The following is a 57,671-nucleotide window of genomic DNA, read 5'->3' as shown; positions in this document are numbered from 1 at the left end:
GGTGCGGATGCTTGCGCGCGTAGTTCTTCACCGACAGCGGCGCGCGGCGATCGGAGTTGCCCTCGCGCAGCACCGGATTGACCGCGCTGCCCTTGACCTTGTCGTAGCGCGCCTTGATGTCCTTTTCGGCATCGTCCTTGGGCGTGTCCGGATACGCCGGCAGCGCATAGCCCTGGCCCTGCAGTTCGGCGATGGCGGCCTTGAGCTGCGGCACCGAGGCGCTGATGTTGGGCAGCTTGATGATGTTGGCTTCCGGCGTGGTGGCCAGCGCGCCCAACTCACCGAGGTCGTCGGCGATCTTCTGCGCCTCGGTCAGGTGTTCGGGAAACAGCGACAGGATGCGGCCAGCCAGCGAGATATCGCGGGTTTCGACCACGATGCCGGCGGTATCGGTGTAGGCATCGATGATCGGCAGCAGCGACTGCGTGGCCAGATACGGTGCTTCGTCGGTGAGCGTGTAGATGATCTTCGGTGTCTTCGACATAAGGTGCGAGGGCTCGTGTGGTCGGAAGGAGCGCCATGTTCACGGCACCGGCATTGGCGTGCGCGACGCAGGTCGCTGATGGCACGCCGATCGGCCTGCGCGTGGAACGCGGCAATGGATCAGCATGGCATTGTCGCGTCTGAGCCGCGCCCGGGTAAAGCGACCACAGGCGGATGCTCCGTCCCGCCACCCGGCCGATGCAATGGATGCAGCTGTAACGAACAGGCGATCCATGCAAAAGGGCGCGACCTTGCGATCGCGCCCTGCTGCTTCATGTAGCGAGTCAAGCATGCTGCGCGACATCTCCCGCCTCATCAAACAGCCGCAAGAATTGCCCTGTGGGCCGTCGGCTGCCAGCGATGTGCCAGATGCCTGCCTGTCGGCGCGCTTACTTCACCGTAATGGTCTGCGGCGTACCGGCCGGCTTGCCATCCACCATCGCCTGCACGGTATAGGTGCCGGCCGGCCAGCCATCGGGCTTGCTGAAGCTCAGGTTGGTGGTCTCGGCTCCGCTGGTATTGAGCGTGGCGGTTTGCTCACCGGCAACCTGGCCATCCTGGTAGGTCATCTTGGCCGACACCGGCACGTTGCTGGCGCTGCCGTCGGTCTTGATCGACACGATGATGGTGCTCTTGGCCCCGATGCTGGCCGACGGTGTCACGCTCTTGTCGGCAGCGGCCTCGGTACCGACCACCACGCTGGACACCGCGACTGCCGATCCAGCCGTGGCGGCGCTGTCGGTGCTGGCGGCGCCGGTCGTGGTGCTCTGGCCAGCCTGGTCACTTGCCGGCGGTGTTGCGGCCGGGCCCGGCATCGCTTCGGTGGCGGCGCCGGAAGTCGGATCCTTGGACACGCTGTCGTCGTCGGCCTTCTTGCTGCAACCCGACAAGGCAAGCACGCCGACCAGCGCGATGGCGATGGTGCTGGAAACGGATTTGGTACGCATGGATCAATCTCCGGAAGATCAAGCTAAAAGTGGGTTTCGAAAAGTGGATTCGAGAAGTGGGTGTGCGGTGCGCCTAGGCCTTCGGCGGCAACTGCAGGACCTGGCCAGGAAAGATCTTGTCCGGATCCTTGAGCGTTTCGCGGTTGGCCTCGAAAATACGCGGCCACAGGTTGCCGTCGCCGTAATGGCGCTTGGCAATGCTGGACAGACTGTCGCCCGCCTGTACGGTGACCGATTCGCCAACCAGCTGCGCGGTGCTCTGCACGCTGGTGCGAACGTTGGAAAAATCCGCCGCAGGCGCAACCTCCGCGGTGCTGTCGACCGAGGAGGTCACGTTGGAGAAATCTGCTTTCTTGTCGACATTCATTGCCGCAATCCCTTTGCATCACGATGCCTGAAGGGTGCGCGGTGCGCTGTTAAGCGTGGATCGCGCCACCGTGAAGCTGGCGCGATCCTGCAATGGCGGCGATTACTGGCGCAGGTCGCGGAAGATCGACAGCGGTGTCGGCACGCTGGGTGAGCTGCGCAAGGGGTTGATGTCCAGCCCGCCACGACGGGTGTAACGCGCTTCGACTACCAGCCACTCGGGCGCGCAGCGCAGCAGCACGTCATGGAAGATCCGCTCCACGCATTGCTCATGAAACTCGGCGTGGTCGCGGAAACTCACCAGATAGCGCAGCAGGCCTTCGCGGTCGATCGGCGCGCCGCGGTAGCGCAGCGTGACGCTGGCCCAATCCGGTTGACCGGTGACCGGGCAATTGGATTTGAGCAGGGCCGAGGTCAGCACTTCTTCGGCGACCGGTTGCGCGTGCGCCGACAGATACGCGGCATTGGGCGGGCCATAGTCGTCGATGCTGACGTCCAGCGCGTCGATCGATTCGCCCTCGCCGACCGCATCGATCGGCGGCAGGCCGAATTCCACCGCCACGTCGGCACCGGCGCGCGTGGACAGGTCGGTGGCGATGCGCGTGCGCACCGCTTCGGCACTATTGAAGCGGGTGGCGTTGAGCGAATTGAGATACAGCTTGAGCGACTTGGATTCGATCAATGACGGCGAGTCGCAGGGCACGTGCAAGGTGGCAGTGGCCACGCACGGCTTGCCCTGCGCATCGAGCCAGCTCAGTTCATAGGCATGCCAGCGGTCACGCCCGATGAAGGGCAAAGCCCCGCGCAGGCCGATCGCCTCGCGCCCGGCCGCGCGCGGAATCGGAAACAGCAGCGACGGATCGTAGCCGCTGGGGTAGGCAACCTCACGGCCGAGGGTGGAATCTTCTGGGGTATTCATCGTGCCATTTTAGGCCGGGCGGGCTGGCCGTGAGGTATATGGCAGACGCGGGAGCGCGCTGGCGACAGCAGCAGGCCGCTCCGAGCAGCCCGCCGACCAATGGATCGCCACCGGTCAACGGGAACCGTGCAACTGCACACGATTCCCGATTCCCGCTCCCGATTCAGCCCGCCTGCCCCTGATGCAGGTAATCCAGCGACACCTGCAACAGCGCCCGCAAGCCCACATCCAGCGACGATTCGTCGAGCAGGAACTGCGGCGAATGGTTGCTGGGCGCGGTCGCCGGGTCGATGCCCTTGGCGGTGGAGCCGACGAAGAAGAACATCGACGGCACCTGCTGGGCGTAGAACGAGAAATCTTCCGCGCCCATCTGCAACGGCGGTTCGTAGACATTGTCGGCGCCGACCACGGCCTGCAGGCTGGGCAGCATCTTCGCAGTCAGCGCCGGGTCGTTGACGGTGGCCGGATTGCCGGGCTGGTCCGGTACCTGCGCCTGGACGGTGGCGCCGTGGGCGGCGGCGGTGTGCTCGGCCACCGTCTTGAGATCGGCGAAGATCTGCTGGCGCATACCTTCGTCGAAGGTGCGGATGGTGCCGACCATGTCCACGTCGTCGGGGATGATGTTGTAGCGGATGCCGCCCTTGATCGCGCCAAAGCTCAGCACCGCCGGCTGCTTGGACAGGTTGGCGCGGCGGCTGACCACGGTCTGCGCAGCGCCGATCATGTCGGCACTGGCCACGATCGGGTCGATGCCGTTCCACGGCGCCGAGCCATGCGTCTGGCGGCCGATCATCTTGATCGCGAAGCGGTCCGAGGCCGCCATCAGCGGGCCACTGCGCACGGCGATCTTGCCGGCCTGCACGCTGGAGAACACATGCAGGCCGAACACCGCCTGTGGCTTGAAGTCGGCAAACAGGCCTTCCTTGAGCATCAGCGACGCGCCACCCTCCTCGTTGCCCGGCGCGCCTTCCTCGGAGGGCTGGAAGATCAGCATCACGTCGCCCGGCAGCTGCTCGCGCATGCCGACCAGCGCCTCGGCCACCCCGAGCAGGATCGCGGTGTGGGCGTCGTGGCCGCAGGCGTGCATCACCCCGACCTGCTCGCCGCGGTACTCGGCGGTGGCCTTGGAGGCGAACGGCAGGCCGGTCTGCTCCTTGACCGGCAAGGCATCCATGTCGGCACGCAAGGCGATCTTCGGACCCGGCTTGCCGCCCTTGATGATGGCCACCACGCCGTGATGGGCGATGCCGGTGCGCGGCTTGAGGCCGAGCTTGCGCAGCTGCGCGGCCACGGTGGCGGCGGTGCGCTCCTCGCGGTTGGACAGTTCCGGGTGCTGATGGAAGTCGCGGCGCCACTGCACCAGCTTGGTCTGCAACGGTGCGGCGGCGGCCTGCACCTCGGGCCGGGGCGCAGCCTGGGCGGCGGCCAGGGTGGGCAGGGCCAGCAGCAAGGCGCTGGTCAGCAGGCGGGAGTGGCGCATCGGCAATCCTCTGAAGATGGTTGCTTAATGTAGTGCAGGCGCGTGCCCGGCGGGCGGCAGTGGGGCTCGATTCAGTCCTGCGGTCAACCGCATCGGCCCTGGCGCGTTGCCGCTGCACTGCATCCGTGAACGCTGCGGTCGTTTCGCCCGGCGAGCCGTTACTTCAGTAACGCTCAATTGCCTGACCGCAACGATATGCTGCGCACAGCCGCCCCACGGTCGCACCAGCGCCCGGCCCGCCATCAGGAGTTGTCGCATGTCGCGTTTTTGGAAGATCACACTGCTGGTCGTAGCGGTGCTCGTCGTGGTGTTCGTCGCCATGCGGATGTTCGGCGGGGGCAACCACGGCAAGCGGGCGGACGCGCCGGACGGCAATGGCACCGAGAACAGCGGCCCGGTGCCGGTCACGGTCGTGGCCGCCACCACCCAGGATGTGCCGGTCTACGCCAGCGCGCTGGGCACGGTGACCGCGCTCAATACGGTCACGGTCAGCCCGCAGGTCGGCGGCCAGCTGATGAGCCTCAACTTCAAGGAAGGCCAGGAAGTGAAGAAGGGCGAGCTGCTGGCGCAGATCGACCCGCGCACCCTGCAGGCCAGCTACGACCAGGCACTGGCGGCCAAGCGCCAGAACCAGGCGCTGCTGGCGACCTCGCGGGTGAACTACCAGCGCTCCAACGACCCGGCCTACAAGCAGTACGTCTCGCGCACAGACCTGGATACCCAGCGTAACCAGGTGGCGCAGTACGAGGCGGCGGTGGCGGCCAACGATGCGCAGATGCGCTCGGCGCAGGTGCAATTGCAGTTCACCCGCGTGACCGCGCCGATCGACGGGATTGCCGGCATCCGCGGCGTGGACGTGGGCAATATCGTCAGCGCCAGCTCCACCATCGTCACCCTGACCCAGATCCGCCCGATCTACGTGTCCTTCAACCTGCCCGAGCGCGAGTTGCAGGCGGTGCGCAGCGGCCAGGCGGCTGCCCCGCTGGACGTGGCGGCGCTGGATCGCGGCGATGCGCACGTGATCAGCGGCGACGGCAAGCTGGAGGTGATCGACAACCGCATCGCCGCCGACAGCGGCACCTTCGGTGCGCGTGCGATCTTCGCCAACACCGACAACGCGTTGTGGCCGGGCCAGTTCGTCAACGTGCGCCTGCAGCTGCGCACCATCTCCGGCGGCACCGTGGTGCCGACCCAGGCCGTGCAGCGCGGCCCGGACGGCGATTACGTCTACGTGGTCGGCAGCGACAACACCGCGCAGATGCGCACCGTGGTGCAGGGCGTGGAAGTGGACGACAGCCATGTGCAGGTCACCAAGGGGCTCAAGCCGGGCGAGCGGGTAGTCACCGAAGGCCAGTTCCGGCTCAAGCCGGGCAGCAAGGTCAGCGCGCTCAAGCCGGGCGAAACCCCGCCGGAGCCGACCGAGGCCGAACTCAAGGCCGCGCAGGACAAGAGCCGTGGCGGCGCCGGTGGCCGACGCGGCGGCGGCGGTCCGCGCTAACTCGCGCGCACCGGCGACGGGACTTCCGTCACCGGTGCGCATCGGCGCCATACGCGCCGGCATCGATTGACGTCTTCAGCAAGGACACCCCCCGTGGGCTTTTCGACCATCTTCATCCGCCGTCCCATCGCCACCTCGTTGTTGATGGCGGGCATCCTGCTGCTGGGCATCCTGGGCTACCGGCAATTGCCGGTCTCGGCGCTGCCGGAAATCGATGCACCCAGCCTGGTGGTCACCACCCAGTATCCCGGCGCCAACGCGACCACCATGGCCTCGCTGGTGACCACGCCGCTGGAGCGCCAGTTCGGGCAGATCTCCGGGCTGCAGATGATGACCTCCGATTCGTCGGCAGGCCTGTCCACGATCATCCTGCAGTTTTCGATGGACCGCGACATCGACATCGCCGCGCAGGATGTGCAGGCGGCGATCCGTCAGGCCACCCTGCCCTCGTCATTGCCGTATCAACCGGTCTACAACCGGGTCAATCCGGCCGACGCGGCGATCCTGACCCTCAAGCTCACCTCCGACTCGCTGCCGCTGCGCGAGGTCAACCGCTATGCCGATGCGATCCTGGCCCAGCGCCTGTCGCAGGTGCCGGGCGTGGGGCTGGTGTCGATCGCCGGCAACGTGCGCCCGGCGGTGCGCATCCAGGTCAATCCGGCGCAGCTGTCGAACATGGGCCTGACCATGGAGTCGCTGCGCAGCGCGCTGACCCAGACCAATGTCAGCGCGCCGAAGGGGTCGCTCAACGGCAAGACCCAGTCCTACAGCATCGGCACCAACGACCAGCTCACCGACGCGGCGCAATACCGCGAAACCATCATCAGCTACAGCAACGGCCGCCCGGTGCGGCTGGCCGATGTGGCCAACGTGGTCGACGGGGTGGAGAACGACCAGCTCGCCGCCTGGGCCGACGGCAAGCCGGCGGTGCTGCTGGAAATCCGCCGCCAGCCCGGCGCCAACATCGTGCAGACGGTGGAGCAGATCCGCGGCATCCTGCCGCAGCTGCAGTCGGTGCTGCCGGCCGACGTCCACCTGGAGGTGTTCTCCGACCGCACCGAAACCATCCGCGCCTCGGTGCACGAGGTGAAGTTCACCCTGGTGCTGACCATCGCGCTGGTGGTGGGGGTGATCTTCGTGTTCCTGCGCCGGCTGTGGGCCACCATCATCCCCTCGGTGGCAGTGCCGCTGTCGCTGGCCGGCACCTTCGGGGTGATGGCGTTTGCCGGCATGTCGCTGGACAACCTGTCGCTGATGGCGCTGGTGGTGGCGACCGGTTTCGTGGTCGACGATGCGATCGTGATGATCGAGAACATCGTGCGCTACATCGAACAGGGCAAGAGCGGGCGGGAAGCGGCCGAAGAAGGCGCCAGGCAGATCGGCTTCACCGTGCTGTCGCTGACCGTGTCGCTGGTGGCGGTGTTCCTGCCGCTGCTGCTGATGCCGGGCGTGACCGGGCGCCTGTTCCATGAGTTTGCGTGGGTGCTGTCGATTGCGGTGGTGATCTCGATGCTGGTGTCGCTGACGCTGACGCCGATGATGTGCGCCTACCTGCTCAAGCCCGACGCCCTGCCCGAAGGCGAGGACGCGCACGAACGCGCCGCCGCCGCCGGCAAGACCAACCTGTGGACGCGCACCGTGGGCGCCTACGAACGCAGCCTGGACTGGGTGCTGGCGCACCAGCCGCTGACCCTGGCGGTGGCGATCGGCGCAGTGGCGCTGACCGTGGTGCTGTACGTGGCGATCCCCAAGGGTTTGCTGCCCGAGCAGGACACCGGCCTGATCACCGGGGTGGTGCAGGCCGACCAGAACGTGGCGTTCCCGCAGATGGAGCAGCGCACCCAGGCGGTGGCCGCGGCGCTGCAGAAGGACCCGGCGGTGACCGGCGTGGCCGCCTTCATCGGCGCCGGCACCATGAACCCCACCATCAACCAGGGCCAGCTGGCAATCGTGCTGAAGACGCGCGGCGACCGCGAGGGCCTGGACGAGGTGCTGCCGCGCCTGCAGAAGGCGGTGGCCGGCATTCCGGGCGTGGCGCTGTTCCTCAAGCCGGTGCAGGACGTCACCCTGGACACCCGCGTGGCCGCCACCGAATACCAGTATTCGATATCGGACGTGGACAGCAGCGAGCTGGCCATCTGGGCCGGGCGCATGACCGAGGCGATGCGCAAGCTGCCCGAGCTGGCCGACGTGGACAACAACCTGGCCAACCAGGGCCGTGCGCTGGAACTGAGCATCGACCGCGACAAGGCCAGCATGCTCGGCGTGCCGATGCAGACCATCGACGACACGCTGTACGACGCCTTCGGCCAACGCCAGATCTCCACCATCTTCACCGAGCTCAATCAGTACCGGGTGGTGCTGGAGGTGGCGCCGGAGTTCCGCAGCAGCACCGCATTGATGAACCAGCTGGCGGTGGCCAGCAACGGCAGCGGCGCGCTGACCGGCACCAATGCGACCAGCTTCGGCCAGCTGACCTCGTCCAATTCGTCCACCGCCACCGGCGTGGGCGCGCAGAACACCGGCATCGTGGTCGGTGCCGGCAGCATCATTCCGCTGGCCGCACTGGCCGAGGCCAAGGTCACCAACACGCCGCTGGTGGTCAGCCACCAGCAGCAGCTGCCGGCGGTCACCATCTCGTTCAATCTGGCACCGGGGCATTCGTTGTCGCAGGCAGTGGCGGCGATCGAGCAGGCGCGCCAGGACCTGAAGATCCCGACCCAGGTGCACGCGCAGTTCGTCGGCAAGGCGGCCGAATTCACCGGCAGCCAGACCGATATCGTCTGGCTGCTGCTGGCCTCGATCGTGGTGATCTACATCGTGCTGGGCGTGCTGTACGAGAGCTACATCCATCCGCTGACGATCATCTCCACGCTGCCGCCGGCCGGCGTCGGCGCGCTGCTGGCACTGATGCTGTGCGGGTTGAGCCTGTCGGTGGACGGCATCGTCGGCATCGTGCTGCTGATCGGCATCGTCAAGAAGAACGCGATCATGATGATCGACTTCGCCATCGACGCCCGCCGCGAAGGCGCCAACGCGCACGAGGCGATCCGCCGCGCCTGCCTGCTGCGCTTCCGCCCGATCATGATGACCACCGCCGCGGCGATGCTGGGCGCGCTGCCGCTGGCCCTGGGCACCGGCATCGGCTCGGAACTGCGCCGTCCGCTCGGCATCGCCATCGTCGGTGGCCTGCTGCTGTCGCAGCTGGTGACGCTGTACACCACGCCGGTGATCTACCTGTACATGGAACGTGCCGGCGAGCGGCTGCGCGACTGGCGCGCGCGCCGTGCTGCACGTCATGGCGATGCAGCTGCGGCTCCAAGCCCGGAGCGCCCGGCATGAGGACCGGTAGCGGTATCGCTGACCGATCCGCTGGCCCGCGGCATCGCCCGCTCGCACGCACGCGTGACAGTCGCTTTGGTTTCGGCTTTGGTTCTGGCCTTTCCCGAATCCCTAATCCCGATTCCCAAATCCCGGCACCACGGCCATGAACATCTCCGCGCCCTTCATCAAGCGCCCGATCGGCACCGCGCTGCTGGCGATCGGTTTGTTCGTGATCGGATTGATGTGCTACCTGCGGCTGGGCGTGGCGGCGTTGCCGAACATCCAGATTCCGGTGATCTTCGTGCACGCCACGCAGTCCGGCGCCGATGCCAGCACCATGGCCTCCACCGTCACCGCGCCACTGGAACGCCATCTGGGCCAGTTGCCCGGCATCGACCGCATGCGCTCCTCCAGTTCGGAGAGCAGCAGCCTGGTGGTGCTGGTGTTCCAGAGCAATCGCAACATCGATTCGGCCGCGCAGGACGTGCAGACCGCGATCAACTCCTCGCAGTCGGACCTGCCGTCCGGGCTCGGCACGCCGATCTATTCGAAAGCCAATCCGAACGACGACCCGGTCATCGCCATCGCGCTGACCTCGGACACGCAATCGGCCGATGAGCTCTACAACGTTGCCGACTCGCTGCTGGCGCAACGGCTGCGCCAGATCACCGGCATCAGTTCGGTCGACATCGCAGGCGCCTCCACGCCGGCGGTCCGCGTGGACGTGGACCTGCGTGCGCTCAACGCGCTGGGCCTGACCCCGGACGACCTGCGCAACGCGGTGCGCGCGGCCAACGTCACCTCGCCGACCGGGTTTCTGTCCGACGGCAACACCACCATGGCGATCGTGGCCAACGATTCGGTGTCCAAGGCCGCCGACTTCGCGCAGCTGGCAATCTCCACCCAGTCCAACGGGCGCATCGTGCGGCTGGGCGATGTGGCCACCGTCTACGACGGCCAGCAGGACGCCTACCAGGCGGCCTGGTTCGACGGCAAGCCGGCGGTGGTGATGTATGCCTTCACCCGCGCCGGCGCCAACATCGTCGAAACCGTGGACCAGGTAAAGGCGCAGATTCCGGAGCTGCGCGCCTACCTGCAGCCCGGCACCACGCTGACGCCCTACTTCGACCGCACCCCGACCATCCGCGCCTCGCTGCACGAGGTGCAGGCCACGCTGATGATCAGCCTGGTGATGGTGATCCTGACCATGGCACTGTTCCTGCGCCGCCTGGCGCCGACGCTGATCGCGGCGGTCACCGTGCCGCTGTCGCTGGCCGGCTCGGCGCTGGTGATGTACGTGCTGGGCTTCACCTTGAACAACCTCAGCCTGCTGGCGCTGGTGATCGCCATTGGCTTTGTGGTCGACGATGCGATCGTGGTGATCGAAAACATCATGCGGCATCTGGACGAAGGCATGCCGCGCCTGGATGCCGCATTGGCCGGTGCGCGCGAGATCGGCTTCACCATCGTGTCGATCACTGCCTCGCTGGTGGCGGTGTTCATTCCGATGCTGTTTGCCAGCGGCATGATCGGCGCGTTCTTCCGCGAGTTCACCGTGACCCTGGTGGCGGCGATCGTGGTGTCGATGCTGGTGTCGCTGACCTTGACGCCGGCGCTGTGCAGCCGCTTTCTGTCCGCGCACACCGAACCGGAAAAACCTAGCCGTTTCGGCGCCTGGCTTGACCGCATGCACGAGCGCATGCTCGCGGTGTACACGGTGGCGCTGGATTTCTCGCTGCGGCACGCCTTGCTGCTGTCGCTGACGCCGCTGCTGCTGATCGCCGCCACCGTCTTCCTCGGCGGTGCGGTCAAGAAGGGCTCGTTCCCGGCGCAGGACACCGGCCTGATCTGGGGCCGCGCCAATTCCAGCGCGACGGTGTCGTTTGCCGACATGGTCAGCCGCCAGCGCCGCATCACCGACATGTTGATGGCCGACCCGGCGGTGAAGACCGTCGGTGCACGGCTGGGTTCCGGTCGCCAGGGTTCCAGTGCGTCGTTCAACATCGAATTGAAGAAGCGCGACGAAGGCCGCCGCGAGACCACCGCGCAAGTGGTCGCGCGCCTGAGCGCCAAGGCCGACCGTTACCCGGATCTGGATCTGCGTCTGCGCGCGATCCAGGACCTGCCCAGCGACGGCGGTGGCGGCACCAGCCAGGGCGCGCAGTACCGTGTCTCGCTGCAAGGCAACGACCTGGCCCAGCTGCAGGAATGGTTGCCCAAACTGCAGGCCGCGTTGAAGAAGAATCCGCGCCTGCGCGATGTCGGCACCGACGTGGATACCTCGGGCCTGCGCCAGAACATCGTGATCGACCGCGCCAAGGCCGCGCGCCTGGGCATTTCGGTCGGTGCCATCGATGGCGCGCTGTATGGCGCGTTCGGCCAGCGCTCCATTTCCACCATCTATTCGGATCTCAACCAGTACAGCGTGGTGGTCAACGCACTGCCCTCGCAGACGGCAACGCCCAAGGCGCTGGATCAGGTGTTCGTGCCCAACCGCGCCGGCCTGATGGTGCCGATCACCTCCGTCGCCACCCAGGTGCCCGGGCTGGCGCCGCCGCAGATCGTCCACGAAAACCAGTACACCACGATGGATCTGAGCTACAACCTCGCACCGGGCGTGAGCACCGGCGAGGCGGACCTGATCATCAAGTCCACCGTGGAGGGCTTGCGCATGCCCGACGGCATCCGCCTCAGCGGCGACGACAGCTTCAACGTGCAGCTCAGCCCCAACTCGATGGGCGTGTTGCTGCTGGCCGCGGTGCTCACCGTCTACATCGTGCTGGGCATGCTGTACGAGAGCCTGATCCACCCGGTGACCATCCTGTCCACGCTGCCGGCCGCCGGCGTCGGCGCGCTGCTGGCGTTGTTCCTCACCAACACGGAGTTGTCGGTGATCTCGATGATCGCGTTGGTGCTGCTGATCGGCATCGTCAAGAAGAACGCGATCATGATGATCGACTTCGCGCTGGTGGCGCAGCGCGTGCACGGCATGGATGCGCGCGCGGCTGCGCGCGAAGCCTCGATCGTGCGCTTCCGCCCGATCATGATGACCACGATGGTGGCGATCCTGGCCGCAGTCCCGCTGGCGGTAGGCCTGGGCGAAGGCTCGGAACTGCGCCGCCCGCTGGGCATCGCGATGATCGGCGGGCTGATCTTCTCGCAGGGCCTGACCCTGCTCAGCACCCCGGCGCTGTACGTGATCTTCTCCTGCCTGAGCGAACGCTGGAAGGCGCGTCGCGCACGCGCGCGTGCACGTCGGGCCGAGCGCGCGGCACCACGGCGCCCGGCAACCTCGGCGCACTGAGCCTGCTCAAAAGACCGCACCCCGCCAGACGCGTGCGGTCTTTGTTTGGGTAACAGATCGGGCTGTTTTTTTACTAAGCTCACCGCCATATGGATGGCGCAGGCTTTCTGGTTCCCATCGGTACACGACCACGTTGGCAGGTGCGATGCCCTCGCCGCTTGCGGGACCGTGTGGCGGCATGGATGCCGCCACCGCGCCTACATGGACGTACTTGCGGCGTGTCCCGCAAGTGCTGAGGACACCTCGCCCTCGACGTGCTCGGCGTTGACTGAACTCAAACGATGCTAAGAGCCGAATTTTTGGATGTCTTGGTGTGATTGGGCAGTACTGATGGATCAGTCCTAGAGTGGCTGATCTGTGGATTGGCTGCGGGGCCCTTGCCCGCCCACCATCGCAGGACACGCCGCAAGTACATCCCTGTAGGCTCTTACGCGGCATCCATGCCGCGTAAGGTCCCGCGACGGTGGGCGGGCAAGGACCCATTGAGATGGTCGGTGCGCATGGTGCAAGCAATGCATGACGCGCATTGTTCGGTAACGGCGCGCCCACTCAGCCTCCCAAGACGGGCAGAGCAGACGCGAGGTTTCAACACGTCAACGGCAACCGTCTCAGCGTTCCCAGAGCAGGCGTGGCGATGGCTTTTTTTGACCCGACAACCGACCGACGTCCTGGTGCGGTGCCCTCGCCGCTTGCGGGACCGTGTGGCGGCATGAATGCCGCCACCGCGCCTACATAGACGTACTTGCGGCGTGTTCCGCAAGTGGTGAGGGCATCGCGCCCTCGACTCACCAAGCTTTTGGCCTGAGCCCACCTGACCGCGTCCAGACGCCGCTGCTGAGCGGAATCTCATCTGCTTTCCTGGCCTGACGTCGGGAGTGCGCCATCCGAGTCCGCAGCGGCGCACATCCTTGCAATGTGCACCGCGCGATCACGCCACGCCACGCCACGCGCGACAGGGCCGGCAGATCGCAGGCCTGCACACGCACGCGCCGCAGCGGGACCGCTACACCAGCAACGCCTGCAGCGACGCCCGTTCCAGCTGTGCGTACAACGCGCACTCATCGTTTACCTGCGCGCCCAGCGCCTGTTCGAAGCTGCGCTTGCTCGAATGGGCGGCGTAGGCGCGTTGCTCGGCGCCACCGAGATTGGACTGGAAGATGCCGGCCGCACTCACCGGCAGGAAGTCTTCATAGATGATCGGATCGGCACTGAGCAGACCGAGCGCAATCGCGGTTTCTGCCGGCAGTGCCGCCACTTGCGCAGGGTCGGCACGTCCGGCCTCGGTCAGCGCGTAGCGGAAGTAGCCCAGGCCTTCCTGACGCAGCACGGCTTCGTCGTCGGGAAACGCCACGAACGCGGTCTGCAGGCGCGTGGCGTAATCGGCGCCGGTGCTGCCCGCGCCATCGCTGTCGCGGGCCTGCGCCAAGAGCGCGTCGTACAGCGCGCGGCCCTTGGGGGTCAGTGCGAGTCCGCGCTGTTCGATCTCGCCGAAGCGTGCGGTATGCGTGCCGTGCTCGGCCTGCCCACTGTCGCCGACAAAGCGCACCGGCTCCTCCAGGGCCTTGAAGCTGGTCTGGCGCAGCAGGATCGGCACACGCCGACGCGGCGGCCCCTCGATCACCGCCTTGGCATCGATACCGGCGCGCTGCATCTGCGCCTGCGCCGCATCGATATCCAGCGTGCGCGGCGTCAGGTGATTGATATGCGGGCCGTGGAAACTCACCACGTCGGCGATCAGCTTGTGCGCCTGGCTCAACGCGCGGTAGGTCGGCAGCGAGACCGTGGCATCGCCATGCCAGCGGAAGGTTTCCAGCGCTTCGGCCACGAACTGCTGCGCCTGCGCCGCTTCCAGTCCACCATGACGCTCATGCTGTTCGATCAGCTCCAGCGCTGCGGCAGTGAAGATCTGCCGCTGCTCCAGGATTTGCGCCGCCTGCGCACGCAGTGCGGCGTCTTCGATCAATTCCAGCCGCAGCAAGGAGGTGAACACGCGGAATGGATTGGCCGACAGCGCCGCCTCGTCGATCGGGCGGAACGCGGTGGAATGCACCGGCACGCCCGCTACCGACAAATCGTAATACCCCACCGGATGCATGCCCATCACCGCAAACAGCCGCCGCAGCGTGGCCAGTTCCTGCGCCGTGCCGACCCGGATGGCGCCATGCCGTTCCAGATCCAGGCGTGCACGCTCGTCATTGCGCTGCAGGCGCGCGGCCAGGGCCGGATCGGCGCTCAGGGTGTCGGCGTTGACCTGCGCCACCAGCGCCATCAGGTCGCCGTACAACGGCACCTCGGCGCGATACATGTCCGACATCGCCTGCGCGAACAGGCTGCGGATGTGATCGGGGGAGACAAACACGGTATCGCGCATGGGCTGGTCTTGGCAGTGCCGGCCAACGCCGGCGTTGCCGCATTCTCGCCGACCGCGCCCCACGGCGACCAGCTGCACGGCAGCATCGCGTCCGCGCGTTGCCGCGCAGACAGCCGCGGCCGTAGCACGCCCGCCTCCGGCGAAGCGCCTTGCGCCGCGTTACAACCCCGCCTGCGCTGCGGCGTCGGCCGCCTCGCTGGCCTCGCGCGCAGCCTCCAGCCGTTGCGCATGATCGCCGAGCTGGCGACGCAGCAGTGCGTCCAGGGTGATCGGCCGTTCCCAGCGGTCGTAGCTGGCGACGATGGCATGCCGCAGCGCGCGCAGATGCGCGTTATCCGGTGCCACCGACAGCCGCGTGATCACACCCTCCCAGCCGTCATGATGGTCGCGCGTGTAGGCGCGCACGCTTTCGCGGCACGACAGCTGCACCGTGTGCGCCCACGCGCAGGCGAAGTAGATGTCGCCGGCATGCCAGCCATGCACCTGCAACAGCGCCTGCACATAGCCGCGCGGGGTCTCGGTATAGCGGGCAACCTCATCGATGAAACTGTCGGGATAGCGCTGCGCATAGCTGCCCATATCGGCAAGATGCTGGTCCACCCACGCATCGCCGGTGCCGGGCATCACCGCCGGCGCAGCCTCTTGCGCCGGGATGCCGGCAGCCGGCGCCGGTACGCCCTGTGCCATTGCCAGCGCCGGAGCCAGAAGGGCAGCCAGCAGTGGCAGCGATCGCAACCGAGGTGAGCGGAAGGCAGGCATGCCCCGATGATGCCGCATGCACGCGCCGGTGTCAGGCCACACGCGTGTCAGCGCAGATCGTAAAAGCCGATGGAATGCACTTCGCGGCAGCCGCTCAGGTCGCAGGAGCCCACGTAACCGGGACCGATGTAACGCTGACGCGCATCGCGGTTGTGCGGGCTGCTGTACGGGTCCGGCCCGTACAGGCCGTTGCCGTAGTAGATCTGCCCATACGGACGGTTGCGCGATGCACCAAACCGTAGCTCACGGCCATAGCCATAACCGCTATAGGCACCGCCGTATCGTGCATCGGAATATCGATCGGCCGAAAACGCAGAACCGCGATCGCCCGCAGTCGGGCGGGACTGCAATGTCGCGATGCTCTGGCCGTGCGCATCCACATAGCCTTGCTCTCGGTCGAAGCGGACGGTGCGGAAATACACGGTCTCCCCACCCACCTTGCGCGTGCGAAGACGCACATAGTCGCCCGCATCGTCGTAGTACGGCTGCCCGTCGCGAAAGATCACCTCGCTCGGGTTGATGATTTCTTCTTCCAGCTCGGCCGCCGCAAGCGGCGTGGCGCCCACAAGCAGCCCCAGCGCAACGGCCAGCACTGCATGATGGATGACGGACAACATGTTCATGGGCAATCCCTCCAAGGTCGGCCACGCACGCCTGGTGGCCGGAACGTCCTGTTGGCGGGCACTGCGATACGCCCGCATGTTGATTCATAGCATCTGCAAACCGGCGCCTCGGTCACGCCCGCCCCTGGCTCCTGCAGCCGAGGTGGAAAATCCAGCCACTATCACGGCGGTGCGATGACCTAAGGCGAGTCGACACGGAGCAGGTATCCCAAGCGGCCGCGGCCGCTCCCCATGCCCGCAGACGCGTGCCGCGGTGCTCAGCTTAGCGCGTGCTGCCTGGCCAGTGCATCCAGGCCATGCACTGCCGCCGGCCAGCCGGCGGCGTCGGGCACTTCGCGCATGCGCGGTTCGTCGGCGGCCACCCCGTGCTCCTGCTCGTGCGCCCAGGTCACCGCGTACGGGGTGTAGATCCCCCAGCCGCCGATGGCCAGCACCGGCTCCACGTCCGAGCGCAAGGAATTGCCGATCATCACAAAGCGCTGCGCCGGCAGGTCGAACTCGGCCAGCACGCGCGCATAGGTGTGGGGATCCTTTTCGGACACCACCTCCACGCGCGGAAACAGATCGGCCAGACCGGATTGTTCGATCTTCTGCTCCTGATGGAACAGGTCGCCCTTGGTGATCAGCACCACCGCATAGTCGGCGGCGATCGCGCTGACCGCCTCGCGCACGCCGGCAATCACCTCCACCGGGTGCTGCAGCGTGGCCCGGCCGATTTCGACGATGCGCTGGATGTCGCGTGCGTTGATGCGCGCCTGCGTCAGTTCGATCGCTGTCTCGATCATCGACAGCGTCATGCCCTTGGCGCCGTAGCCGAACACCTTGAGATTGCGCCGTTCCACCGCCAGCAGATGCTGCTGCATGCGGCTGTCGCCCAGATCCAGATACGCAGCCAGGATCGCTTCGAAATCCGCCTCGGCAGTGCGGTAATAGTCCTCGCTTTTCCAGAGGGTATCGTCGCCGTCGAAGCCGACCAGTTGGATCGCCTGGCCGTCGCGCTGTGCAAGAGAGCTCATCGCGACAGTTTAGCAGCGCACTGGAGCGCTGCTGCGATCAATCCCCTGCGGCATCGCCCGGGCCGGGCTGGTAGCTGGCAAATTCGTCGCGCGACAGGCGCCCATCGCCATTGCTGTCGAAGCCGGCGAAATTCTCGCGCAGGACGGGGTCGGCGCCTGCTTCGGCCGGGGTCAATGCACCATCGGCATCGCTGTCCAGGCTGCGGAAGGTGCGTGGCGCCAGCGTGCCGGCTTGTGGCACCAGCGCGGCCTCTGCCCCACCCTTGGCAGCCGATGGCGCGGCAGCGTCGGCCGGTAGCAAGGGCGTGGTGGCAGGCGACGGTGGGTCGATCGGCAACGGCGCCATTACCGGTGCTGCCGGTCCTGCGCTGGAAGACCCCGCACGTGGCGGGTTGGCGGGCGGCAACTCTGGCGGCGCCGCCAGGGCCCCCAGTGGGTTCGACAGGCCGATTAGCACGGCAATGCGCGGCAGCATGGGCATGTGCCAAGGAGACGGGGCCGGCGAATGTAGCGCGGCGCACGTAAAGAAAACGGGAGCGACCCTGGCAGATCGCTCCCGCGTGTCCATCCTGTTACCTGGTCATGCTGTTATTTGCTTACGTACCTGCTCGAGCCGGGCATCTGACAGCGATGCTTCGGATCGAACCGCTGTTCAAACAACTGCGACTGCGGAAGCTGCCTCCTGATATCGAAAGAACTGTCAGCAAACGAACTCACTGCGTTGCGTACTCCTCCCTCAGTTGCCCTCAGTTGCCTTGCGACCCGCTTGCCGCGGCGCCGCCCTGCTGCTTGACGACAAAGGCCTTGTATTCATCTGGGGTCAGTTTGCCGTTCTTGTCCGAATCGGCGTCATTGAAGATCTGCGCAAGCCCGGCGTTGACCTGGGCCTCTTGCGTACTGATGGCGCCGTCGCTGTCGGTGTCGACACTCGCCCAGGTCTGGCCGCCGCCGGATTGCGCAGGCTGCGCTGCAGTGGTGGCAGAACTTCCCGACTGGGCCGACGTCGCGGCGGCATCCTGCTGCGTACTCTGCGCCATGGCCGGCAGCGCCAGGGCGGCGGCAAGAGCGGCGGTGGCGGCGAGCAGCGAGGTGCGGTTGCGATTCTTCATTGGGTGGTCTCCTTGGCTTGGGAATGCGCGGTGTCGCCGCACATGGCCCCACCTTACCCAGCCCGAATGAACGTAAAACCCGCCGCAATTTCCTGCAAAACATCCTCTTAACCACCCGCCGAATGTTTGCGTCTAGCCGTCTGTTAGACATCGGTGAGCCAAACAGAAGCACCGCATTCAATGCATGGAAATATGCGAACCACGCCGCATTTCAGCGCGTGGTTTTACGTAGTCGGCGCCTCGTCGTCCCAGCTGCCGGAGCTGAACAGTTTCCAACCCACCACGACGCCCGCGATCGCCCCGGCCACTTCCAGCACCACGCGCGATCCCAATTCATTCGGATCGTGGATCCTGGCCAGTGCCAGACGCGCGTAGAGCGGCGACTCCAGCCGCACGATGCTGGTATAGACGAGATTCCAGATGTCGTAGCCGCCGCCGATGGCGACCGCGAGCAGACAGGCAATGCCCAGCGTGTGCCCGTGGCTGAAGTGCAGACGCCGGCCGAGGTGCTCGACCGCTGCGAAGACCAGCACGCCCAGCACCAACGCGATCAGGCCAGCCTCCAGTGAACCGAGCAGACCGAAGTGCAGGGGCAGATTCATCGTGACGATCCAGGCAGCAGGCGCATCAGTCTAGCGGTTGCGGGGGATGGATCCCGGCCAGAGCCGCAGGCGCGAGCGGTGATGCGAACGAGGCTGGGCCGGGTGATCCAGCTGCCCGATCCCGCGACACGCCGTGCTCACGCATCGTCCTGCCCGCGCGCACGCACCTGCGCTTCGCCTTCTTCGTCCCATTGCACGCTGACCGAGATCGGCTTGCAGCACACCTGGCAATCTTCGATGTAATGCTGGTCGCCGCCGGTCAGATCCAGCGTCAGGGTGATCCACTCCCCGCAATACGGGCAGGCGATATCGACAAAGCGTTCCGGGTCGGACATGGCAATTCCTTGCAGCGGCTTGGAGTGATGGACAACACGGATAGTGCGGTGCCGCGTCACCGCCTGCGGCGCGTCATTCAGTTGACCGGCACATCGAACGCGGTCTCCGGCATCGGCTCGGGGCGGAACGTGAAGTGCCACCACTCCATCGGATAGTTGGCAAATCCCTCCGCCGCCATCGCATGCAACAACTGCTGGCGGTGGGCACGCTGTACCGGGCTGATGTCGCGCGCATCGGTATGCGCACGCGCATCGAAGAAATCGAACTCGGTGCCCATCTCCACCGGCTGGCATGGGCCGTGCCGGCAGTCCAGCAGCCCCAGGTCCAGCGTTGCGCCGCGGCTATGCCCGGAGGTCTCGGCGATGTAGTCCCCCAGCAGCGCGCGTTTGTCCACGCGCGGGTAGTGCTGCGCCTTGGTCGACTGGTCCTGCAGATCCGCAGCCCAGGCCACGAATGCCTGCACTGCCCGCACCGGCCGGTAGCAATCGAACACCTGCAGTCGATAGCCCTGGGGCTTGAGCGACCGCGCCACCCGCGCCAGGGCCTGCGCGGCCGGACGCAGCAAATAGCAGGTGGGCGCCAGATACCCCGGCACCACGCGCCCGGTGAAGTTGTTGCTGCCCGCATAACGCATGTCCACCACGATTTCCGGCGCGAGGTCCTGCACATTGACCAGACCGGCTTGTGCGGCGGTCGTTGCCGGCGAGAGGATGGGAGCCGCTTGCACGTTGGGGACTGCGCAGAGGAGCAGCAGCGCGGGTACCCGCCATCTGATGCGCTGCAGGGTGCATGCGAGGTGGTGCGATATGAGGTCTACGGGGGATCGTGCTTGCGTCATGCGCCAAGCATAAGCCACGACAGGCAAGGTGCCTGCAAAGAAGCGCTCGAACAAGCAGAGCGTATGGCTTGCTTTACGAACAACGGCTCGGGACCGACATACAGGATTGCTGCACCAGCCATCAGCACGTCCACGCGAGATTCAACCTCCTGCGTGATCGCCAGCCCGGTCCAATGCCGGCTGGCGATCGCTATCTCACGGACTCGCAACCTGACTAGACGTACCTAGCGCGCAGGACCCGACTGCGTGTGGGTGGTCTGCGTGCGCTGCTGATCCTCCTGACTCTGCCGCTGCGTCTCCGCTGTGAGCTGTTGCTGGCTCTGCTCCAGCGGCACCAATGCGGCCTGCTGCTTGTCCACATAGGCACGATTCACATCGAGCGGGTTGTTGGGATTGCGCTCCACCGCGATCAATCCCTTGCCATTGGTGCTAGGCACCAACTCGTCGATACGCGACATCCCACTGACCTTGGCTTCGTATGCGATTTGGCCGGCGGCACGCTGCATTTCGTCGCGACTATTGAAGCCGCCATTCGGCCCATGCTTCTGAAGATGGTCCATTGCCTGCTTGACCAAAGGATCTACCGGACGTTGCGCTTCGACAGCGGCAGAAGCGGGGAGCTTGGCCTCGCCGCCATTCCGAGTCTGGCCCTGTTGCTTGCCCAGCGCTTCGAGCGTGGCCTTGTCGGCAATACCGGTTGGATTCAGGCCCTTCTCGCGCTGCAGGTTTGCCACCACTTCCTTGGTCTTGTCGCCGTAATAGCCGGTGCCGGACAGCAACTTGCCACTGTTGTCCTTCATCCCAAGTTCGATCAGGGCCTGCTGCATTGCCTTTACATCCGCACCTTGCTCGCCCGGTCGCAACGATGTGCGCGTTTGATGGTCCTGATTCTGTGACTGTGTCTGTTGCTTGTCCTGCAGCAGGTCGCGCGCCTTGGCGAACGGATCGGACACAAACAACTTGGCGCTCTGGTTGTCGGCCAGGTACTTGTCCAACGGCATGGTATTGACGCCCTTTGTGCCGCTGGACTGGCTGACCTGCAGCTCGCCACTCTTCGGGTCGCGCACCACCATCAGAATGTGGTCGATGCCCTTCCAGTGGTCATGCCCCGAATTCCGGCTGGCATCCACCCCAATGACCATGCCTTCCTTCAGCGCACCGGGCTTGAAGACGTCCTGACCTTGTAGCAGCACGCCGGAATTATCAAACGCTTTCTTGACAATGCCGCCGGAGCCAGTCATTCCTTGCACCAGCATGTCCTGGCGGCCGAAGACATCGCGACCGGCCTTCTGATTGATCTCCCGCATCGTGGCGTTCTGCAACTCAGACACCCAGCCGGAGCAGTCGATGTAGCCCTGCTCCAGGTGCTTGCCGTCCACGCCGGGGTGGGAGAGCCTGTGGCCCTTGATATTGATCGCGTACTTCACATCGTCGTACTTGATGCCCATCTCATACGCGGCGGTGAGCTTGATTGCGTCTTGATTGTCCTGCCCGGCCGCTGCAGCCGGATGCGACTGCACGCGGGCCGGCGCAGCCGGCTGTTGGGACTGGCCCTCGGCAACCGGCTTGATGCCCTTTTCCGGGATGGCGATATGGTCGAACTTGGTGTCCCAATACTTCAGAAAGGTCTTGGCCATGTCCTGATCGGACAGCTTCTTGAACTCGGCCAACGAGCTGCCGGTGTAAGCCTCGAACTGTTTGGCACCCGCCGCATCCTTTTCGCGCGGCACGTTGTTGATGATGTTCGCGCGCGTGTCTCCGCGTGCGAAGCTACCGTTGGCAACCGCCTCCTGGATCGACCGATAACCAGCAGCACCCTGCTGGTGCGCCATGTACATATCCAGCCCGTCGGGCTGCGGCTTGCCGGACAGGTACGGACGATTGTCTTTGTCGTGTTGGCGGGTCAGCGACCTCGCATTGTCCTGATATAAACGCGCCGCGGCATCGGTATTGGCCACCGCATCCAGTTCGCGGCCGCTGATGCCGTAGGCCGCAGCGGTACCCGGAGTGAACTGGAACAGGCCCTTGGCGCTGTTCGGGCCACGGCTGGCCTGCTCGTCGAACCTGCCGCCGGTTTCGATATAGGCGAAACGCATGAAATCGTCGACCGGAATATGCCGTTCCCTGGCCTCACGCTCGATGATGTCGAGGTTCTCGGCCTTCGTGTAATCGCGTGCCATCTCGTGTTACTCCTTGAGGTTGATATACGGCGCTGGGCGCCGACAAGGTCAACCGAGCTCGTCCATGAGCTAATTAGTGTACGGTCAACAAGACTGTTCGGTGTTGCAGGTCGCGGGTTCTTGCTGTTCGCTAGACTGCTCTCGGCAGATACTGGCCACTCGCCTGGTCATGCACGTAGACCACCGCGTCGGATGCATCGAGCAAGCGCGCCCGGCCAGGGCCGGAAATGACGGTGCCCTGCAACGCCACCTGCACGGCCGGCATCCGCTCGCCGGGCACCGGCTGAAAGCTCAATGTGCCGATGCTGGAGACGTGCGGAACGATGCCTTCCTCGTCGCTGCTGACCTCGTTGTCTTCGCCGGCCGCAACCGTCCCACGGTAGATCCAGCCTTGGTAGTCGCCCAGGTCGTTCTTGTGCGGATCGAAGGTAAAGAGCGCAAAACCGAAACTAGTGACGCCATTGTCGAAGATGGAGGTCGGCAGTGCCAACAGCAGATGCCCGTTGTCCAGAATGTGCTGCAGCGGCTTGCGCGTTTCGTCGACCGCGTCGGCGCGCTCGTAGCCGCCGAAACGCCCCACGTACTGTTGCGCGTGGAACAGCATCCATGGCCGCTCGCTGTCTGGCGCGGTCAACAGAAACGTGGCCTGGCTGATCGACACGCCTTCGCCCGGATCCGGAACGGTCTCGGCTTCGTCGTTGCCGTACTTGTTGGGCGTGGCATAGGCGAAACCGGTGTAGTAATGCTTGCCGCCCAGATCGAAATGCTGGCCATGCCAGAAACTGGCAACGGCGCCGTTATCGATCTCGTACGAAAGCGCGCCGTCCCCATCCATCCCATAAATCAGGTAGAGCACGCTGCCCGGATAGGGTGGTGCCACGGTCGTGACGGCTACTTGAGTGTCGTTGGACATGTGCAGAACATCCTGTAAATGTTGAAGAAGCCGGAAACACAACTGCAATCCCGACACACCATGCCGCGTTATCCGGAAAGCCGCCCTGCTACGCATCACGGACATGGCCCGCCCCACAGAGACGCAGCTGTCGCAGGCGCGGCTTCGGACAGAAAACGGTGAATTGCGATCCGGCCCCAAGGCAGGGGCGGTGATGGCGATTCGCGCATGGCAAACCGCAAGCCGGCGATCCGCTCCGGCATTTCGGGCGAGTGCAGCATCCATTGCCGCTCGCGAATGACTCGCCTGATCATCAGGCCCCGTGGGCGAATCTTATCCAGTTCCCGCACCCGAAACCAGCCGGCCCTGCCGGCCATTCCGCATCCCGTATGCCGTAATAGATCGGCACGCGAGAAGGCTCAGCGATCCAGCGGCGGTGTGTACTGGTGCTTGGCGGCGTCGTAGGTATAGGTGACCACGTCGGCGGCGCCGAGGCTGCGGACCTTACCGGGGCCGGCAATGGCGGTGCCACTCATGGCCACACGCAGAGTCGGCATCGACCCACCGCCGGGTTCGAAGCTCAGCGTGCCGGTGCTGGACGCGCACTTCATGTTGCCCTCATCGTCGCAGGCCGCGCTGTTGTCTTCGCCGGTGGCCACGGTGCCCAGATAAACCCAGCCCTTGTAGTCGCCCATGTCGTTCTTGTTCGGATCGAAGGAAAACAGCGCAAAACCCAAGCTGCTGACGCCATTGGCGAAGCGCGTGGTCGGCAGCGCCAGCAGCAGGTGGCCATCCTTGGTCTCGGTGCGCTGCGGCTTGCGCTTCTGGTCAAGCGTGTCGGCCTTCTCGTTGCCGCCGAAATCGCCGGCCCATTGCTGCGCATGGAACAGCACCCATGCCGGTTTGCCACCGGCATCGTCCAGCACATAGGTCGCCTGGCTGATGCTGACGCCGACGGCAGGGTCCGGAGAGTCCTCTTCCTCGGATTTGCCGTACTTGCCGGGGCCCGCGTTGGCGAAGCCGGTGTAGTACTGCTTGCCGCCAAGGTCGAAGCGGTAGCCGTACCAGAAGCTGGCCAAGGCGCCGTTGTCGATGGTGTACGACTCAGATCCGTCGCCCTTCATCCCATAGATATCGGCAAGCACATGCCCGGGCGCCGGCACCTCGGCGTCTACCGTTGCAGGACTCGCCGCCGCTGGCACAGCAGCAGGAGCGCTCTGCGAGGGCGGTGTCTGCACGTCTCCGGGCGTTGCGTCGGGTGTCTTGGTGCAGCCGCCGACCATCAGGATCGTGGCGGCCCACAGGGCGGTCTTTCCTAGCCTCATCACACGACGTCCTTCAAGAGTTGGGCGAGCGAATGCTACCAAGAATAGGGTCGGGATCCAGTACACGCAGCGCTCGTAAGGGCAACGGAAAATGATCACGCTGGATTGCTACGGCGCATCCGGTTCGATGGGCACCGACGGAAGCTGCAATTGCCGCAGCGCTGGCCCGGTCAACGCATGCAGGATGCGCGCATCCTCGGCATCCAGCGTGCGGGCGTCGCTGCTGCGGTAGTGATGATGAAACGCCTGCAGGGTGGCGGCGGGATCGTCGAGGCTGTAGCCGAGCAAGGCGAGCGCCTGCCAGGGATCGAAACCTGCCGGCGCGGCAGGGGCATCGGCGGCAGGCCAGCGGCCGAATCCGGCGTCGGCCAGGCGTTTCCACGGAAACAGCGGGCCGGGGTCGTTCTTGCGGGTCGGCGCCACGTCTTCGTGGCCGACGATCTGGGTGCGCGGGATGCGCAGGCGGGTGCACAGGTCGTCCAGCAGCACCAGCAGGCTGTCGATCTGGGCGGGCGCGAACGGCTCGCTGCCGTCGTTGTCCAGCTCGATGCCGATCGAGGCGGAGTTGATGTCGGTGATGGTGCCCCAGCGCCCGGCACCGCCGTGCCAGGCACGCTGGTCGTCGCTGACCAGTTGATAGCGTGTGCCATCTTCGCCAATCAGATAGTGGGCACTGACCCGACCGCCGCTATTGCGCCCGCGCAGCGTGCCCAGGCTCTGCGGCACCGACTGCTGGTCGGTGAAGTGCAGCACGATTAGGATCAGCCGCCGTGCGTCGTAATTGGGCGAAGGCACCCACCGGGCCAGCGGGTTGCGCTGCGGCGCATGCGCACACGCGCCCAATGACAGCACCACCAGACACAGCGTGGCGCGTAGCCACGACGATGGCGATGGCGTGGAAGCAGATGACATCGGATTCTCCTGGCGAAACGACAAAGGCCTGCGCTGTGCCTGCGCCCTGATGGGCCGCGCATGCGATGCACCCATTATCTGCTGTGCGGGGCGATGGCGTGCAGCACGCGGCTGCGGCCGGTGGCAGGCAGACTGCACGTGCGCAGAGACCGACAGACCTTACGGCACCGCTGCGCCATGCGACACGCACCGGGGATACTTGCGCATGCGTACACTACAAGCCGGCGTGGTCGGCGCAGGTCCGCGCGCCTTCGGTCGTGATTCCCTGTAAAAAGCCTTGCCAGTCGCTGCACCCCTCAAGAGTCTTCTTCATGCCATTGTCGCGCTGCCTGCTGACGTTGTTGCTGCTGGTCATCGGCCTGCCCTGCGGTGCCGCTGCGGCAAACCCTGCCACTCCAACGCCGCACACCGCGCCATTTGCGGCCAGCGATGCGCAGTTGGCGGCCGACTACTGGATCCAGCGCAGTCGCAACGCGCAAACGCTGCGCATGACGGCCGCGCAGATTGCCAGCCTCAATGCACGCTTGCTGCGTGACGATGGCTCCATGCACGACCTGTCGCAGCTGGCCGAGGTGCTACCCGCGGCCGAGGTGCGCGCGCGCATCGAAGCACGGTCGGCCACACCGACGCGTGCGCTCTACGACAGCAATGGGCGCAGCATCGATGCCTTGCGCCTTGCGACGCTGCGCCAGGCCCTGGCACTGGAGGCACTGCCCGCACAGGTCACGCCACGGTTCGCACTGGTGGTGCAGCGCGCGGCACTGCGCACCTTCCCCACCGCGCAGCGCGTGTTCAGCACCACCGACGACCACGATATCGACCGCTTCCAGGAATCGGCGCTCTACCCCGGCACGCCGGTGGCGGTGCTGCATACCAGCGCCGATGGTGCATGGCACTTCGTGCTGGCGGCCAACTATGCGGCCTGGATTGCTGCCGACCGGATTGCCCTGGGCACGCGTCGCGAGGTGCTGGACTACGCACGCCGCCCCCCGCAGCTGGTGGTCACCGGCGCACGCGTGCAGAGCGTCTACACCCCGGACGTGCCGGCCGTTTCCGCACTGACGCTGGACATGGGCACCAGCGTGCCGCTGCTCGGCGACTGGCCGCCGCAACAGCCGGTCAACGGGCAGCTGCCGCAGGCTGCCTACGTCGTGCAGTTGCCGCTGCGCGGCAGCGACGGGCGTTTGCAGCTGGTGCCGGCACTGATTCCGCGCGGCGCCGACGTGCGCCTTGGCCCGCTGCCGGCCACGCCTGCGGCATTGCTGCAGCAGGCGTTCAAGTTCCTCGGCGAACGCTATGGCTGGGGCAACGACTACGATGCGCGCGACTGCAGTGGGTTCGTGCTGGACGTGTATCGCAGCCTGGGCATCGCATTGCCACGCAATACCGGCGACCAGGCACGCAGTCCGGCACTGCTCGGCGTTCCGTTCCAGACGCAGGCGCCACTGCCGCAGCGCCTGCAGCAACTTGCACGGCTGCAGGTCGGCGATCTGATCTATATCCCCGGTCATGTGATGCTGGTGATCGGACACGAGCACGGCGCACCATGGGTGATCCATGATGTGGCCGGTGCCCATTACCGCGACACGGCCGGCAGCGTGCAGCGCGCGCGCTTGAACGGCGTGTCGGTGACGCCGCTGCTGCCCTTGCTCGCCAGCGACGGCACGCCGTTCGTCGATCACATCACCCGCATCCAACGCATCGCACCGATTGGCTCCCCATGAAGATCACCGGCTTTCGCCTCGGCATGCTGCGCGTGCCATTGAAGACCCCGTTCAAGACAGCGGTCCGCACCGTGCAGGCGATCGAGGACGTGGTGGTGCTGCTGCAGACCGATAGCGGCCATATCGGTTATGGCGCCGCGCCGGCCACCGCGCCGATCACCGGCGATACGCACGGCGCTATCATCGCCGCCATCAGCCATTGCATCGGCCCGGCGTTGATCGGCCAGGACGTGGCCGATCTCAACCGGCTATGCGTGCTGGTGCAACACGCGCTGGAGCGCAACACCAGCGCCAAGGCGGCGGTGGAGATCGCGCTCTACGACCTGTGGGCGCAGGGCTTCGGCACCCCGCTCTACCAGGCGCTTGGCGGCGGCACGCCGCGCATCACCACCGACATCACCATCAGCGTCGATACCATCGAGGTGATGGTGGCGCAGGCGCACTCGGCGCTCGCACGCGGCTATCGGTCGCTGAAGATCAAGGTCGGCAAGGACAGCGACTCGGACGTCGAACGGATCATGGCGATGCATGCCGCTGTCGCTGGTCGCGCATCGCTGCGCCTGGATGCCAACCAGGGCTGGACGCCCAAACAGGCGGTGCGCACCATGCGCACGCTGGAACACGCCGGCATCGTGATGGAACTGGTGGAACAGCCGGTCAGGGCCGCGGACATCGACGGGCTGGCGTTTGTCAGCGCACGGATCGACACGCCGGTGATGGCCGACGAAAGCGTGTTCTCGCCGGTCCAGGTGATCGACCTCATCCAGCGCCGCGCCGCCGATATCGTCAACATCAAGCTGATGAAGACCGGCGGGCTATCCAATGCGATCCGCATTGCCGATATCGCGGCCGTGTACGGCGTGCCGTGCATGATCGGCTGCATGATCGAATCCAGCATCAGCGTGGCCGCGGCAGTGCATCTGGCCGTGGCCAAGGCCGACAGCATCACCCTGGCGGATCTGGATGCGCCTGCACTCGGGCAGTTCGATCCCACCGAGGGCGGCGTGCATTTCGACGATGCCCGGATCCATATCGACGACTCGCCAGGCCTGGGCATCCGCCGCATCCGCGGGCTGGAGCTATTGCCGGGCTAACGCGCCATTGGAAATTTCCAAGCCGCGTCGGTCGGTCTGTCGAGCGCGCGGCGCCTTCGCCGCCCGCTCGACACGCCGTGAATCCGTCCGTGGAGGCTCGGTGGCGACATCCATGTCGCCACACGGTCCCGCAAACGGCGAGGGCACCGCACCAGAGAGTTCGTCGGTTGCCCTACTGAAACCGTGCATACCCGCACTCTCGAATGGTCTCAGCCGCTCCAAGGCCCGCCAAGCACGCACACGAACATCGCGCACGCATGCACTACACAGCTGCGTTGCTGGGTACAGTAGCGATAAGGTGTTGGTCAGCAATGCAGTGTCGAGGCACCGCACTGTCGCCGCCAACAGCCGATCGACTCAACGTAGCTCACCCTGCCAGACCCATTCCCCCGGAGCCTGCATGCGCCTTGCCACCGTGTTTCGATCCGTTGCGCTGCTGGCGCTGGCAAGCTGCAGCAGCCTTGCCGTCGCTGCCGGCCCAATCGACGCCTTGAATCAGGCGCGCGCACTGGTCGTGGTGACCACGCCGGATTGGGACAGCACCCAGGCACGCCTGCAGACATTCGCCCGTGTGGACGGTCACTGGCAACCAGCCGCACCGGGCTTTACGGTCGCGCTCGGGCGCCACGGCAGCGCCTGGGGCGATGGCCTGCATCCAAAGCAGACGCAAGGCCCGCAGAAGCGCGAAGGCGACGGCCGCAGCCCGGCCGGTGTGTTCGCGATCGGCCCGGCCTTCGGTTACGCCCAACAGATCGACAGCGCCATGCCGTACCAGGCGATGAGCGCCACCCACTACTGCATGGATGTGCCGAGCTCGCCGCTGTACAACCGTATCGTCGACGCCGCGCAGGTCGGGGAGGCCGCAGTGGCCGGGTCGAGCGAACCGATGCGCCTGGACCTGCAACATCCCGGCGATGCGCGCTACAGCGAGGGCTTTGTGATCGCGCACAATCCCGATGCGGTGCCCGGGCACGGCAGCTGCATCTTCGCGCATCTATGGCGCACGCCGGGCCAGTTCACCGCCGGCTGCACTGCGATGGCGCCAGCCGATATGCAACGCCTGCTGGCCTGGTTGAAGCCCGACGACACACCACTGTTCGTGCTGTTGCCGCGTGCCGAATACGCACGCCTGCAGGCCCAGTGGCAGTTGCCCGAGTTGAAGGAGGTGGGCCGATGAGCAGCGCGGCTCCCGCACCCGACCCCACTGGCCTGGTCCGCGTGGTCAGCCGCTGGCAGATCGTCGGCTTGTCCATCAACGATGTCATCGGCAGCGGCATCTACCTGCTGCCGGCGGCCACCGCTGCGCTGCTGGGGCCGATGAGCCTGTGGGCAGTGCTGCTGGCCGGTCTGGCAGTGGCACTGCTGGTGTTGTGCTACGCGCAGGCAGCGAGCTATTTCGACACCCCGGGCGGCAGTTATCTGTACACGCGTGAGGCGTTCGGCCCGTTTGTCGGCTTTCAGATCGGCTGGATGATCTGGCTCACCCGCATCAGTTCGGCAGCGGCATTGAGCAACGGCCTGGCCGACGCGGTCGCGCGGTTCTGGCCGACCGTGGCAACCGATCACTGGGCGCGCCTGCTGGTGGTCGTCGGTTCTTTGGGTGTGCTCACCGCCATCAACGTGATCGGGGTGAAATCGGCTGCGCGTACCGGCATTGCGCTGGTGATCGGCAAGCTGGTGCCGTTGCTGCTGTTCGTGGCAATCGGCGTGTTCTACGTGGACTGGTCGTGGGCCTTTGCCGGCACCACACCGGACCTGCGCGATCTGGGCAATCTCGGCGAAGCGGCCTTGCTGCTGCTGTTCGCCTATGCCGGCTTCGAAAACATCCCTGCGGCCGCTGGCGAGTACCGCAACCCGCGTCGCGACGTGCCATTTGCGTTGATCACCATGATCGTCACCGTCACCTTGATCTATGCGGCGGTCCAGGTCGTGGCACAAGGCACGCTGCCCAATCTCGCCGCCTCGCCCACGCCCTTGGCCGATGCCGCAAGCCGTTTCGGCGGCGAAGCGCTGGCACTGATCCTCACTGTCGGTGCCACCATTTCCATCCTCGGCACCACCAGCAACACGGTCATGCTCGGGCCGCGTTTTCTGTTTGCGCTGGCGCAAGATGGCTACGGCCCGGCATTTCTGGCACGTGTGCATCCACGCTTCCACACCCCGGCAGCGGCGGTGCTGACCCAGGGCGTGCTGTCGCTGGCGCTGGCGGTGTCGGGCTCGTTCACGCAGCTGGCATTGCTGTCGATGGTCACCCGGCTGTTTGCCTATATCGGCACGGCCGCCGCAGTGATCGTGCTGGCGCGTCGCTACCGGCAACGCACCGACACCTTGCGCCTGCCCGGCGGGCCGGCCATTCCCATCGCAGCGCTGCTGCTGTCGCTGGGCCTGCTCGCCAGCGCCAGCTGGCAGAATCTGGCGGCCGCCGGTGTGGCGCTGCTGGTGGGCTGGGCGATCTACCTATTCCCGCGCAAGGCTGCATAGCCACTTTCGCAGGACGCTCGCGCAACGCTCACATACGACTAACCGCGCGCGTCCAACGCTGCAGCCCTGACCTGCATGGGAGCTTGCGATGAAACTGCGCCGTGTCTACAGCACACCCGATATCGAGAGTGCGCAACGCGTCATGCAGGCCGCACGCAGCGCCGGCATCGACAACGATGCGCTGTCGTTGATTGCCCGTTCGGATATCGAACTCGAAGGCATTCCCGACGAGCGCAAGGATGCCAAGACGGATTTTCTCCCCGCCGCAGCGCGCGGCGCCGCGACCGGCGGCGCTGCGGGTCTGGTGGCCGGGCTGGTCGCGATCGCCGTGCCTCCGATCGGGCTCACCATTGCCGGGGCAGGCGTCATGGCGCTGGCAGGGGCTCTGGTCGGCACCTGGTCATCTGCGTTGATCGGCGCCACCGTGCCCGACCCGGTACGCCGTCAATTCGAGGACGAAATCCAGGCAGGGCGCGTGCTGGTGATCATCGATGCCGACGAGCCATCGCTGCAGCACGCAGAGGCCAGCCTGAATGCCGCCGGCGCCACGCCGCTGCCATATGAGGCCGCATCGGCTGCGACGTGATGCGTGCGCACGCACTGGCAGCCTCGCATGCGTCGCGTCCGGCATCGACGACGCGGCATGCCACACAGTGCGGCCGGCAAGCGGTTGTCAGACGCCGACATGTCTTGATGCCCTCCTCACCCGCCATGGCAACGGATTTAACACCCGCCCGCCTAGGTTAGAGCGCACATTCACCACGGAGACGAGCATGAACGTGCCGTATCAGATTCCAGGCCGTGCGCCGGACGAAGACCGCAGCCAGAACGTATCCAACTATTGGCGCGAACGCTTCACCGAAGAATCGTATTACACCGAGGGGGACCGCTACGAGGATTACGAGGGCGCCTACCTTGCCGGACACGAGGCGCGTATCCGCGAAAACGCGCGCGCCTATGACCAGGTGGAAGCCGAGTTGCACCGCGACTGGGAAGCCAACCGCGGCACCAATGGCCTGAGTTGGAGCAAGGCGCGTCACGCAGTCAAGCGCGCCTGGGAAAATGCGGCAGACTTCGTCGCCGGCGACAACAAGTCCAAACCCTGAACACAACAACGCCACCGTCGAGGTGGCGTTGTTGTATCACCAGCTCGCGCAGCAGTGGCGACGGATGCCTTTCCAATACTGGCGGTACGGTGCGATGCATCGTCGGTCCCACCGCATCGGGCCTGTCCTTTCGCACGCGATCGCACCGGACGGGCTGCCCTAGTGCGATGCAGCCACCGAAACTCGCTTCATGGTGAAACAACGATTCGGGATAAGCGTGTTCCGCAGAGAGTGATCTACGACAAGGGCGGCCCCGACGGCGTCGTGTAAGGTGTTGAAAACCCAACGCAGGACACGTTGCGGGAGGGCTGCAACGTCACTGCGCCCATCCCCTGGAGGACCTCATGTCTGTCCGACGTCTGCTTGCCCTGGCCTGCTCGGCCAGCTTGTTTACCACCACTGCTGCATGTGCTGCGCCTGCCGTCGCGCCGGCTGCCGCCATCCCCAAGGCGCAGTGGCCGTTCCAGGCCACCACCGTTGCCGATTTTGACGAGCCCTGGGCGATGACCTTCCTGCCGGACGGCAGCCTGCTGGTCAGCGAAAAACGCGGTGCGTTGATGCGGCTTGACCTCAAGACCAAACGCAAGAGCGCCATTACCGGCATTCCGGCGGTGGCCTACGGCGGCCAGGGCGGCTTCGGCGATGTACTGGCGCATCCGCGCTTTGCCAAGAATGGCTTGGTCTATGTCAGCTACGCCGAACCCGGGCAGGGCGATACGCGCGGCGCTGCGGTGGCAAGGGCCAAGCTCACGCTGGATGGCACCGGCGGCGGCACGCTGTCGGATTTGAAGGTGATCTGGCGCCAGGATCCCAAGGTCACCGGCAACGGTCACTTCGGGCATCGGCTGGCCTTCGGCCCGGATGGCAAGCTGTGGATCAGCTCCAGCGAGCGCCAGAAGTTCACCCCGGCCCAGGACATGCAAGCCAATCTCGGCAAGCTGATCCGTCTCAATGATGACGGCAGCGTGCCGGCCGACAACCCGTTCGCTGCACAGGGCGGCGTTGCCGCGCAGGTGTGGTCGCTGGGTCACCGCAATATTCTCGGCCTGGCCTTCGACGGCAAGGGGCGCCTGTGGGAACACGAAATGGGTCCGCTTGGCGGCGATGAGCTGAACCTGATCCAGCGCGGCGCCAACTACGGTTACCCGGTCGTCTCCAACGGAGACAACTACGACGGCACCCCGATCCCGGACCACAATACCCGCCCGGAATTTGCCGCGCCCAAGATCAGCTGGACTCCGGTGATCTCGCCGGCCGGCTTTGTGATCTACAGCGGCAAGCAGTTCCCTGCATGGCGCGGCAACGGCTTCATCGGCGGCTTGTCGTCGATGGCGCTGGTGCAGGTGTCCCTTGGCGATCAGCCGCGTGAGCTGGCCCGCTACGACATGGGCGCGCGCATTCGTGAAGTGGAACAGGGTCCGGACGGCGCGCTGTGGTTGCTGGAAGACGAAGCCAGCGGCAGCACCGGGCGCCTGCTCAAGCTGACGCCCAAGAGCAAGGCGGCGGTCGAGAACGACGCGTAATTGCGCGGAAATGCGTCCAGGGGATCGTGCCACCGCCACACGTCAACCGCGTGCTGGCGGTGGCCACGATTTTCGCGGCCAAGCCACGTTCGGTCCGGTGCGGTGCATGTCGCGGCATACGCAGAATCCACGCACCCGTGGCAACACCGATCAGTCACGCGCCTGCGTCACCTGTGACCCGATGACGGTGCGCCCTTCGGCCACATCCGTCATCGTTTATCTGGTGCAATAGCCGCACGCGCTGCCTGACTACGCAAGCGCGCGCACCACGCCCGGGTGTGCTCAGGCGTCCAGCAACTCGAACGTCACTGCCTCGCCACTCTTGGCCGATGCGCACACCCATACATCGAACACCCCCGGCTCGGCACCAAACACGTTCCTGTGATTGGTGAAGGCCAGCGCGTCGCGCGCCAGGGTGAAGGTCACGTCCGCGCTTTCGCCGGGCTGCAACAGCACCTTGCGGAAGCCCTTGAGTTCGCGCACCGGGCGCACGCGGCTGGCCACCCGATCGTGCACATACAGCTGCACCACTTCCTCGCCGGCCACGCGGCCGGTGTTGGTGACGCGCGTGGTGATGGTCAGCTTCTGGTCCCAGCCAAGCTGCGCGCTGCTCAACTGCGGCTGCGCATAGGCAAAGGTGGTGTAGCTCAGGCCATGGCCGAACGGATACAACGGCTCGTTGGGCATCTCGCGCCAGCGCGCCTTGTACTCGGACAGCGTCGGCAGTTCCGGGCGACCGGTGCGCAGATGGTTGTAGAAATACGGCTGTTGCCCGGTCACCTGCGGAAAGCTGATCGGCAGACGCGCGGACGGGTTGTAGTCGCCGAACAACACATCGGCCACGCCGGTACCGGTCTGTGTGCCCAGGTACCAGGTCACTGCAATCGCATCGGCATCGCGCACTGCACCGCTCAGGGCCAGCGCGCGGCCATTGCGCAGCAACACCACCATCGGCGTGCCGGTGGCGGCAATGGCTTCGGCCAATGCCTGCTGCGCCGGCGGCAACACGATCTCGGTGCGCGACTGCGCCTCGCCACTGAACCGCTGCGGCTCGCCCAGCGCCAGCACCACCACGTCGGCGGCCTGCGCCGCATCGATGGCGGCGGAAATACCGCCCGGCAGCGCCTCTTCCAGGCCGCAGCCCGGCACCACCGTCAAATGCTCGCTGCCAACCACCGCACGCACGCCCTGCTCCAGGGTCACATAGCGGTCCTTGTCGCCGAACAGCGTCCAGCAACCCTCGATGTTCTCGCGGTCCTGCACGAACGGCCCGATCAGCGCGATGCGCTGGCCGCTTTTCTTCAGCGGCAACAGGTCGCCGTCGTTCTTCAGCAACACGATCGAACGCCGCGCCGCATCGCGCGACAGCGCATCGTGCGCGGGCAGATGCGTGGTATCGGCTTCGCGCGCCGGATCCAGCGAACGGTACGGGTTGTCGAACAGCCCGATCGCTTCCTTCAGCTGCAGCATGCGGCGGACGCTGGCATCCAGCGTGGCCATCGGCACCTCGCCACTTTCCACCAGCGACGGCAGGTGCGCGGCATAGAAACCGCTCTGCATGCTCAGATCCAGGCCGGCCAGGAACGCCTTCTTGGTCGCATCGCGCTCATCGGCCGCATAGCCGTGCGCAATCAGTTCCATGTCGGCGGTGTAATCGGAAATCACCACGCCGGGGAACTGCCATTCACCGCGCAGGATCTCGGTCAGCAATTCGTGGTTGGCGCTGGCCGGCACGCCGTTGATGTCGTTGAACGAGGACATCACGGTCAATGCGCCGGCATCGAAGGCGGCCTTGAACGGCGGCAGGTGCACATCGCGCAGGGTCTGCGGCGCGATGTCCACGGTGTTGTATTCCATGCCCGCCGCCACCGCACCGTAGGCGGCGAAGTGCTTGGGCGTGGCCAGCAGGCAGTCGTCGGCCTTCAGATCGCTGCCCTGGAAGCCGCGCACGCGGGCGGCGGCAAACGCCGCGCCCAGCACCACGTCTTCGCCGGCGCCTTCGGCGCCACGGCCCCAGCGCTGGTCGCGCGCGATGTCCACGGCCGGTGCGTAGGTCCAGTGCAGGCCGGCGGCGGTCGCTTCGATCGCGGTGGCGCGCGCGGTGCGCTCGGCCAGTTCGGGTTCGAAGCTGGCCGCTTCGCCCAGCGGAATCGGGAACACCGTGCGCATGCCGTGGATCACATCCGCCGCCAGGATCACCGGGATGCCCAGGCGGCTTTCTTCCACCGCCACCTTCTGGATCTGTGCGCCCAGCGCAGCGCCGACGCCGTTGAACAGCGAGCCGACCCGACCCGCGCGCACCTGCTGCAGCACCTCGTCGGCGTTGAGCACGTTGGCTTCGGGATTCACGTCCGGTGCGAACGGCCGCACCATGTCGGCGAACACACCCAACTGTCCGACCTTCTCTTCGACGGTCATCTGGGCAATCAGGGTTTCGATACGATCAGCAGCCATGAGATCCTTGAGAAAACGTTTACATGGCCGTCAATTCTAGCCTGACGCGACCGCGAGGGGGCAAGTGTCGGGATTTGGAATGCGGGATCCGGGATTTGCAGGGGCCGGTTGCACCGCGCGTTGGCGCGGTGGATCGGTCGCGTGGTCGTGGACCGCTGGTCCGGTGCCGGTTGGATCTCCGGGGGCTCGGCATGGCTCGAAGTCGCCGCCCGAGGCAGCACTCGGTGGCCGTCAGCGGGCCCGCTCGCGCTCGATGATCACCCCCACCGCCTGCGCGCCGCGCACCGCACCGGGCTTGCTCAGCTTCAGCCGCAGCCAGTGCACGCCGAATTCGTCCAGCACGATCGCCGCGCAGCGCTCGGCCAGGGTCTCGACCAGCCCGAAGTCCGATGCCTGCACGAATTCGATCAGCCGCTTGCTCACCGCCTTGTAATTCAAGGTATCGGCGATATCGTCGCTGGCGGCCGGAATGCGGTTGTCGAAGCCCATTTCCAGATCGAACCGCAGCGTCTGGCGGATGCGCCGCTCCCAGTCGTAGATGCCGATCAGCGCATCGATTTCCAGGCCTTCGATAAAAACTTTGTCCATTGGGAGCCGTGATTGGGGATTCGGGATTGGGGATTGGCAAGAGCGCGACAGACAGCAGGTAGAGGGACTAGCTTCTACGAATCTCCAATCCCCACTCCCGAATCCCGCGCCGCCGCCAGCGGCGGCAGCGCAGCCATATCCCAACGCGGCGTCACATGCACCGCCGCGTCGGCGCGCTCGCCGGCCTCCAGCCGCAGCGCGCCGGCGAAGGCGATCATCGCGCCGTTGTCGGTGCACAGGGCCGGCCGCGGGAAGCACACCCGGCCACCGCGCCGCTGCGCCGCCTCCTGCAGGCGTGCACGCAGGCGCTTGTTGGCGCCGACGCCGCCGGCCACCACCAGGGTATTGCAATCGGCCGCATCCAGCGCGCGCAGGCATTTGATTGCCAGCGTCTCCACCACCGCATCCTCGAACCCGCGTGCGATATCCGCCCGCGTGGTGTCGGACTGGTCGCTGCCGCGCCAGGCCAGCAGCACCTGGGTCTTGAGCCCGCTGAAACTGAAATCCAGCCCGGGCCGGTCGGTCATCGGCCGGGCGAACTTGTAGCGCCCCGGGGTGCCGGTTTCGGCCAGGGCGGCCAGCTGCGGGCCGCCCGGATACGGCAGGCCCATCATCTTGGCAGTCTTGTCGAAGGCCTCGCCGGCCGCATCGTCCAGCGTCTCGCCAAGCACGGCGTACTCGCCCAGGGCCTTCACCGACACCAGCTGGGTGTGCCCGCCGGAGACCAGCAGCGCCACAAACGGCGGCTGCGGCGGGTCGTCTTCCATCAATGGCGCCAGCAGATGGCCTTCCATGTGATGCACGCCGATCGCCGGCACGTCCAGCGCCCAGGCCAGCGATCGCGCCACGCCGGCACCGACAAGGAGTGCGCCGACCAGGCCCGGGCCGGCGGTATAGGCCACCCCATCGAGTTCATCGATCCCCAGTCCGGCCTCGTCCAGGGTCTGGCGGATCAGCGGCAGCAGCTTGCGCACATGGTCGCGACTGGCCAGCTCCGGCACCACCCCGCCGTATTCGGCATGCAGCGCGATCTGGCTGTAGACCGCATGAGCGCGCAGCGCCGGCACCCCGGACAGCGCGGTGTCGTAGACCGCCACACCGGTCTCATCGCATGATGATTCGATCCCAAGAACTTTCACGGCAACTCGGCAGGCAGGCACATGCGGCCTATTTTCGCAGCTTTTGCCCTGCGCAGATCGGCCAGGGGCGATCTGCTGCGCAGCCGGGCGATCGCCACCGATCCCGCGCCAGCGCAGGGTTTAGCAGGCCTGCACGCGCACATGCTGCCGGGGGCTTGCAGGCCGCCTGCAAGTCGTTATAATGCGCGGCTCGCCGGGGCAACCCGGAAATTCCGTCACGCGAGTCCGCTCGCACCCGCCCGGGGCTCCCGGACGGAAATCCCATTATCTGGAGAACCCATGCCCAGCGTTAAAGTCCGCGAGAACGAGCCCTTCGAATTTGCGCTCCGCCGTTTCAAGCGCACCTGCGAAAAGGCCGGCGTGCTGGCCGAAACCCGCAAGCGCGAGTTCTATGAAAAGCCGACCCAGGAGCGCAAGCGTAAGGCTGCCGCTGCTGTGAAGCGTCAGTTGCGTCGTTCCTCGCGCGACGTCACCAAGCGCCAGCGCTTGTACTGATCGAACGCGGTTCCTTGCCGACGGGCATGCGCTGAAGGCGCGGCCCATCGGGTGGAACCCAAGAGCCGGCACGCGCAAGCGTCGCCGGCTTTTTGTATTGGTCCGATGCCAGGCGAGCGCTTCGCAACTGTCAAGGCGACCGGCAGTGCCCGCGGTCGTCCGCGCCGCTCAGGCCCCACTTCCTGCCGATGCACTGCGCCCGCCATGGCGCATCGGCACATCTGTCACACGCCCTCCCAGGAGTTACACCATGCCCCTCAAGCAGCAACTCACCGATGACATGAAAGCCGCCATGAAGTCCGGCGACAAGCACAGCCTGGGCGTGATCCGGCTGATCAATGCCGCGATCAAGCAGAAGGAAGTGGATGAGCGCATCGAGATGGACGATGCCGCCGTGATCGCGGTGCTCGACAAGATGGTCAAACAGCGCAAGGACTCGGTCGCCCAGTACGAGGCCGCCGCACGCGAAGACCTGGCGCAGATCGAGCGCGAGGAGATCGTGGTGATCGAGCGCTACCTGCCGGCCAAGATGGGCGAAGCCGAGATCGTCGCTGCCATCCAGGCAGCCATCGCGCAGACCGGTGCCAGCAGCCCGGCCGATATCGGCAAGCTGATGGGCGCGCTCAAGCCCAAGCTGGCCGGTCAGGCCGACATGGGCCTGGTCTCCACGCTGGTCAAGCAGCATCTGGCAGGCTGAGTCTTCGCCTGCGCAGCGCCCTGTGCCCGATGGCCAGGGCACCGCATCCAGCCGCCTGCGTGCGGCTGGCTGCAGCGCCGTTTCAACGGCAGCACACGCGCAACATCCAGCGCCCGCTTTCACCCGATCTTTGAACGGCCCCTGTTAGAACACCTTCGCCAGCACAGGCCCGGGTGAAGCATTCCGCATGCCGGCTTCGCCTCACGACGCCTGCGCACACAACGGTATGCCCAAGGATTCCCACGCCGGTGACGAAGCTCTCAACCGAACACCTGCAAAAGCACCTGAGCCGCCTGCAGCGCAGCCTGCCGATGGCACTGCTCAATCGCTTTCTCGAGATCGACGTGATGACGCAGGCCGCGTCGCTGTCGTTCTACGCCTTGCTGTCGCTGGCACCGTTGCTGGTGCTGCTGCTGTGGCTGACCGCCTCGCTGTATCCGCCTGCACAGGAAGCGCTGGTGCAGCAGATCGCGCAACTGGCTGGCGGCAGCGCGGCGGAAGTGGCCGATACGGTGATCCGCAACGCCACCGATCAACCCGGCGTGGGTTCGCTGGCCGGACTGTGGAGCACGCTGCTGCTGTTCATCGGTGCCACGGCGGTGTTCGCGCAGTTGCAGAACGCGCTGAACCTGATCTTCCGCACCGACAAGCAGCGCCTGGAAGGGCTGATGGCGTGGCTGAAGAAGCGCGTGTTCTCCTTCGGCGTGATCCTGGCACTGGGCTTTTTGTTGATCGTGTCGATGATTGCCACCACCGCGTTGCAGGTGGTGTTCGCACGCTTGCCGTCGGTGCTGCCGGCGATCGGCTACATCACCACCCTGGCGCTGTATTCGCTCGCCTTCGCCTTCCTGTATCGCTATCTGCCCGACCGCACCGTCAACTGGCGGCAGGCCTTTGTCGGCGGCGTGATCACTGCGCTGCTGTTCGCGCTGGGTCGCTACGGCATCGGCCTGTACATCGCCAGGGCCGCCCCTGGCAGCGCATACGGATCGATGGGCACCCTGGTGATCCTGCTGGTGTGGATGTACTACGCCTCGGTGGTGTTCTTTGTCGGCGCCCTGCTGACGGCGGTGATCGACGAGCGCGTGCGCTCGCATCGCAAGCTGCGCGAGGCCGGCGTGGATACGGACAACCTGCCCCCGGTCGCCGCCGACCCAGGCGCCACGCCGCAGCCGCCGGCTGCCCCGACGCGCAGTTGATGGCGCCTGCGAAGCCTGCTGCCGCGTATATGCAGGCAGCAGGCTTCGCTTCGCTGAGGTCCGTCGCTCACTGACACCGGCGGGCGCCGGCGGCTGGGATATCCTAGCGGGATGGCCCGCATCCCCGACGCGTTCATCGACGAACTGCTTGCCCGCACCGACATCGTCGAGGTGGTGGGCGGCCGGGTGCCGCTCAAGCGTCAGGGCAAGGAATATTCGGCGCGCTGCCCGTTCCACGACGAGCGCTCGGCCTCGTTCACGGTCTCGCCGACCAAGCAGTTCTATCACTGCTTCGGCTGCGGCGCGCACGGCACCGCGATCAGCTTTCTGATGAATTACGACCGTCTCGAATTCCTCGATGCGGTCGACGAGCTGGCCAAGCGCGCCGGCATGGACATCCCGCGCGAGACCCAGCAACGCACCCCGCAGCAGCAGGACGACAGCCGCGAGCTGTATTCGGCACTGGAAGCGGCGACCAAGTTCTTCCAGCGCCAGCTCGAGGGCAGCGAACGCGCCCGCGACTATCTGGACGGCCGCGGCGTGGATGCCGACCACCGCGCGCGCTTCCAGATCGGTTACGCCCCCGATGGCTACAGCGCGTTGAAGGACACGCTGGGCACCGATGCGCGCCGCATGAGCGTGCTCGAACGCGCCGGGCTGTTTTCCAAGAACGATCGCGGCCATGTCTACGACAAGTTCCGCGACCGGGTGATGTTCCCGATCTTCGACCGCCGCGGCCGCGTGATCGCCTTTGGCGGCCGCATCATGGGCGCGCCGGCAGATGGCCGCGACCCGGGGCCGAAGTACCTCAATTCGCCGGAAACCGCGCTGTTCCACAAGGGCCGCGAGTTGTACGGCCTGTGGCAGGTGCGCCAGGCCAATCAGAAGATCGAGCGGCTGATCGTGGTGGAAGGCTATATGGACGTGGTCTCGCTGTTCCAGTTCGGCGTCACCCAGGCGGTGGCCACGCTGGGCACCGCGACCACGCCCGAACATGCCGAACTGCTGTTCCGCAACGCGCCGGATGTGTATTTCTGCTTCGACGGCGACAACGCCGGCCGCAAGGCGGGCTGGCGTGCACTGGAATCGGTGCTGCCGCGCATGAAGGACGGCCGCCAGGCGTTCTTCCTGTTCCTGCCCGACGGCGAGGACCCGGACACCATCGTGCGCAAGGAAGGCGCGCAGGCGTTCGATCAGCGCCTGAAGCAGGCCACGCCGCTGTCGCAGTTCTTCTTCGACGAGATGTCGCGCGAGATCAATCTGCACACGCTCGATGGCAAGGCCCGGCTTGCCGAACGCGCAAAGCCGATGCTGGCACAGATTCCCGAAGGTGCGTTCGGCGATCTGATGAAGCAGGAACTGTCGCGCCTGACCGGCGTGGGCGCCACCAGCGCGACACAGGCGTCCGCACCGCAAGGACGGCCACTTGCACGCATGGGCGCGCCCACGCAAAAACGCAGCCTGGTACGCGCCTCGATCGCGATCCTGCTGCAGCGGCCGTCGCTGGCGATGAGCCTGGAGGGCGACCACGATTTTTCCGGCCTGCGCCTGCCCGGCATCGACCTGTTGATGGAACTGCTGGCGCTGGTGCGGCAACGCCCGGAAATCAGCACCGGCGCGCTGCTGGAGCACTTCGCCGAACGCGAAGAACTGGTGGCCCTGCAGAAACTGGCCGCCCAGGCACTGCCCGGCGACGAACACAGCTGGGCGATGGAGCTGCATGACGTGGTCGCGCAACTGGACAAGCAATTGCTGCGGCAGCGCCTGGACGAACTGCAGGACAAGCAGCGCGCGCAGGGCCTGGACGACACCGACAAGTACGAGCTGCGCGAACTGTTCAAGGCGCTCGCCGCGTTGTAGCGCGTGGGGGCAATCGGAGCAGACCACCTGTTGCCGACGTAGCCGATCAGCCATGCAGGCACGCGCTCATGGCCGCCTGAACAAGATCCCGGCCATCGAGCCGAGCGCCGCGCTGGCTGCTTCACTCCTGTCCCGGGTGTGGGCCGATGCCGGCGCGACCGACTCGCAGGCGGCACACGGGCCTCTACAATGGCACTCTGCAGACAGCTCCCCCCTCAATACGCACGATGATCAAACACTGGCTGGCGCGGCTGCGCATCGATCCATTCACCCTCGCGCTGCTGTGCACGGTCACGCTCGCCTCGTTCCTGCCGGTCTCGGGCACCGCCGCCGCGATCATGGACGATGTCACCGACGTGGCGATTGCTGCGCTGTTCTTCCTGCACGGCGCGCGCCTGTCGCGCGAGGCGGTCAAGGCCGGCGCACTGCACTGGCGCCTGCATCTGCTGATCCTGGCCTGCACCTTCGTGCTGTTCCCGCTGCTCGGGCTGTTGTTCAAACCGCTCGCGCATCTTGCACTGACACCGGAGCTGTATATCGGCGTGCTGTTTCTGTGCGCGCTGCCGTCCACGGTGCAATCGTCGATCGCCTTCACCTCGATGGCGCGCGGCAACGTGCCGGCGGCTGTCTGCGCCGCCTCGCTTTCCAGCCTGCTGGGGGTGTTCTTCACACCGTTGCTGATGGGCGCCCTGGTCGGCAGTCAGGGCGCGATGGCGCACCCGGCTGAGGCAATCGGCAAGATCCTGCTGCAGTTGCTGGTGCCGTTCCTGGCTGGCCATTTCATGCGCCCGTGGATCGGCGACTGGGTCGAACGGCATCGCGCGGTGCTGCGTTACACCGACCAGGGCACCATCCTGCTGGTGGTCTACACCGCCTTCAGCGCATCGGTGAACGAAGGCCTGTGGCAGAAGACGCCGTTGCCGGCCTTGCTCGCGGTGCTCGGTGCGGCCGCGCTGTTGCTGGCGGTGGCGATGCTCTCGATCACCTTCATCGCGCGGCGCCTGCGCTTCAACCGCGCCGACGAGATCGCGATCGTCTTCTGCGGTTCGAAGAAGAGCCTGGCCACCGGCGTGCCGATGGCCAAGGTGATGTTTGCCGGCGGTGGCCTGGGCGCGATCGTGTTGCCGATCATGCTGTATCACCAGCTGCAGCTGATTGTCTGCGCCTTCGTGGCCGCGCGTTATGCACGCACCGCACCGGGCGAGACGCCGGCCGATGCCGGCGGGCATTGAACCTGACGGCCACGGCACGACGGTGGCCTGATCGGTGACACCCGGCGCCTCCCGCGCTGCGTGTCCTGCCCCAAAGGGCTGTTTGCCACCGGCGGGTTGCCTGCGCCGGGTTCGCCAGGCCGCTACGCCCGGCGCGACACCGGTTCGCGCTGCGTGTCGTTGCGGGTTGTAAGCAGATATACAACGGTCATGACGCACTCCGCCGCTGGCACGGTGCCGCTCGCTAGAGTGTTCGATCCACCTGCCTGCCACGCCCATCGGTGATTGCCATGACGCTGTCGTTCCGACGCCCTGCCCCGCCCCTGATCGCGCTGCTGGCGGTACTGGCCACGCTCACCGCCTGCAACAAGCCCGCCACGCCGGCCGCCCCCGCGCAGACCGGGGCAGCGACCACGCCGGCGCCCGCGTCCAGCATTGCCTGGCGCGAGGGCGATGTCGACGATGCCTTCGCCGAGGCCAGGGAAAGCGGCAAGCCGATCCTGTTGTACTGGGGTGCGGCCTGGTGCCCGCCCTGCAATCGCCTGAAAGCCACCTTGTTCAAGGACCCTACCTTCATCGCCCGCACCCAGCAATTCGTGGCGGTGCATCTGGATGGCGATTCGGAGGGCGCGCAGGCCTGGGGCGAGCGCTTCGGCATCAAGGGCTATCCGACCATCATCGTGCTGCGTCCGGATCGCAGCGAGATCACCCGCCTGGCCGGCGATGCCGACAACGCGCGTCTGGCCGATGTCTTGCGCGTGGCCGCCAAGAGCACCAGCACCGTCAGGCAACTGCTCGACACCGCATTGCAGCGCCCGCAGCAACTCAGCGCGGACGACTGGGCCGTGCTCGGCAACTACGCCTGGGGCACCGATGACCGGCTGGTCAAGCCGGAGCAGGCCGTCGATGTGCTCACGCGCCTGTCCAGGTCGGCGCCGCAACCGGCCCTGCAACGCAGCTTCGCCCTGGCAGCGATTACTGCAGCCAAGCACCCACCGGCCGCCAGCGCGGCGTCGCGCAGCTTGCTGGAAGCGGTGCTGGCCGACCCGGCAGAGGTGCGTGCCAATCTCGGCACGCTGAGCTACATGCCCGCACGGCTGGTCGCCGCTGCCAGCAGCGATGCCGGCGAGCGCACCACCTTGTCCAACGCGCTGAATCTGGCGCTGGACAAGATCTATGCCGACCCCGCATTGCCGATCGCCGACCGGCTCGGCACCGCGTACGCACGGATCCAGCTGGCCCGCCTGGCGCAAGGTCAGCCCACCGAGACCGAGGCCAAGGGCGCGCAACCGCCGCTGCCCAAGGCCGTGGTCGACACCGTGCAGCAACGCGTGCGATGGGCCACCGACACCGCCAGGACCGATGAGGAACGCCAGTCCACCATCAGCACCGCCGCAGCGTTGCTCGGCGAGGTGGGCGACAACAGCGGCGCCGAACAGTTGCTGCTGGCCGAGTTGACGCGCAGCAAGACGCCCTACTACTACATGCCCGAACTGGCCGACCTGGCCGAACAACGCGGCGATAAGAAGACCGCGCTGTCCTGGCTCAGGAAGGCGTACGAAAGCGCGCAAGGACCGGCCACCCGCGTGCAGTGGGGCGTGATGTACGTGGATGGGCTGATCCGGCTCAGCCCGGACGACACCGCCGGCATCGAAGCCGCTGCCACGCAGGTGATCGGCGAGCTGGCCGGGCAACCCGATGGCTACCGCCAACGCACCCGGCAGCGCTTTGCCACGCTGGGCGCTGCCTTGAAGACCTGGAGCAAGCAGCATCACCAGGACGGCAATGCGTTGCTGGCGCGCCTGCAGCAGAAGATGCAGAGCAGCTGCGGCAGCAAGAACACCGGCGAATGTGCCAGCTGGTTGGGCTGAGCCGGCATGGCGGCGCAGCCATCCGCACCGCGAGTGTGGCCACGCTGACACCATCGCAGCGGCGGTTTGGCGGTTGGCCGCCGGATGCCCGACCACGCGCGCAACCGGCGGCTATGAGCGAGATGGGCCGGTTGCAGCCGCCGGCCATCTCACTCCGCCAACAGCCCTGGCAGGTCTAGCGATGGCTGCTGGCGGTGACGGGCTTCACTGCGCTGCCGCTAGCGCACCCACGGCAACAGCAGGTGATCCACCATCAGGAACGCGAACAGCGCCATCAGATACACGATGGAGTAGCCGAACATCTTCATCGAGAACAGCTCGTCCGGCGGGTCGAGCATGCGCCAGGCGTACCAGAGGAACACCACGTTGAGCACCACCGCGCCGCCCAGGTAGAACAGCCCGCTCATGCCCACCGCCACCGGCAGCAGGGTCACGATCGCCAGCAGCACCGTGTACACCAGGATCTGCTTGCGCGTATGCGGCACACCGTGGGTGACCGGCAGCATCGGGATCGCCGCCTTGGCGTAATCGGCACGCCGGAAGATCGCCAGCGCCCAGAAATGCGGCGGCGTCCAGATGAAGATGATCAGCACCAGCAGCGAGGCATTGATCCAGTCGGCGCTGGTCGGCAAGCCGGTCACTGCGGCCCAGCCCAGCATCGGCGGCGTGGCGCCTGCCAGGCCACCGATCACGATGTTCTGCGAGGTCGCCCGCTTCAGGTACACGGTGTAGATCACCGCGTAACCGATCAGCGACGCAAACGTCAGCACCGCGGTGATCACGTTCACCCAGACCACCAGGATGGTCATGGAGATCACGATCAGCACGCTGGCAAACAGCAGCACCTGCCACGGCCGCACCTTGCCCACCACCAGCGGCCGCCATGAGGTGCGTGCCATCTGCGCGTCGATCTTGGCATCCAGCAACTGGTTGATCGCCGCCGCAGCCGATGCGGCCAGCCAGATGCCCAGAAAGCCCAATGCACCGGTGCGCACCTGCAGCCACGTCGGGACATCCGGGATGGCCAGGAACATGCCCACCAAGGCGGTGAACACGATCAGTGCCACCACCTTGGGTTTGGTCAGATCCCAGTAGTCGCGTGCGCTGACGGCCATGCTCACTCCGGCGCGCGCAGCCGCGCCAGCAGCGAGACCAGCACGAACAGGAGCGCAACTGCGCCGCCGTTATGCAGCACCGACACTTCCAGCGGCAGGGCCAACTTGACGTTGAGCATGCCCAGCGTCACCTGCACCGCCACCAGCACCGCCAGCGCACCGGCCCACACGCGCATGCCCGGCGAGCGCGACAGACGCCAGGCCAGCCACCACAGATACAGCGCCGTCGCAATGGCCCACAGCCGGTGCGCCATCTGGATGGCGATACGCGCTGCGCCATCGAGCACACCGCCTTCGTAATCCACCCCGATCCCGCGCCAGAGCGTGAAGCCTTCGCGGAAGTCGTGCGGCGGCCACCACTGGCTGACGCAGCGCGGGAAATTGTCGGCCGACCAGCTGCCACCGCCACAGGCCAGCGCCGCGTAATTGGCACTGACCCAGCCGCCAAGCGCGATCTGCAGGCCCAGCACCGCCACGCCCGCGCGCAACAGCCACGTGAGCCGCGAGGCATCGGCCAGCGTGATCGGCAAGTGGGTTGCGCGCCAGGCCATCCACACCAGCAGCGAGAACATCAGCATGCCGCCGAGCAGATGGCCCATCACCACGATGGGCTTGAGCAGCAACGTCACCGTCCACATGCCCAGCAGCGCCTGGAAGATCACCACTGCCAGCGTCAGCACCGCCGCACGCGCCAGATCGATATTGCTCCAGCGCAGCGCCGCCAGCAGCAGGATGGCCTCGCCCGCGATCGCCACGCCGAACGCCAGCGTGTGCCAGCCGGACATGTACAGCGGAATGGACAACGCCACCAGCACCGCGGCAGCGACCACCTGGGCGATGCCCATGCGGCGGCGGCGCACCGCCAGCAAGGAAAGCACCAGCACCTCCACCCCGAGCGCGCCGGCCAGGAAGCGGTGCACCTGCTCGCGCCAGGCCTTGTGCGATTCCAGCGGCCGGATCTTGCTGGCCACATGCGCGTTGGCTTCGTCGCTGGTCTGTGGCCAGGTGACGCGGCCGTAGCAGGTGGGCCAGTCCGGGCAGCTCATGCCGGCATCGGACAGCCGCACGAACGACCCGAACAGGATCGTGCTCGCAGTGAACAGCGCAGCCAGCCAGGCCATGCGATGGAAGTGGCGGAACAATGCCGGTGGCGCAAACAGATTCATCGAAACGGGCTCACATCAGTTTCAGCAGCTTGACCAGATCGGCACGCAGGCCGGCCGGGTCGAACCCCGGGGCATAGCGCAGGATCACGAAGCCGTTGGGGTCGATCACATACACCGGCACGCCGGCGGCATCGTCGGCACGCGGCAGGCCCTGCCGCAGCCGCGCGTCGTCGCGCAGCACACGCAGGGCCGGCATCGGCGGCAACCCGGCCGGCGGGGTGCCGATCCACAACACCTCCACCTTGTCGGCGCGATGCCCGAGCAGTTGCCACACCTTGTCCAGTTCGGCCGCCAGCGTCACGCATTGCTGCGTACAACGGGCCGGCGGCGCGAGCGCAATCCGCCACACGCGTTCGGCAGGCGTCCAGGCATATGGCTGCCCGTCCGCGCGCACCGGCACCAACCCGCGCAGGTCGGCGGGCGGCTTGAGCAATTCGCCGTGATTGCGCATCGATGCCGGCTGCCATCCGGAGAAGCGCAGCACGCCGGCCAGCAACATCGAGCCGAAGAACAGCACCGCCAGGGCAATCAGCATCCTGCGGCCGCGTTTGAACGAATGCGGCGTGGCCGATGTGGAGGAGGTCATGCCGGCGATTTTCTCATGCCGCAGGCGTCAGTGCCCGCGTCGATGGCGGCGACGCGCACGCCACGTCAGCAGCGTCGCGGTGACCAGCACGGCTGCGGCCAGACCGAACCATTGCACCGCATAACCCAAGTGCCGCGCGGGCGGAAGCGTATTCGGCAGCATCTCCAGGTCGCGTGCGTAACCGACCGGCAGGGCCGGATCCAGGCGCAGGACCTGCGACGAAATGTCGCGCCTGCCAAGCGCGCTGCGCAGGGCGGTGGTCTCCAGACGCGTAGCCAGCCAGGTCTGCGGCGCATCGGCAGCCGACAACGCCGGCCCCATCGCAAGCCCGGCCGAGGGCGGCGCACCCAGCAACCCCTGCAGCGTATGGGTCCCTTGCAGCGGCGTGGTCCTCGGCAATTGCCGATTGGCCGGCAACGGCAGCCAGCCCAGATCGACCAGCAGCGTGACGGGGCTGCCCTGCGGCGCGGCAAGCTGATAGATCCGCACACCGGCGCGCCCGGCATGCAGCTGATTGTCCAGCAGCACCTGCTGCGGCAGAAACCGCACCTGCCCGCTCACCCAGGCCAGCGCATGCGGCGTGGCCAGGGCCTGCACCAGGGTCAACGGCGTCTGCCGCACATGCGCCGCGCGTTCCAGCAACGCCTGTTTTTCGTGCATGCGCTGCAGCTGCCACTGTCCAAGCGCCACAAAACCCGCGCTGACCAGCACGGCCAGGCACCATCCCAGCACCGCCGTGTGCTTGCGCATCATGACAAGCGACGCAAAAAGGCGTGCAATGCCGCTACCACGCCGACGACCACCGGGGCTGTTGTGAACGATTCGCTCAAGACGTTGCTGATTGTCGCCTTCCTGATCGTGATCCTGTGGAACCTGGGCGCAGGCCTGTACTACCTGCTCACCGACCGTGGCGAAACCAAGCGTACCGTCAACGCACTGACCTGGCGCATCGGCCTCTCAGTCGCACTGATCGCCGTGGTGATCCTGGGCATCTATACCGGCTGGATCAAGCCGCATGGGCTCGGCCGCTGACGCGGCCGACGGGATTGGGGATTCGGCATTGGGGATTGGTAACAGCAAACGCGGATCGCTCTTGCCAATCCCCAATCCCGACTCCCGACTCACCAATCCCAGCCCTCAAAGTACATACACGAACAGGAACAGCGCCAGCCACACCACGTCGACGAAGTGCCAGTACCACGCGGCCGCTTCGAAGGCGAAGTGGTTGTCGCGGGTGAAGTGCCCGCGCGCGACACGCAGCCACATCACCGCCAGCATGATCGTGCCCAGCAGCACATGCATGCCGTGGAAGCCGGTGAGCATGAAGAAGGTCGAGCCGTAGATGCCCGATCCCAGCGTCAGATTGAGTTCGGTGTAGGCGTGGATGTATTCCTCGGCCTGCAGGAACAGGAACACGCAGCCCAGCAGCACGGTCAGCCCCAGCCACAGCAATAGCGCGCCGCGACGACCGCCCTTGAGTGCGTGGTGCGCGATGGTCAAAGTCACGCCGGAGCTGAGCAGGATCAGCGTATTGATCAGCGGCAGGCCCCAGGCCGGAATGGTCTGGAATTGCCCACCGATCGTGCCGGGGCCATTGGTCGGCCACGCAGCGGAATAACCGTTCCACAACAGTTCGTTGGTCATGACGCCATCGCCTTCGCCGCCCAGCCAGGGCAGCGTCAGCACGCGCGTGTAGAACAGCGCACCGAAGAAGGCGCCGAAGAACATCACCTCGGAAAAGATGAACCACACCATCCCCATGCGGAAGGAGCCGTCCACCTGGCGGTTGTAGTGCCCGGCATTGGACTCGCGGATGACATCGCCAAACCACATGAACAAGGTCGCCAGCAGCATCGCCATGCCGACGAAGAACGTCCAGCGTCCCCATGCCGCATCGTTGAGCCAGCTGGCCACGCCGATCATCATCACGAACATCGCAATCGACCCGACAAAGGGCCACTTGCTCTGGCTCGGGACGAAATACGCATCGGCGTTGGGACTGTGGTCGGCCATGGCGTTGCTTCCGTGTCGGTGCTGCGTGTGGATGAGGAATTACGGCGCGGCGCGCGGCGCGCTGGATGCGCCACCGCCCTGCAGCTCCGAGGTCAGGGTGTCGTTGCGATAGAACGTGTAGGACAGGGTGATCGTGGTGACTTCCGGCGGCAGCGCAGGGTCGACGATGAAACGCAGCGGCATGTCGCGCGTTTCGCCGGCCTGCAAGGTCTGCGCGGTAAAACAGAAACATTCGGTCTTGTTGAAGTATCCGGACGCGCGCGCCGGTGCGACCGATGGCACCGCACTGCCGACCACCGCACGCGCGCTGTCGTTGCGCGCAAAATACAGCGCCTCGTTGAGTTCGCCCGGCACCACATCCATCGTCATCTGCTCGGGATGGAAGGTCCACGGCAGCTTGGAATTGACCCCGGCATCGAACTCCACCCGCACCGTGCGTTTGCCAGGCCCTGCAATCGCCGCGCCATTGGCACGCGTGCTGCCCGGTGCGCGCTCCATGCGGATGCCGAAGACTTTTTCGCACGCGATGCGATACAGCGGCACCAGCGAAAAGGTCAGCACGAACACGCCCAGCACCACGCCCAGCAGCTTGAACAAGCCGGCCGTCGGTGCAGGTGCGGGCGCCCGCGCGTTCACCGCCCGATGACTCCCGACGCGATGAAACCCGCGTAGATCAGCAGCGCGATGATGCCGACGGTGATCGCCGTGCGGCGCACCGCGCGACGCTGTTGCGCCTGCCGTTCGGCAGCCGAGAGCAGGCGCGCCACCGCTGCCGGCGCCGACTCAGTGACCGATGTCTTCATGCGCAAGATCTCCAGGCTTGATCACCGGTGGCACGATGAAGGTATGCGCCGGTGCCGGCGACGGCACCGTCCACTCCAGTCCCCTGGCACCTTCCCAGGCCCGTGCGTCGGCCTTGGTGCCACTGCGCAACGAGGCGAGCAGGATGCCGGCCATCAGGAACGGCGTGGCGAACATGCCGAACGCGCCGATCGAGCTGATCAGGTTCCAGTCCGCGAACACCACGTTGTAGTCGGGAATCCGCCGCGGCATGCCGGCCAGGCCGAGGAAGTGCTGCGGGAAGAACAGCAGGTTGACGAACACCATCGTCCACCAGAAATGAAACTTGGCCCAGGTTTCGTTGTACATCCGCCCGGTCCATTTCGGCCACCAGTAGTAGACCGCCGCGATCAACGCGAACACCGCTCCGGTGACCAGCACGTAATGGAAATGCGCGACCACAAAATACGTGTCGTGGTACTGGAAATCCGCCGGCACGATCGCCAGCATCAGGCCCGAGAATCCACCGATGCTGAAAAGGATCACGAAGGCCACTGCCCACAGCATCGGCGATTCGAACGTCAACGAGCCCTTCCACATCGTGCTGACCCAGTTGAACACCTTCACCCCGGTCGGGATGGAGATCAGCATCGTGGCGAACATGAAGTAGATTTCGCCACCGAGCGGCATGCCCACGGTGAACATGTGGTGCGCCCACACGATGAAGCTCAGGAACGCGATCGCCGCGATCGCATACACCATCGCCTGATACCCGAACAGCGGCTTGCGGCTGAAGGTCGGGATGATCTCGCTGACCACGCCGAACGCCGGCAGGATCATGATGTAGACCTCCGGGTGCCCGAAGAACCAGAAGATGTGCTGGTACATCACCGGGTCGCCGCCGCCGGCCGCATTGAAGAAGCTGGTGCCGAAGAACTTGTCGGTCAGCAGCATGGTCACTGCACCGGCCAGCACCGGCATCACCGCGATCAGCAGGAAGGCGGTGATCAGCCAGGCCCAGCAGAAGATCGGCATCTTCAACAGATCGATGCCGGGCGCGCGCATGTTGAGCACGGTGGCGATGATGTTGATCGCGCCCATGATCGAACTGACGCCGGCCACGTGAATTGCAAACACGCTGAAGGCCACGTTGTAGCCGCCCTGCAGCGACAGCGGCGGATACAGCGTCCAGCCACCGGCCGGCGCACCGCCGGGCAGGAACAACGTCAGCAGCAGCAGGGTGAAGGCCACCGGCAGCAACCAGAACGACCAGTTGTTCATGCGCGGCAACGCCATGTCCGGCGCGCCGATCTGCAGCGGAATCATCCAGTTGGCCAGGCCGACGAAGGCCGGCATCACGCCGCCGAAGATCATCACCAATGCATGCACGGTGGTCATCTGGTTGAAGAATTCGGGTTTGACGAACTGCAGCCCGGGCTGCATGAGTTCGGCGCGGATCACCACGCTCATCGCCGCGCCGATGATAAACATCACGAAGGAAAACAGCAGGTACAGCGTGCCGATGTCCTTGTGATTGGTCGAGAAGAACCAGCGCTCGACGAAACCGGGCTGGTGGTGTCCGTGGTGATCGACTGCGGTATGCGCCATGGCGGAACGACCTCTACGAAGCGATGCGGTTGCGGGCGATTAAAGAGCGGCAGTCGGCGCGGCGGCCGGAGCAGGCGCAGCCTCGCCGGCAGGCGTTGCTGCAGGGGTGGACGCCGGCGCCGGTGCGGGGGCGCCCGCCGGTGCAGCAGGCGATGCATTGGCACTGCGACGCGCGGCCAGCCAGCGCTGGAATTCGGCCTTGGGCAGCGCCTCCACCACGATCGGCATGAAGCCATGGTCCTTGCCGCACAATTCGGCGCACTGGCCCCGATACACGCCCGGCTGCTCGATGTTGGTCCATGCCTCGTTGACGATGCCGGGGATGGCGTCCTGCTTCCAGCCCAGGGCCGGCACCCACCACGCATGGATCACGTCGTCGGCGGTGATCACGAAACGGATCTTGGTCCCGACCGGCAGCACCAGGCGGTTGTCCACATCCAGCAGGTAATGCGGTTGCGAGGCAGCGGTCGGACGCTCACCACTCTGGCGGATGCGGTCGGACTCGCGCGCCAGCCGGCTGGTGAATTCCACGCCCTGGCCCAGATACTCGTATTTCCACATCCACTGGTAGCCGGTGACCTTGACGGTCATTTCCGACTCGCGGGTGTCGTACATCGCAATCAGCTTGGCCGTTGCCGGCCAGGCCATCGCAATCAGCACCAGCACCGGAATCACCGTCCACAACACCTCGGCCGTGGTGTTGTGACTGAACTGCGCAGCCACAGCGCCCTTGGACTTGCGGAACTTGAAGATCGCATAGCCCATGGCACCGAACACCAGCGCGCCGATCACCACGCAGACCCACAGCGCCACCATGTGCGCCTCGTAGGCCATGCGCGCGGTCTGGGTGACCCCGCGGCCCATGTTGAGCTGCCATTCCTTCGGATCGGCCGATTGCGCCCAGGCAGCCGGTGCGCCCAGCAGCGCCGCCATCGCCAAAGCCATCTTCGAATACGTCGCCTTCCAGCTGCTGCGTTGCGTCATTGCCTAGACCCTTACGTCATCGGTGACGGCCATTGGCGGCCGCGAGCAAGCGTTTCAGCGTAGTTGCCAGTTCCACACGTTCGGCCGGCCCGAGAAAACTTCCGATCTCGATCTGCTTGCCGCTGCTGACCAGCACCACCCTGTCGTCGCGTTCCATGCATAACCGCACCCAATGCGGATGTGCCTGAAACGCTGGTGGCGCATGCCCGGACGCAAACACCTCGACGACGGTGTCTCCCACCCGGATCGCTTCTTCGCGCTCGCCACTTCGCCACAACTGCCGCAGCGCCAGCGCCACCACACCACTGTGCAACAGGGCGAACACCGGCGCGAATGCATTGCCGGTCCACCACCCCAGGCCCGCAAATACCCACATCGTTCCCGCCAATACTGCGAACAACTGCACGAACTGCCTGGCCGACAATGCCCGCGGAGGCCGCAACCGCAACTGCGTCCCGACCCCTTCGGACATCAACGGCAGTACTTCGATCATTGGCAACACGCAGCGCGCTGCGGGAACAGCCCGATGGTAGACCCGCGCGAACGCAGGCGGCAAGCGTTTCCGGCAATCATCGAATTGCTGCAGTGCAGCTAAAAACACGCGTAAATCAATCACTTCCCGATGCCGGCAGCGATCCCCGTGCCCGTGGCCGGCAACGATCGAGCCCGCTTGGGCCTGCGCTGACCACGTGCACAAAACGGCGGAAAAGCTGCCGCTTCCACACAAGTGCGCGGAGCCCGCGGCTCTCTAGAATGAGCACGGATTCCCAGGCGCCCTACGCATGAACGCTCAGCTCGACCCGCTTGCCTCTCCCTCAGTTGCGCGCCCGCTGTTGGCGCTTGAGCTGCCTGCCGCACCCGGCGCATTGCGTGCGGCGATCACGGCCGCATGGCTCAAGGACGAAACCGAGCACGTACACGAACTGCTCGACCAGGCGCGGCTGCCCGCCGCCGAGCAGGCCAAGGTGCAGGCGCTTGCCGCCGACCTGGTCACCCGCGTCCGCGCACGTGCGCAGGACCAGGGCGCGATCGAGGCCTTCATGCGCCAGTACGACCTGGGCAGCGAAGAAGGCGTATTGCTGATGTGCGTGGCCGAGGCGCTGTTGCGCATTCCCGACCAGGACACCGCAGACAAGCTGATCCGCGACAAGCTCGGCGATGCGGACTGGAAGAAGCACGTCGGCGGCAGCGACTCGGTGCTGGTCAACGCATCGACCTGGGGCCTGATGCTCACCGGCAAGCTGGTGCAGCTCAACGACCTCACCCGCGCCGACGTGCCGGGCGCGTTCAAGCGCCTGATCGGCCGCGTCGGCGAGCCGGTGATTCGCCTGGCCGTGCGCCAGGCGATGAAGATCATGGGCCACCAGTTCGTCATGGGCCGCACCATCGGTGAAGCCCTCTCGCGCTCGCGCAAGGGCGACAACGCCGATTACCGCTATTCGTTCGACATGCTCGGCGAAGGCGCATTGACCATGAAGGATGCGCAGCGCTACTTGCAGGCATACCGCGATGCCATCCACGCGATCGGCCACAGCGGCAGTTTCGTCGGCACCGATGTATTCGCAGCGCCCAGCATCTCGATCAAATTGTCCGCACTGTATCCGCGCTACGAACATGCCAAGCGTGCGCGCGTGATGGCCGAGCTGGTCCCGGGCGTGCTCGAGCTGGCGCAACTGGCCAAGTCCTATGGCATCGGCTACACCGTCGATGCGGAAGAAGCCGACCGCCTGGAACTGTCGCTGGACATCATCGAGGCCACGTTCTCCGACCCGTCGCTGGATGGATGGGAAGGCTATGGCCTGGCGGTGCAGGCCTACCAGAAGCGCACGCCGTACACGATCGATTTCCTGGCCGACCTGGCACGCCGCGTTGGCCGTCGGATTCCGGTGCGTCTGGTCAAGGGCGCGTACTGGGACGCGGAGATCAAGCGCGCACAGATCGAAGGTCACCCCGGCTATCCGGTATTTACCCGCAAGCAGAATACCGACGTGTCGTACCTGGCCTGCGCACGTCGCATGTTCGCGCACAGCGATGCGCTGTACCCGATGTTCGCCACGCACAACGCGCAGACCATCGCGGCGGTCCGCGCGATCTCCGGCGGCAAGGTGTACGAGCACCAGAAACTGCACGGCATGGGCGATGACCTGTATGCCGAAGTGATTCCGGCCGATCGCCTGGGGCTGCCCTGCCGCGTGTACGCACCGGTCGGCTCGCACGAGGATCTGCTGCCGTACCTGGTGCGACGCCTGCTCGAAAACGGCGCCAATTCCAGCTTCGTCAATCGCATCACCGACGAGGACGTCGCCATCGAAGAGCTGATCCGTGATCCGGTCGAAGCAGTGTCCTCGTTCGGCTCCATTCCGCATCCCAAGATTCCGCTGCCGACCGATCTGCTGCGCAGCCAGAACCAACACAGGAAAAATTCCATGGGCGCCAATCTCGCCAACGACAACGATCTGCGGCAGCTGGCCGAGCAACTCAATGCCGCCATCAAGCCGTGGAAGGCCGGCCCGCTGGTGCCCGGCGCGGTGATCAGCACGCCCAGCCAGGCCGTGCTCAACCCGGCAGACCGCCGCGACACGGTCGGGCAGTGGCAGCCAGCCGATCCGGCCACTGTGCAGACGGCGTTGGCGACCGCGGCTGCCGCGCAGCCGGCCTGGAACCGCACACCTGCCGCCAGCCGCGCCACCATCCTGGAGCATGCGGCCGACCTGCTCGAAGCGCGCATGCCCGAGTTCATGGCCATCTGCGTCAAGGAGGCCGGCAAGACCCTGCCCGATGCCGTGGCCGAGGTGCGCGAGGCGGTCGACTTCCTGCGTTACTACGCCGGCCAGGCACGCGCCCAGTTCGGTGCGCCCGAACGCCTGCCCGGACCGACCGGTGAATCCAACGAACTGCAGCTGCATGGCCGCGGCGTATTCGTCTGCATCAGTCCCTGGAACTTCCCGCTCGCCATCTTCCTCGGCCAGGTCGCCGCCGCATTGGCCGCCGGCAACAGCGTCATCGCCAAGCCCGCAGAGCAGACCAACCTGATCGGCTACGCCGCAGTGAAGCTACTGCACGAAGCGGGCATCCCCGAGGCGGTCGTGCAGTTCCTGCCGGGCGACGGCGCCACCGTCGGCGCGGCGCTGACCAATGACCCGCGCGTGGCGGGCGTTGCCTTCACCGGCTCCACCGAGACCGCACGCGTCATCAACCGCACCCTGGCTGCGCGCGACGCCGCAATCGGTGTGCTGATTGCCGAAACCGGTGGCCAGAACGCCTTCATCGCCGACTCGTCCTCGTTGCCGGAAGCCGTCGTCAAGGACGCGATCTCCAGCGCCTTCATGTCCGCCGGCCAACGCTGCTCGGCGGCCCGCGTGCTGTTCGTGCAGGACGACATCGCCGACAAGGTCATGACCATGCTGGCCGGCGCCATGGGGGAATTGAAGATCGGCGATCCTGCGCTCCTGTCCACCGACGTTGGTCCCGTCATCGATGCAGATGCACTCAAGATCCTCGACGATCATGCAGCGCGTATGGATCGCGAAGCCCGCCTGATCGGCTCCACCACCCTGGATCCGGCCGCCGCTGACGGCAGCTTTTTCGCCCCACGTGCGTACGAGCTGACCTCGCTGGCGCAGCTGCAGCGCGAGGTTTTCGGACCTGTACTGCACGTCATTCGTTGGAAGGCCGACCAGCTCGACGCCGTCATCGACCAGATCAACGCTACTGGCTATGGCCTGACCCTGGGCGTGCATTCGCGCATCGACGAGACCATCGATCGCATCACCGCATGCGTTGCGGTGGGCAATGTCTACGTCAACCGTAACCAGATCGGCGCGGTCGTCGGCGTACAACCCTTCGGCGGCCAGGGCCTGTCGGGCACCGGCCCGAAAGCCGGGGGTCCACATTACCTGCTGCGCTTCGCTACCGAGAAGGTCGTCACCGTCAACACGACCGCCGCAGGCGGCAATGCCTCCCTGCTGACCTTGGGCGACTGATCCTCGATGCAGACGTCATAGTGCAGTCGATTGGACCAACAAAAACCCCGCTCACGCGGGGTTTTTGTTGGCTTGTGCCCTGCCAATGCCTTATGCGACGGCGATAAGTGATCTGGCCAAGCACACACACGTATCGGATGCAGTCTCGGTGAGCAGCATAGCGGCCAAGAATAGGCCAGTCGCCAAGTCACCGAGTTACCGAGTCATTTCGATCTTGATGAATTGCATGGCCCTGATAGTCCCAGCGCCCCTGATAGTCCCCAGGGCTCCTGATGGTCCCAGGGGTCTGGCGCCTGTGGAGTGCAACCAGGCCCCATTTGCCCGCACTGGCCGGCGACCGGTGCTCCTTAAGCCGATCTATAAACGGGAAGCCAGCACCATCACAGGTACTTTTATGTACTTTTAGGTGCTTTTAGGTGCTTTCACTGGCGACGCACTGACTGGTCGGTTCTTTGCCCATATGCCAATCGATCGATAAACAGATGTCTTTTCGATCATCAGGGCAAGGTGGATGCCGCTGCAGTACCAGGAAGTCGGTCCTCAGCGTCAAGCGCGCGTCTTGGTACTGGGGCCATGCTTAGAGTGCGGCTTGCCGGTCCGGGTTCTGCGGTGACATTCAGACCCTTCGGCCTTGCTAGCGCGTGCTGCTTCAACACAAGCGCCAGGCGCGAGCCCTGGCCCCAGTGCCTGGCTCAGCCTGAGCGTCGAGC

At 65.9% G+C, this 57,671-nt stretch carries 49 protein-coding genes (1 of these 49 running past the window's edge); 18 read left to right on the top strand and 31 right to left on the bottom strand.

The window, feature by feature from the left end; all coding sequences use genetic code 11:
* The 5 genes from EO170_RS20015 to EO170_RS19995 form a co-directional block, all read right to left on the bottom strand.
* Positions 1-484 carry the start of an NADP-dependent isocitrate dehydrogenase gene (locus tag EO170_RS20015; RefSeq protein ID WP_126947687.1) on the bottom strand. The gene continues 1,748 nt to the left of window position 1, outside the view, so the window shows 484 of its 2,232 coding nt (coding positions 1-484); the start codon lies at positions 482-484; its stop codon lies off the left edge, out of view.
* Positions 485-872: 388 nt separating this feature from the next.
* Positions 873-1,430 carry a hypothetical protein gene (locus tag EO170_RS20010; protein WP_126947684.1) on the bottom strand — a complete coding sequence of 186 codons (558 nt, stop codon included), beginning with the start codon at positions 1,428-1,430 and terminating at the stop codon, positions 873-875.
* Between the two features lie 73 nt (positions 1,431-1,503).
* On the bottom strand, positions 1,504-1,797 hold the full coding sequence (locus EO170_RS20005; protein ID WP_104584101.1) for a LysM peptidoglycan-binding domain-containing protein: 294 nt from the start codon (positions 1,795-1,797) through the stop codon (positions 1,504-1,506).
* Between the two features lie 102 nt (positions 1,798-1,899).
* Positions 1,900-2,715, bottom strand: a complete 816-nt coding sequence (gene queF, locus EO170_RS20000; RefSeq protein WP_119131688.1) for an NADPH-dependent 7-cyano-7-deazaguanine reductase QueF — start codon at positions 2,713-2,715, stop codon at positions 1,900-1,902.
* Positions 2,716-2,878: 163 nt separating this feature from the next.
* Positions 2,879-4,195, bottom strand: a complete 1,317-nt coding sequence (locus EO170_RS19995; protein WP_104584103.1) for a M20 family metallopeptidase — start codon at positions 4,193-4,195, stop codon at positions 2,879-2,881.
* A 256-nt stretch (positions 4,196-4,451) separates the two neighbouring features.
* Between EO170_RS19995 and EO170_RS19990 the strand changes: the two genes are divergently transcribed.
* The 3 genes from EO170_RS19990 (at position 4,452) to EO170_RS19980 (ending at position 12,321) form a co-directional block, all read left to right on the top strand.
* Positions 4,452-5,693: an efflux RND transporter periplasmic adaptor subunit gene (locus EO170_RS19990; protein ID WP_104650033.1), complete on the top strand. Its 1,242-nt coding sequence runs from the start codon at positions 4,452-4,454 to the stop codon at positions 5,691-5,693.
* A 93-nt stretch (positions 5,694-5,786) separates the two neighbouring features.
* Positions 5,787-9,035, top strand: a complete 3,249-nt coding sequence (locus EO170_RS19985) for an efflux RND transporter permease subunit (RefSeq protein WP_126947681.1) — start codon at positions 5,787-5,789, stop codon at positions 9,033-9,035.
* 145 nt (positions 9,036-9,180) lie between these two features.
* Positions 9,181-12,321 (top strand): efflux RND transporter permease subunit, encoded by a 3,141-nt coding sequence (locus EO170_RS19980; protein WP_119131684.1) that lies wholly within the window; start codon positions 9,181-9,183, stop codon positions 12,319-12,321.
* 1,003 nt (positions 12,322-13,324) lie between these two features.
* On the opposite strand, the gene EO170_RS19965 is transcribed toward EO170_RS19980, so the two are convergent.
* The 13 genes from EO170_RS19965 to EO170_RS19905 all read right to left on the bottom strand — a co-directional run bounded on the left by EO170_RS19965 (position 13,325) and on the right by EO170_RS19905 (position 25,284).
* Positions 13,325-14,692 carry a VOC family protein gene (locus EO170_RS19965; RefSeq protein ID WP_126947675.1) on the bottom strand — a complete coding sequence of 456 codons (1,368 nt, stop codon included), beginning with the start codon at positions 14,690-14,692 and terminating at the stop codon, positions 13,325-13,327.
* Positions 14,693-14,851: 159 nt separating this feature from the next.
* Entirely contained in the window at positions 14,852-15,469 is a 618-nt protein-coding gene (locus EO170_RS19960) for a hypothetical protein (RefSeq protein WP_104650075.1), read from the bottom strand.
* 29 nt (positions 15,470-15,498) lie between these two features.
* A complete protein-coding gene (locus EO170_RS19955) occupies positions 15,499-16,074 on the bottom strand; it encodes a hypothetical protein (protein WP_126947671.1) in 576 nt (191 codons plus the stop codon).
* Between the two features lie 257 nt (positions 16,075-16,331).
* Positions 16,332-17,090, bottom strand: a complete 759-nt coding sequence (locus tag EO170_RS19950) for an HAD family hydrolase (RefSeq protein ID WP_126947668.1) — start codon at positions 17,088-17,090, stop codon at positions 16,332-16,334.
* 37 nt (positions 17,091-17,127) lie between these two features.
* Positions 17,128-17,535, bottom strand: a complete 408-nt coding sequence (locus EO170_RS19945) for an EF-hand domain-containing protein (RefSeq protein WP_180497046.1) — start codon at positions 17,533-17,535, stop codon at positions 17,128-17,130.
* A 301-nt stretch (positions 17,536-17,836) separates the two neighbouring features.
* Positions 17,837-18,199: an EF-hand domain-containing protein gene (locus tag EO170_RS19940; protein WP_104584111.1), complete on the bottom strand. Its 363-nt coding sequence runs from the start codon at positions 18,197-18,199 to the stop codon at positions 17,837-17,839.
* Positions 18,200-18,423: 224 nt separating this feature from the next.
* Positions 18,424-18,801, bottom strand: coding sequence for a hypothetical protein (locus EO170_RS19935; protein ID WP_104584112.1), 378 nt, complete (start codon positions 18,799-18,801; stop codon positions 18,424-18,426).
* 137 nt (positions 18,802-18,938) lie between these two features.
* A complete protein-coding gene (locus EO170_RS19930) occupies positions 18,939-19,136 on the bottom strand; it encodes a CPXCG motif-containing cysteine-rich protein (protein ID WP_104584113.1) in 198 nt (65 codons plus the stop codon).
* A 77-nt stretch (positions 19,137-19,213) separates the two neighbouring features.
* Positions 19,214-19,921, bottom strand: coding sequence for a M15 family metallopeptidase (locus tag EO170_RS19925; protein ID WP_104584148.1), 708 nt, complete (start codon positions 19,919-19,921; stop codon positions 19,214-19,216).
* A gap of 278 nt (positions 19,922-20,199) precedes the next feature.
* The gene (locus EO170_RS19920) at positions 20,200-22,155 is read right to left on the bottom strand and encodes an XVIPCD domain-containing protein (RefSeq protein WP_126947662.1); all 1,956 of its coding nucleotides are present in this window, start codon (positions 22,153-22,155) and stop codon (positions 20,200-20,202) included.
* Between the two features lie 130 nt (positions 22,156-22,285).
* The gene (locus tag EO170_RS19915; protein ID WP_241239475.1) at positions 22,286-23,332 is read right to left on the bottom strand and encodes a hypothetical protein; all 1,047 of its coding nucleotides are present in this window, start codon (positions 23,330-23,332) and stop codon (positions 22,286-22,288) included.
* A 134-nt stretch (positions 23,333-23,466) separates the two neighbouring features.
* Complete coding sequence (locus tag EO170_RS19910) at positions 23,467-24,372, bottom strand: hypothetical protein (RefSeq protein WP_104584116.1); 906 nt, start codon at positions 24,370-24,372, stop codon at positions 23,467-23,469.
* Between the two features lie 108 nt (positions 24,373-24,480).
* Positions 24,481-25,284: an N-acetylmuramoyl-L-alanine amidase gene (locus EO170_RS19905; RefSeq protein WP_126947659.1), complete on the bottom strand. Its 804-nt coding sequence runs from the start codon at positions 25,282-25,284 to the stop codon at positions 24,481-24,483.
* A 311-nt stretch (positions 25,285-25,595) separates the two neighbouring features.
* Here EO170_RS19905 and EO170_RS19900 point away from each other — a divergent pair, with 311 nt between their 5' ends.
* The 7 genes from EO170_RS19900 (at position 25,596) to EO170_RS19870 (ending at position 33,212) form a co-directional block, all read left to right on the top strand.
* Positions 25,596-27,008, top strand: a complete 1,413-nt coding sequence (locus EO170_RS19900; RefSeq protein WP_126947656.1) for an SH3 domain-containing protein — start codon at positions 25,596-25,598, stop codon at positions 27,006-27,008.
* Entirely contained in the window at positions 27,005-28,102 is a 1,098-nt protein-coding gene (locus EO170_RS19895; protein WP_126947653.1) for a dipeptide epimerase, read from the top strand. The genes EO170_RS19900 and EO170_RS19895 overlap by 4 nt, the downstream gene beginning before the upstream one ends.
* 400 nt (positions 28,103-28,502) lie before the next feature.
* The gene (locus EO170_RS19890) at positions 28,503-29,279 is read left to right on the top strand and encodes a L,D-transpeptidase family protein (protein WP_104650021.1); all 777 of its coding nucleotides are present in this window, start codon (positions 28,503-28,505) and stop codon (positions 29,277-29,279) included.
* Positions 29,276-30,583, top strand: coding sequence for an APC family permease (locus EO170_RS19885; RefSeq protein ID WP_126947650.1), 1,308 nt, complete (start codon positions 29,276-29,278; stop codon positions 30,581-30,583). Before EO170_RS19890 ends, EO170_RS19885 begins: the two co-directional genes overlap by 4 nt.
* An 88-nt stretch (positions 30,584-30,671) precedes the next feature.
* Positions 30,672-31,169: a hypothetical protein gene (locus tag EO170_RS19880; RefSeq protein WP_104584121.1), complete on the top strand. Its 498-nt coding sequence runs from the start codon at positions 30,672-30,674 to the stop codon at positions 31,167-31,169.
* Between the two features lie 187 nt (positions 31,170-31,356).
* The gene (locus tag EO170_RS19875; RefSeq protein ID WP_115677782.1) at positions 31,357-31,689 is read left to right on the top strand and encodes a hypothetical protein; all 333 of its coding nucleotides are present in this window, start codon (positions 31,357-31,359) and stop codon (positions 31,687-31,689) included.
* A gap of 344 nt (positions 31,690-32,033) precedes the next feature.
* Positions 32,034-33,212, top strand: a complete 1,179-nt coding sequence (locus tag EO170_RS19870) for a PQQ-dependent sugar dehydrogenase (RefSeq protein WP_104584123.1) — start codon at positions 32,034-32,036, stop codon at positions 33,210-33,212.
* 282 nt (positions 33,213-33,494) lie between these two features.
* Here the strand turns inward: EO170_RS19870 and EO170_RS19865 are convergent, their stop codons facing one another.
* The 3 genes from EO170_RS19865 to tsaD form a co-directional block, all read right to left on the bottom strand.
* The gene (locus tag EO170_RS19865; RefSeq protein ID WP_126947647.1) at positions 33,495-35,666 is read right to left on the bottom strand and encodes a glycoside hydrolase family 3 N-terminal domain-containing protein; all 2,172 of its coding nucleotides are present in this window, start codon (positions 35,664-35,666) and stop codon (positions 33,495-33,497) included.
* Positions 35,667-35,897: 231 nt separating this feature from the next.
* Positions 35,898-36,254 (bottom strand): dihydroneopterin aldolase, encoded by a 357-nt coding sequence (folB, locus tag EO170_RS19860; protein WP_024938857.1) that lies wholly within the window; start codon positions 36,252-36,254, stop codon positions 35,898-35,900.
* A gap of 74 nt (positions 36,255-36,328) precedes the next feature.
* Entirely contained in the window at positions 36,329-37,393 is a 1,065-nt protein-coding gene (gene tsaD / locus EO170_RS19855) for a tRNA (adenosine(37)-N6)-threonylcarbamoyltransferase complex transferase subunit TsaD (RefSeq protein WP_126947644.1), read from the bottom strand.
* Between the two features lie 279 nt (positions 37,394-37,672).
* Here tsaD and rpsU point away from each other — a divergent pair, with 279 nt between their 5' ends.
* The 6 genes from rpsU (at position 37,673) to EO170_RS19825 (ending at position 44,726) form a co-directional block, all read left to right on the top strand.
* Positions 37,673-37,888: a 30S ribosomal protein S21 gene (gene rpsU, locus EO170_RS19850; RefSeq protein WP_002808376.1), complete on the top strand. Its 216-nt coding sequence runs from the start codon at positions 37,673-37,675 to the stop codon at positions 37,886-37,888.
* Positions 37,889-38,138: 250 nt separating this feature from the next.
* On the top strand, positions 38,139-38,585 hold the full coding sequence (locus EO170_RS19845; RefSeq protein WP_104584126.1) for a GatB/YqeY domain-containing protein: 447 nt from the start codon (positions 38,139-38,141) through the stop codon (positions 38,583-38,585).
* A gap of 248 nt (positions 38,586-38,833) precedes the next feature.
* Positions 38,834-39,784: a YihY/virulence factor BrkB family protein gene (locus tag EO170_RS19840; protein WP_104584127.1), complete on the top strand. Its 951-nt coding sequence runs from the start codon at positions 38,834-38,836 to the stop codon at positions 39,782-39,784.
* Positions 39,785-39,895: 111 nt separating this feature from the next.
* On the top strand, positions 39,896-41,644 hold the full coding sequence (gene dnaG, locus EO170_RS19835; RefSeq protein ID WP_126947641.1) for a DNA primase: 1,749 nt from the start codon (positions 39,896-39,898) through the stop codon (positions 41,642-41,644).
* A gap of 227 nt (positions 41,645-41,871) precedes the next feature.
* Positions 41,872-42,876 carry a bile acid:sodium symporter family protein gene (locus EO170_RS19830; protein ID WP_164739918.1) on the top strand — a complete coding sequence of 335 codons (1,005 nt, stop codon included), beginning with the start codon at positions 41,872-41,874 and terminating at the stop codon, positions 42,874-42,876.
* Between the two features lie 269 nt (positions 42,877-43,145).
* The gene (locus EO170_RS19825; RefSeq protein ID WP_126947638.1) at positions 43,146-44,726 is read left to right on the top strand and encodes a thioredoxin family protein; all 1,581 of its coding nucleotides are present in this window, start codon (positions 43,146-43,148) and stop codon (positions 44,724-44,726) included.
* 218 nt (positions 44,727-44,944) lie between these two features.
* Here EO170_RS19825 and cyoE read toward each other — a convergent pair whose 3' ends face one another.
* Genes cyoE through EO170_RS19805 form a run of 4 tightly spaced genes read right to left on the bottom strand, consistent with a single transcriptional unit; the run spans position 44,945 to position 48,346 of the window.
* On the bottom strand, positions 44,945-45,841 hold the full coding sequence (cyoE, locus tag EO170_RS19820) for a heme o synthase (RefSeq protein ID WP_104584131.1): 897 nt from the start codon (positions 45,839-45,841) through the stop codon (positions 44,945-44,947).
* 2 nt (positions 45,842-45,843) lie between these two features.
* On the bottom strand, positions 45,844-47,007 hold the full coding sequence (locus EO170_RS19815) for a COX15/CtaA family protein (RefSeq protein ID WP_104584132.1): 1,164 nt from the start codon (positions 47,005-47,007) through the stop codon (positions 45,844-45,846).
* A gap of 10 nt (positions 47,008-47,017) precedes the next feature.
* Positions 47,018-47,593 (bottom strand): hypothetical protein, encoded by a 576-nt coding sequence (locus EO170_RS19810; protein WP_126947635.1) that lies wholly within the window; start codon positions 47,591-47,593, stop codon positions 47,018-47,020.
* 27 nt (positions 47,594-47,620) lie between these two features.
* On the bottom strand, positions 47,621-48,346 hold the full coding sequence (locus EO170_RS19805; RefSeq protein WP_126947632.1) for an SURF1 family protein: 726 nt from the start codon (positions 48,344-48,346) through the stop codon (positions 47,621-47,623).
* A gap of 60 nt (positions 48,347-48,406) precedes the next feature.
* On the opposite strand from EO170_RS19805, the gene EO170_RS19800 reads away from it, so the two are divergent.
* On the top strand, positions 48,407-48,625 hold the full coding sequence (locus tag EO170_RS19800) for a twin transmembrane helix small protein (protein ID WP_006449736.1): 219 nt from the start codon (positions 48,407-48,409) through the stop codon (positions 48,623-48,625).
* Positions 48,626-48,730: 105 nt separating this feature from the next.
* On the opposite strand, the gene EO170_RS19795 is transcribed toward EO170_RS19800, so the two are convergent.
* Genes EO170_RS19795 through EO170_RS19770 form a run of 6 tightly spaced genes read right to left on the bottom strand, consistent with a single transcriptional unit; the run spans position 48,731 to position 53,471 of the window.
* Positions 48,731-49,606: a cytochrome c oxidase subunit 3 gene (locus EO170_RS19795; RefSeq protein WP_104535425.1), complete on the bottom strand. Its 876-nt coding sequence runs from the start codon at positions 49,604-49,606 to the stop codon at positions 48,731-48,733.
* 39 nt (positions 49,607-49,645) lie between these two features.
* On the bottom strand, positions 49,646-50,242 hold the full coding sequence (locus EO170_RS19790; protein ID WP_104584136.1) for a cytochrome c oxidase assembly protein: 597 nt from the start codon (positions 50,240-50,242) through the stop codon (positions 49,646-49,648).
* Positions 50,239-50,409: a hypothetical protein gene (locus tag EO170_RS19785; protein WP_104584137.1), complete on the bottom strand. Its 171-nt coding sequence runs from the start codon at positions 50,407-50,409 to the stop codon at positions 50,239-50,241. Before EO170_RS19785 ends, EO170_RS19790 begins: the two co-directional genes overlap by 4 nt.
* Entirely contained in the window at positions 50,390-51,994 is a 1,605-nt protein-coding gene (gene ctaD / locus EO170_RS19780) for a cytochrome c oxidase subunit I (RefSeq protein ID WP_126947629.1), read from the bottom strand. The genes EO170_RS19785 and ctaD overlap by 20 nt, the downstream gene beginning before the upstream one ends.
* 39 nt (positions 51,995-52,033) lie before the next feature.
* Positions 52,034-52,978: a cytochrome c oxidase subunit II gene (coxB, locus tag EO170_RS19775; protein WP_115677773.1), complete on the bottom strand. Its 945-nt coding sequence runs from the start codon at positions 52,976-52,978 to the stop codon at positions 52,034-52,036.
* Between the two features lie 16 nt (positions 52,979-52,994).
* Entirely contained in the window at positions 52,995-53,471 is a 477-nt protein-coding gene (locus EO170_RS19770) for a DUF2244 domain-containing protein (protein WP_104584139.1), read from the bottom strand.
* Positions 53,472-53,760: 289 nt separating this feature from the next.
* Between EO170_RS19770 and putA the strand changes: the two genes are divergently transcribed.
* Positions 53,761-56,961, top strand: a complete 3,201-nt coding sequence (gene putA, locus EO170_RS19765) for a bifunctional proline dehydrogenase/L-glutamate gamma-semialdehyde dehydrogenase PutA (protein WP_126947626.1) — start codon at positions 53,761-53,763, stop codon at positions 56,959-56,961.
* Positions 56,962-57,671: the final 710 nt, after the last annotated feature.

The sequence above is a fragment of the Xanthomonas sp. BRIP62409 genome, assembly GCF_003992965.1.
Lineage (GTDB): Bacteria > Pseudomonadota > Gammaproteobacteria > Xanthomonadales > Xanthomonadaceae > Xanthomonas > Xanthomonas euroxanthea.
Note: the sequence above shows the minus strand (reverse complement) of the source record. Positions and strands in the feature narration are given on the sequence as shown.

Bases quoted from the DNA above. Each gene is read 5' to 3' on its own strand.
- EO170_RS20010 (WP_126947684.1), bottom strand. From the start codon at position 1,430: ATGCGTACCAAATCCGTTTCCAGCACCATCGCCATCGCGCTGGTCGGC.
- EO170_RS20005 (WP_104584101.1), bottom strand. From the start codon at position 1,797: ATGAATGTCGACAAGAAAGCAGATTTCTCCAACGTGACCTCCTCGGTC.
- queF (WP_119131688.1), bottom strand. From the start codon at position 2,715: ATGAATACCCCAGAAGATTCCACCCTCGGCCGTGAGGTTGCCTACCCC.
- EO170_RS19995 (WP_104584103.1), bottom strand. From the start codon at position 4,195: ATGCGCCACTCCCGCCTGCTGACCAGCGCCTTGCTGCTGGCCCTGCCC.
- EO170_RS19990 (WP_104650033.1), top strand. From the start codon at position 4,452: ATGTCGCGTTTTTGGAAGATCACACTGCTGGTCGTAGCGGTGCTCGTC.
- EO170_RS19980 (WP_119131684.1), top strand. From the start codon at position 9,181: ATGAACATCTCCGCGCCCTTCATCAAGCGCCCGATCGGCACCGCGCTG.
- EO170_RS19965 (WP_126947675.1), bottom strand. From the start codon at position 14,692: ATGCGCGATACCGTGTTTGTCTCCCCCGATCACATCCGCAGCCTGTTC.
- EO170_RS19960 (WP_104650075.1), bottom strand. From the start codon at position 15,469: ATGCGGCATCATCGGGGCATGCCTGCCTTCCGCTCACCTCGGTTGCGA.
- EO170_RS19955 (WP_126947671.1), bottom strand. From the start codon at position 16,074: ATGAACATGTTGTCCGTCATCCATCATGCAGTGCTGGCCGTTGCGCTG.
- EO170_RS19950 (WP_126947668.1), bottom strand. From the start codon at position 17,090: ATGAGCTCTCTTGCACAGCGCGACGGCCAGGCGATCCAACTGGTCGGC.
- EO170_RS19940 (WP_104584111.1), bottom strand. From the start codon at position 18,199: ATGAAGAATCGCAACCGCACCTCGCTGCTCGCCGCCACCGCCGCTCTT.
- EO170_RS19935 (WP_104584112.1), bottom strand. From the start codon at position 18,801: ATGAATCTGCCCCTGCACTTCGGTCTGCTCGGTTCACTGGAGGCTGGC.
- EO170_RS19930 (WP_104584113.1), bottom strand. From the start codon at position 19,136: ATGTCCGACCCGGAACGCTTTGTCGATATCGCCTGCCCGTATTGCGGG.
- EO170_RS19920 (WP_126947662.1), bottom strand. From the start codon at position 22,155: ATGGCACGCGATTACACGAAGGCCGAGAACCTCGACATCATCGAGCGT.
- EO170_RS19915 (WP_241239475.1), bottom strand. From the start codon at position 23,332: ATGGATGCTGCACTCGCCCGAAATGCCGGAGCGGATCGCCGGCTTGCG.
- EO170_RS19910 (WP_104584116.1), bottom strand. From the start codon at position 24,372: ATGAGGCTAGGAAAGACCGCCCTGTGGGCCGCCACGATCCTGATGGTC.
- EO170_RS19905 (WP_126947659.1), bottom strand. From the start codon at position 25,284: ATGTCATCTGCTTCCACGCCATCGCCATCGTCGTGGCTACGCGCCACG.
- EO170_RS19900 (WP_126947656.1), top strand. From the start codon at position 25,596: ATGCCATTGTCGCGCTGCCTGCTGACGTTGTTGCTGCTGGTCATCGGC.
- EO170_RS19895 (WP_126947653.1), top strand. From the start codon at position 27,005: ATGAAGATCACCGGCTTTCGCCTCGGCATGCTGCGCGTGCCATTGAAG.
- EO170_RS19890 (WP_104650021.1), top strand. From the start codon at position 28,503: ATGCGCCTTGCCACCGTGTTTCGATCCGTTGCGCTGCTGGCGCTGGCA.
- EO170_RS19885 (WP_126947650.1), top strand. From the start codon at position 29,276: ATGAGCAGCGCGGCTCCCGCACCCGACCCCACTGGCCTGGTCCGCGTG.
- EO170_RS19880 (WP_104584121.1), top strand. From the start codon at position 30,672: ATGAAACTGCGCCGTGTCTACAGCACACCCGATATCGAGAGTGCGCAA.
- EO170_RS19875 (WP_115677782.1), top strand. From the start codon at position 31,357: ATGAACGTGCCGTATCAGATTCCAGGCCGTGCGCCGGACGAAGACCGC.
- EO170_RS19870 (WP_104584123.1), top strand. From the start codon at position 32,034: ATGTCTGTCCGACGTCTGCTTGCCCTGGCCTGCTCGGCCAGCTTGTTT.
- EO170_RS19865 (WP_126947647.1), bottom strand. From the start codon at position 35,666: ATGGCTGCTGATCGTATCGAAACCCTGATTGCCCAGATGACCGTCGAA.
- folB (WP_024938857.1), bottom strand. From the start codon at position 36,254: ATGGACAAAGTTTTTATCGAAGGCCTGGAAATCGATGCGCTGATCGGC.
- rpsU (WP_002808376.1), top strand. From the start codon at position 37,673: ATGCCCAGCGTTAAAGTCCGCGAGAACGAGCCCTTCGAATTTGCGCTC.
- EO170_RS19845 (WP_104584126.1), top strand. From the start codon at position 38,139: ATGCCCCTCAAGCAGCAACTCACCGATGACATGAAAGCCGCCATGAAG.
- dnaG (WP_126947641.1), top strand. From the start codon at position 39,896: ATGGCCCGCATCCCCGACGCGTTCATCGACGAACTGCTTGCCCGCACC.
- EO170_RS19830 (WP_164739918.1), top strand. From the start codon at position 41,872: ATGATCAAACACTGGCTGGCGCGGCTGCGCATCGATCCATTCACCCTC.
- EO170_RS19825 (WP_126947638.1), top strand. From the start codon at position 43,146: ATGACGCTGTCGTTCCGACGCCCTGCCCCGCCCCTGATCGCGCTGCTG.
- cyoE (WP_104584131.1), bottom strand. From the start codon at position 45,841: ATGGCCGTCAGCGCACGCGACTACTGGGATCTGACCAAACCCAAGGTG.
- EO170_RS19815 (WP_104584132.1), bottom strand. From the start codon at position 47,007: ATGAATCTGTTTGCGCCACCGGCATTGTTCCGCCACTTCCATCGCATG.
- EO170_RS19810 (WP_126947635.1), bottom strand. From the start codon at position 47,593: ATGACCTCCTCCACATCGGCCACGCCGCATTCGTTCAAACGCGGCCGC.
- EO170_RS19805 (WP_126947632.1), bottom strand. From the start codon at position 48,346: ATGATGCGCAAGCACACGGCGGTGCTGGGATGGTGCCTGGCCGTGCTG.
- EO170_RS19795 (WP_104535425.1), bottom strand. From the start codon at position 49,606: ATGGCCGACCACAGTCCCAACGCCGATGCGTATTTCGTCCCGAGCCAG.
- EO170_RS19785 (WP_104584137.1), bottom strand. From the start codon at position 50,409: ATGAAGACATCGGTCACTGAGTCGGCGCCGGCAGCGGTGGCGCGCCTG.
- ctaD (WP_126947629.1), bottom strand. From the start codon at position 51,994: ATGGCGCATACCGCAGTCGATCACCACGGACACCACCAGCCCGGTTTC.
- coxB (WP_115677773.1), bottom strand. From the start codon at position 52,978: ATGACGCAACGCAGCAGCTGGAAGGCGACGTATTCGAAGATGGCTTTG.
- EO170_RS19770 (WP_104584139.1), bottom strand. From the start codon at position 53,471: ATGATCGAAGTACTGCCGTTGATGTCCGAAGGGGTCGGGACGCAGTTG.
- putA (WP_126947626.1), top strand. From the start codon at position 53,761: ATGAACGCTCAGCTCGACCCGCTTGCCTCTCCCTCAGTTGCGCGCCCG.